General features: G+C 68.8%; 48 protein-coding genes and 2 pseudogenes. 13 read left to right on the top strand and 37 right to left on the bottom strand.

From position 1 onward, the window contains the following. The 4 genes and pseudogenes from PKA16_RS08470 to PKA16_RS08455 form a co-directional block, all read left to right on the top strand. A pseudogene (locus PKA16_RS08470) lies at nt 1-156 on the top strand (4-hydroxy-2-oxovalerate aldolase); the annotation flags it as partial. A gap of 22 nt (nt 157-178) precedes the next feature. Further along, the gene (gene dmpH, locus PKA16_RS08465) at nt 179-967 is read left to right on the top strand and encodes a 2-oxo-3-hexenedioate decarboxylase (RefSeq protein ID WP_324402264.1); all 789 of its coding nucleotides are present in this window, start codon (nt 179-181) and stop codon (nt 965-967) included. A gap of 60 nt (nt 968-1,027) precedes the next feature. After that, complete coding sequence (locus PKA16_RS08460; RefSeq protein WP_324402253.1) at nt 1,028-1,999, top strand: tripartite tricarboxylate transporter substrate binding protein; 972 nt, start codon at nt 1,028-1,030, stop codon at nt 1,997-1,999. 151 nt (nt 2,000-2,150) lie between these two features. Then, entirely contained in the window at nt 2,151-2,663 is a 513-nt protein-coding gene (locus PKA16_RS08455; protein WP_324402251.1) for a thermonuclease family protein, read from the top strand. A 71-nt stretch (nt 2,664-2,734) separates the two neighbouring features. On the opposite strand, the gene PKA16_RS08450 is transcribed toward PKA16_RS08455, so the two are convergent. Further along, complete coding sequence (locus PKA16_RS08450) at nt 2,735-3,586, bottom strand: phosphatase PAP2 family protein (protein ID WP_324402249.1); 852 nt, start codon at nt 3,584-3,586, stop codon at nt 2,735-2,737. A gap of 249 nt (nt 3,587-3,835) precedes the next feature. Here PKA16_RS08450 and clpB point away from each other — a divergent pair, with 249 nt between their 5' ends. Next, on the top strand, nt 3,836-6,439 hold the full coding sequence (gene clpB / locus PKA16_RS08445; RefSeq protein ID WP_324402247.1) for an ATP-dependent chaperone ClpB: 2,604 nt from the start codon (nt 3,836-3,838) through the stop codon (nt 6,437-6,439). A gap of 73 nt (nt 6,440-6,512) precedes the next feature. On the opposite strand, the gene PKA16_RS08440 is transcribed toward clpB, so the two are convergent. Both PKA16_RS08440 and PKA16_RS08435 read right to left on the bottom strand, forming a co-directional pair. Beyond that, complete coding sequence (locus tag PKA16_RS08440; protein WP_324402245.1) at nt 6,513-7,205, bottom strand: cytochrome b/b6 domain-containing protein; 693 nt, start codon at nt 7,203-7,205, stop codon at nt 6,513-6,515. 14 nt (nt 7,206-7,219) lie between these two features. Continuing rightward, nucleotides 7,220-8,959 (bottom strand): annotated as a pseudogene (locus PKA16_RS08435) (tetrathionate reductase family octaheme c-type cytochrome). A 687-nt stretch (nt 8,960-9,646) separates the two neighbouring features. Between PKA16_RS08435 and PKA16_RS08430 the strand changes: the two are divergent. Together PKA16_RS08430 and PKA16_RS08425 are read left to right on the top strand one after the other, a co-directional pair. Next, entirely contained in the window at nt 9,647-11,104 is a 1,458-nt protein-coding gene (locus tag PKA16_RS08430) for a coniferyl aldehyde dehydrogenase (protein WP_324402243.1), read from the top strand. Nucleotides 11,105-11,231: 127 nt separating this feature from the next. Then, complete coding sequence (locus PKA16_RS08425) at nt 11,232-12,476, top strand: MFS transporter (RefSeq protein WP_324402241.1); 1,245 nt, start codon at nt 11,232-11,234, stop codon at nt 12,474-12,476. 70 nt (nt 12,477-12,546) lie between these two features. Here PKA16_RS08425 and PKA16_RS08420 read toward each other — a convergent pair whose 3' ends face one another. Further along, on the bottom strand, nt 12,547-16,335 hold the full coding sequence (locus PKA16_RS08420; protein ID WP_324402239.1) for a hypothetical protein: 3,789 nt from the start codon (nt 16,333-16,335) through the stop codon (nt 12,547-12,549). A 787-nt stretch (nt 16,336-17,122) separates the two neighbouring features. Then, nucleotides 17,123-17,407: an SWIB/MDM2 domain-containing protein gene (locus PKA16_RS08415; RefSeq protein WP_324402238.1), complete on the bottom strand. Its 285-nt coding sequence runs from the start codon at nt 17,405-17,407 to the stop codon at nt 17,123-17,125. Nucleotides 17,408-17,626: 219 nt separating this feature from the next. On the opposite strand from PKA16_RS08415, the gene rraA reads away from it, so the two are divergent. Further along, the gene (rraA, locus tag PKA16_RS08410) at nt 17,627-18,127 is read left to right on the top strand and encodes a ribonuclease E activity regulator RraA (protein ID WP_324402236.1); all 501 of its coding nucleotides are present in this window, start codon (nt 17,627-17,629) and stop codon (nt 18,125-18,127) included. A gap of 110 nt (nt 18,128-18,237) precedes the next feature. Here the strand turns inward: rraA and PKA16_RS08405 are convergent, their stop codons facing one another. Continuing rightward, nucleotides 18,238-19,122, bottom strand: a complete 885-nt coding sequence (locus PKA16_RS08405) for a DMT family transporter (protein WP_324402262.1) — start codon at nt 19,120-19,122, stop codon at nt 18,238-18,240. Nucleotides 19,123-19,557: 435 nt separating this feature from the next. On the opposite strand from PKA16_RS08405, the gene aceA reads away from it, so the two are divergent. Further along, nucleotides 19,558-20,886, top strand: a complete 1,329-nt coding sequence (gene aceA, locus PKA16_RS08400; RefSeq protein WP_324402234.1) for an isocitrate lyase — start codon at nt 19,558-19,560, stop codon at nt 20,884-20,886. A gap of 164 nt (nt 20,887-21,050) precedes the next feature. Here the strand turns inward: aceA and PKA16_RS08395 are convergent, their stop codons facing one another. From PKA16_RS08395 to PKA16_RS08375, 5 genes are all read right to left on the bottom strand, one after another. Continuing rightward, on the bottom strand, nt 21,051-21,956 hold the full coding sequence (locus tag PKA16_RS08395; RefSeq protein WP_324402232.1) for an EamA family transporter: 906 nt from the start codon (nt 21,954-21,956) through the stop codon (nt 21,051-21,053). A 240-nt stretch (nt 21,957-22,196) separates the two neighbouring features. After that, the gene (kynA, locus tag PKA16_RS08390; RefSeq protein WP_324402230.1) at nt 22,197-23,042 is read right to left on the bottom strand and encodes a tryptophan 2,3-dioxygenase; all 846 of its coding nucleotides are present in this window, start codon (nt 23,040-23,042) and stop codon (nt 22,197-22,199) included. A 155-nt stretch (nt 23,043-23,197) separates the two neighbouring features. After that, nucleotides 23,198-23,848 (bottom strand): arylformamidase, encoded by a 651-nt coding sequence (kynB, locus tag PKA16_RS08385; protein ID WP_324402228.1) that lies wholly within the window; start codon nt 23,846-23,848, stop codon nt 23,198-23,200. A 29-nt stretch (nt 23,849-23,877) separates the two neighbouring features. Then, nucleotides 23,878-24,801 (bottom strand): ornithine carbamoyltransferase, encoded by a 924-nt coding sequence (argF, locus tag PKA16_RS08380; RefSeq protein ID WP_324402260.1) that lies wholly within the window; start codon nt 24,799-24,801, stop codon nt 23,878-23,880. A gap of 28 nt (nt 24,802-24,829) precedes the next feature. Beyond that, entirely contained in the window at nt 24,830-25,990 is a 1,161-nt protein-coding gene (locus PKA16_RS08375; RefSeq protein WP_324402258.1) for an aspartate aminotransferase family protein, read from the bottom strand. A gap of 439 nt (nt 25,991-26,429) precedes the next feature. Between PKA16_RS08375 and PKA16_RS08370 the strand changes: the two genes are divergently transcribed. After that, on the top strand, nt 26,430-26,759 hold the full coding sequence (locus PKA16_RS08370) for a DUF3579 domain-containing protein (protein ID WP_324402226.1): 330 nt from the start codon (nt 26,430-26,432) through the stop codon (nt 26,757-26,759). 75 nt (nt 26,760-26,834) lie between these two features. Here PKA16_RS08370 and PKA16_RS08365 read toward each other — a convergent pair whose 3' ends face one another. The 13 genes from PKA16_RS08365 to PKA16_RS08305 form a co-directional block, all read right to left on the bottom strand. Further along, entirely contained in the window at nt 26,835-27,245 is a 411-nt protein-coding gene (locus tag PKA16_RS08365; RefSeq protein WP_324402225.1) for a hypothetical protein, read from the bottom strand. A 228-nt stretch (nt 27,246-27,473) separates the two neighbouring features. Beyond that, the gene (locus PKA16_RS08360; protein WP_324402223.1) at nt 27,474-28,154 is read right to left on the bottom strand and encodes a Crp/Fnr family transcriptional regulator; all 681 of its coding nucleotides are present in this window, start codon (nt 28,152-28,154) and stop codon (nt 27,474-27,476) included. Next, nucleotides 28,154-28,828: a hypothetical protein gene (locus PKA16_RS08355; RefSeq protein WP_324402221.1), complete on the bottom strand. Its 675-nt coding sequence runs from the start codon at nt 28,826-28,828 to the stop codon at nt 28,154-28,156. Before PKA16_RS08355 ends, PKA16_RS08360 begins: the two co-directional genes overlap by 1 nt. Beyond that, on the bottom strand, nt 28,818-29,318 hold the full coding sequence (locus tag PKA16_RS08350; RefSeq protein WP_324402220.1) for a hypothetical protein: 501 nt from the start codon (nt 29,316-29,318) through the stop codon (nt 28,818-28,820). Before PKA16_RS08350 ends, PKA16_RS08355 begins: the two co-directional genes overlap by 11 nt. 223 nt (nt 29,319-29,541) lie before the next feature. Beyond that, nucleotides 29,542-30,288, bottom strand: coding sequence for a Crp/Fnr family transcriptional regulator (locus tag PKA16_RS08345; RefSeq protein WP_324402218.1), 747 nt, complete (start codon nt 30,286-30,288; stop codon nt 29,542-29,544). 31 nt (nt 30,289-30,319) lie between these two features. After that, nucleotides 30,320-32,290 (bottom strand): cation-translocating P-type ATPase, encoded by a 1,971-nt coding sequence (locus tag PKA16_RS08340; RefSeq protein ID WP_324402216.1) that lies wholly within the window; start codon nt 32,288-32,290, stop codon nt 30,320-30,322. A 69-nt stretch (nt 32,291-32,359) separates the two neighbouring features. After that, nucleotides 32,360-32,575, bottom strand: coding sequence for a heavy-metal-associated domain-containing protein (locus PKA16_RS08335; RefSeq protein WP_324402214.1), 216 nt, complete (start codon nt 32,573-32,575; stop codon nt 32,360-32,362). 141 nt (nt 32,576-32,716) lie between these two features. Further along, nucleotides 32,717-33,682 carry an FAD:protein FMN transferase gene (locus tag PKA16_RS08330; protein ID WP_324402212.1) on the bottom strand — a complete coding sequence of 322 codons (966 nt, stop codon included), beginning with the start codon at nt 33,680-33,682 and terminating at the stop codon, nt 32,717-32,719. A gap of 166 nt (nt 33,683-33,848) precedes the next feature. Beyond that, nucleotides 33,849-36,059 carry a PepSY domain-containing protein gene (locus PKA16_RS08325; protein WP_324402210.1) on the bottom strand — a complete coding sequence of 737 codons (2,211 nt, stop codon included), beginning with the start codon at nt 36,057-36,059 and terminating at the stop codon, nt 33,849-33,851. A 21-nt stretch (nt 36,060-36,080) separates the two neighbouring features. Next, a complete protein-coding gene (locus PKA16_RS08320) occupies nt 36,081-36,560 on the bottom strand; it encodes a DUF2271 domain-containing protein (protein ID WP_324402208.1) in 480 nt (159 codons plus the stop codon). A gap of 26 nt (nt 36,561-36,586) precedes the next feature. Next, complete coding sequence (locus PKA16_RS08315; RefSeq protein WP_324402206.1) at nt 36,587-37,012, bottom strand: PepSY domain-containing protein; 426 nt, start codon at nt 37,010-37,012, stop codon at nt 36,587-36,589. A 50-nt stretch (nt 37,013-37,062) separates the two neighbouring features. Beyond that, complete coding sequence (locus tag PKA16_RS08310; RefSeq protein ID WP_324402204.1) at nt 37,063-37,659, bottom strand: cytochrome b; 597 nt, start codon at nt 37,657-37,659, stop codon at nt 37,063-37,065. Nucleotides 37,660-37,684: 25 nt separating this feature from the next. Further along, complete coding sequence (locus PKA16_RS08305) at nt 37,685-38,008, bottom strand: PepSY domain-containing protein (RefSeq protein WP_324402202.1); 324 nt, start codon at nt 38,006-38,008, stop codon at nt 37,685-37,687. A gap of 133 nt (nt 38,009-38,141) precedes the next feature. On the opposite strand from PKA16_RS08305, the gene PKA16_RS08300 reads away from it, so the two are divergent. From PKA16_RS08300 to PKA16_RS08290, 3 genes are all read left to right on the top strand, one after another. After that, on the top strand, nt 38,142-38,474 hold the full coding sequence (locus PKA16_RS08300; RefSeq protein ID WP_324402200.1) for a PepSY domain-containing protein: 333 nt from the start codon (nt 38,142-38,144) through the stop codon (nt 38,472-38,474). Between the two features lie 322 nt (nt 38,475-38,796). Beyond that, on the top strand, nt 38,797-39,468 hold the full coding sequence (locus tag PKA16_RS08295) for a response regulator transcription factor (protein ID WP_324402198.1): 672 nt from the start codon (nt 38,797-38,799) through the stop codon (nt 39,466-39,468). After that, on the top strand, nt 39,465-40,826 hold the full coding sequence (locus tag PKA16_RS08290; RefSeq protein ID WP_324402196.1) for a sensor histidine kinase: 1,362 nt from the start codon (nt 39,465-39,467) through the stop codon (nt 40,824-40,826). The genes PKA16_RS08295 and PKA16_RS08290 overlap by 4 nt, the downstream gene beginning before the upstream one ends. Nucleotides 40,827-40,833: 7 nt before the next feature. On the opposite strand, the gene PKA16_RS08285 is transcribed toward PKA16_RS08290, so the two are convergent. The 13 genes from PKA16_RS08285 to PKA16_RS08225 all read right to left on the bottom strand — a co-directional run bounded on the left by PKA16_RS08285 (nt 40,834) and on the right by PKA16_RS08225 (nt 56,581). After that, entirely contained in the window at nt 40,834-43,287 is a 2,454-nt protein-coding gene (locus PKA16_RS08285) for a xylulose 5-phosphate 3-epimerase (RefSeq protein WP_324402194.1), read from the bottom strand. A gap of 9 nt (nt 43,288-43,296) precedes the next feature. Next, nucleotides 43,297-43,758 carry a cytochrome c gene (locus PKA16_RS08280; RefSeq protein WP_324402192.1) on the bottom strand — a complete coding sequence of 154 codons (462 nt, stop codon included), beginning with the start codon at nt 43,756-43,758 and terminating at the stop codon, nt 43,297-43,299. A gap of 37 nt (nt 43,759-43,795) precedes the next feature. Then, nucleotides 43,796-44,959, bottom strand: coding sequence for a lipid A deacylase LpxR family protein (locus PKA16_RS08275; RefSeq protein WP_324402191.1), 1,164 nt, complete (start codon nt 44,957-44,959; stop codon nt 43,796-43,798). Continuing rightward, nucleotides 44,956-45,819: a TIGR00730 family Rossman fold protein gene (locus PKA16_RS08270; protein WP_324402188.1), complete on the bottom strand. Its 864-nt coding sequence runs from the start codon at nt 45,817-45,819 to the stop codon at nt 44,956-44,958. The genes PKA16_RS08275 and PKA16_RS08270 overlap by 4 nt, the downstream gene beginning before the upstream one ends. Further along, nucleotides 45,816-47,228: an MBL fold metallo-hydrolase gene (locus PKA16_RS08265; protein WP_324402186.1), complete on the bottom strand. Its 1,413-nt coding sequence runs from the start codon at nt 47,226-47,228 to the stop codon at nt 45,816-45,818. Before PKA16_RS08265 ends, PKA16_RS08270 begins: the two co-directional genes overlap by 4 nt. A gap of 51 nt (nt 47,229-47,279) precedes the next feature. Then, nucleotides 47,280-48,884, bottom strand: a complete 1,605-nt coding sequence (locus tag PKA16_RS08260; RefSeq protein ID WP_324402184.1) for an efflux transporter outer membrane subunit — start codon at nt 48,882-48,884, stop codon at nt 47,280-47,282. Nucleotides 48,885-48,914: 30 nt separating this feature from the next. Then, a complete protein-coding gene (locus PKA16_RS08255; protein ID WP_324402183.1) occupies nt 48,915-50,279 on the bottom strand; it encodes a ferric reductase-like transmembrane domain-containing protein in 1,365 nt (454 codons plus the stop codon). Between the two features lie 43 nt (nt 50,280-50,322). After that, nucleotides 50,323-51,441, bottom strand: coding sequence for an ABC transporter permease (locus PKA16_RS08250; RefSeq protein WP_324402181.1), 1,119 nt, complete (start codon nt 51,439-51,441; stop codon nt 50,323-50,325). Between the two features lie 4 nt (nt 51,442-51,445). Further along, nucleotides 51,446-52,615, bottom strand: coding sequence for an ABC transporter permease (locus PKA16_RS08245; protein WP_324402179.1), 1,170 nt, complete (start codon nt 52,613-52,615; stop codon nt 51,446-51,448). Further along, entirely contained in the window at nt 52,612-54,387 is a 1,776-nt protein-coding gene (locus PKA16_RS08240) for an ATP-binding cassette domain-containing protein (RefSeq protein WP_324402177.1), read from the bottom strand. Before PKA16_RS08240 ends, PKA16_RS08245 begins: the two co-directional genes overlap by 4 nt. 1 nt (nt 54,388) lies before the next feature. Further along, on the bottom strand, nt 54,389-55,387 hold the full coding sequence (gene hlyD, locus PKA16_RS08235) for a secretion protein HlyD (RefSeq protein ID WP_324402176.1): 999 nt from the start codon (nt 55,385-55,387) through the stop codon (nt 54,389-54,391). Nucleotides 55,388-55,453: 66 nt separating this feature from the next. Continuing rightward, complete coding sequence (locus PKA16_RS08230; protein WP_324402256.1) at nt 55,454-55,873, bottom strand: hypothetical protein; 420 nt, start codon at nt 55,871-55,873, stop codon at nt 55,454-55,456. 99 nt (nt 55,874-55,972) lie between these two features. Beyond that, complete coding sequence (locus PKA16_RS08225) at nt 55,973-56,581, bottom strand: TetR/AcrR family transcriptional regulator (protein WP_324402174.1); 609 nt, start codon at nt 56,579-56,581, stop codon at nt 55,973-55,975. Nucleotides 56,582-56,763: the final 182 nt, after the last annotated feature.

The following is a 56,763-nucleotide window of genomic DNA, read 5'->3' as shown; positions in this document are numbered from 1 at the left end:
GCCAAGCGCGCCGAGAAGAAGTACGGCGTGCCGGCGCGCGAGATCCTGGTCGAGATGGGCCGCCGCGGCATGGTGGGTGGCCAGGAAGACATGATCGAGGACACCGCGCTGACACTATCAAAACAGAAGCTGGTGGCGCACGCTGCAAGCCACTGATCGGCTGGAAAGGTTCATGACCATGGCTCTCGACCCGAAGACGCTCGACCAGCTGGCCGAGCACCTGCACGCCTGCCAGCGCGAGGCGCGCGACACGTTGAAGATCACCGACGCGCACCCGGACATGAGCTGGGACGACGCCTATGCCATCCAGGACCGCATCCTGGCCGCCAAGCTGAAGGCCGGCGCGCGCGTGGCCGGCTACAAGGCGGGCCTGACCTCGCACGCCAAGATGCGCCAGATGGGCGTGACCGACCCGGTGTTCGGCTTCCTGGTCGATGAGTTCATCGTGCCCGAAGGCGGCGAAGTCAAGGTCAGCCAGCTGATCCACCCCAAGGTCGAGCCCGAGATCTGCTTCGTCACCCGCGCCGAGCTCAAGGGCCCGGGCTGCCACATCGGCGCCGTGCTGGCCGCCAGCGATGTGGTGCTGCCCGGCATCGAGGTCATCGACAGCCGCTACCGCGACTTCAAGTTCGACTTGAAGAGCGTGGTGGCCGACAACACCTCGGCCTCGCGTTTCGTCGTCGGCGGTCGCGCCGTGGACGCGCGCAGCGTCGACCTGCGCACCACCGGCATCGTGCTCGAAAAGAACGGCCAGGCCGTCGCCCTGGGCGCCGGCGCCGCCGTGCTGGGCCACCCGGCCGCCGCCGTGGCCATGCTGGTCAACCATCTGGGCCGGCGCGGCCAGAGCCTGCCGGCCGGCAGCCTGGTGCTGTCCGGCGGCATCACCGAGGCAGTGGCCGTGCAGGCCGGCGACAACGTGACGCTGCGCGTGCAGGGCATGGGCAGCGTGTCGGTGCGCTTCGTGTGACGCCATGAATCTCGGGCGTCGGCCATCCGGCGCCCACCTTTTCGCCCACCGGAGAACCTCATGAAACGACGCGATTTCATCGCGGCGGCGTCTGCTGCCGCGCTGTCGGCCAGCGCCTGGGCGCAGGACGCCTACCCCAGCCGCCCGGTCAGGCTGATCGTGCCCTTCCCGCCGGGCGGGCCGACCGACATCATGGGCCGCACCGCCGCCAAGGCCATGGGCGAGCGCCTGGGCCAGCAGTTCGTGGTCGAGAACAAGGCCGGTGCCGGCGGCAACATCGGCACCGATGCCGTGGCCAAGGCGGCGCCCGACGGCTACACCATCGGCCTGGCGGCGATCAGCAGCCTGGCGATCGCGCCGCACTTGTACGGCAAACTGCCGTTCAACGTCGGCAAGGATCTGGCGCCCATCGCGCTGGTGGGCACCACGCCCTGCGCCATCATGGCCAACCCGCAGGCCCCGTTCTCCGACCTGAAGGGCCTGATCGCCTACGCCAAGGCCAATCCGGGCAAGTTGAGCTACGCCACCTCCGGCATCGGCACCAGCAACCACCTGGCGACCGAGTTGCTGCAATCGGTGGCCGGCATCCAGCTGACGCACGTGCCCTACAAGGGTTCGAGCCAGATCGTGCCCGACCTGATCTCCGGCACGGTGCTGATGAGCATGGAGAGTTCACTGGCCACCACGCTGCAGCACGTGCGCGGCGGCAAGCTGCGGGCCATCGCGGTGACCTCGGCCAAGCGCTCCAGTGCGCTGCCGGATGTGCCGACGGTGGCCGAGTCGGGCTATCCGGGCTTCGAGGTGGAGACCTGGTTCGGCCTGGTGGCGCCGGCGGCCACGCCCGCCGCCGTCGTGGCCAGGCTGCGGGATGCCTGGGCCGAAGGCGCGAAAGGCGCCGACGCCCAGGCCGCCTTCGACAATATCTCGGCCAACCTGCGCGCCACCACGCCCGCCGAGTTCGGCGCCTTCATCCAGGCCGAGGACAAGCGCTGGGGCGAGCTGATCCGCAAGCTGGGCATCAAGGCCGACTGAGCCGCAAAGGGCGCAAGTCCGGCGTGCGCCGGGCAGCGGGGCCATCGCTCTGTCCGGTGAAAATCGCGCGATGCAAGGCAGGCGGGTAGTGCGACGGATCTGTCTCTGTGCAGCGGCCCTGGCGCTGTACGGCGGAAGCTGGCTTGGCTTGGTGCGGCCTGCGCAGGCCCAGCCGGTCGAACGCGTCGTTCAAGGACAGCCGTGGCTGGCGCGCGCGGGCTTCGTCGTTGACGGCGATTCGCTGTGGGTGCAGCCGGAGGGCGGCGGCAGGCGCGCTCGACTGCGGCTGCAGGGCATCGACGCGCCCGAGCGTTGTCAGCCGGGGGGAGCGCCGGCGCGCGCGGCCCTGCAGGCACTGGTGCAGGGCGAGCGGCTGCACGTGACGGTACATGCGCGGGACCGCTTCGGGCGCCGCCTGGCCAGCGTGCGGCGCCAGCGCGACGGCCTGGACGTGGCGGCGGGCATGGTGGCCCAGGGTTGGGCCTGGAGCGACCGCCAGGGCTGGCGCCGCGGCCGCTACTGGCGCGAGGAGGCGCAGGCCCGCGCGGCCCGGCGCGGCGTGTTCGCCACCGCCGATGCCGAATCGCCGGCGGAGTTCCGGCGCCGCCACGGGCCGTGCGGCACCGCGCGGTCTGGGGCCGCATTGACACCGAAACAACTATAAAAACGATAGCTGTTCGCGCATATCCGACAGGCGGTGCGGCCCTGATGGATGCCCGGCAACGACGACCGGCGTCAAGGCGCGAGCTGCAAGGACGAGCGCAGCGTCTGGGTCTCTGACGTGCAGTCCGCGGCCGGCGGCACCTGGCCGGCGGCGCGTGCCCGCACCACTTCCTTCCTCGCGGCCGCCAACTGGGCCTGGAAAATCTCATTGACCCGCAGTCGCGCCACGGTGGCGGCGCCAATCACGCGGCCGGCCTCGATGTCGCTCTTCCAGTGCACGCCACAGATACCGCGGCTCTGGCCAAAGGCGCGTCCGCGCAGCAGCAGGGCGTCGGCGCGCTCCGGCGCCAGCTCGGTCAGCACCAGGGCCCAGGCCCAGCCGAGCGCGGCATGGCCGGATGGGTAGCTGCCGTCCTTGCTCAGGGCCGCCTCCTCGGCGGGGGTGCAGGTGGGGGCGCTGAATGCCACGAACGGGCGCGTGCGCTTGTACTGGTCCTTGGCCTTGTAGGTGGCCAGACCAGCGTCGGTCAGCGTGCGCCGCAGCAGCATGTTCAGGTGGGGCGTGGTCTGTTCGGAAACCGTGACACCCAGGGCACAGGCAAAGGCGCCGGCCGTCTGCGGGAACTTCAGGTTGGCATCGCGTGTGGCCAGCGCGCCTCTCGGTCCCTTCTGCATGGCCGTCAGTTGCCGGAATGCGTCGGCATCGTCGGCATGGGCCGGCGTGCCTTCGGCGGGCGGAGGTGGCAGCAGTGCCAGGCTGTCGGGCAGCTCCTCGCGGCCGAGGTAACCCTTGAGGTAGCCCGCCCCGGGGCGCAGTTCGCCCACCTCGGCGGGGGAAACCGGCGCGTGCGGCGTACTGGTGCACGCGCCGAGCAATGTGATCGCGGTCAGAGCCGCTGCGGCGGAACGGATGGCAGGGTGCATGGGTGTCTCCTGTGATGGTGCTGGCGGGTTCGGCCGCTGCGGCCTGCTGGCAGTGTAGCGGCGTGCCATTTACCGGCCGAGCATCCTTCGGACACTATCAAATGAATAGCTTCTGCCGCAATACTGGTGTGCGATAGACGATTTTTTTATTGTGTATCGTGCGATCATTGAAGAGAATCGACACGGTCGGCGCAGGCGCCTTGAATCTCGGACAGTCCGCCCCATTTGATGGGCAATTCGGAGGTTTTCATGCGCCTAGACAAACTCACCACCAAGTTCCAGGAGGCCCTCGCCGACGCCCAGTCGCTGGCGCTGGGCCATGACCACGCCTACATCCAGCCCGAGCACCTGCTGGCGGCCATGCTGCTGCAGGAAGACGGCCCGCGCTCGCTGCTGGCGCGCGCCGGCGTCAACGTGGCGGCGCTGGCCCAGGCGGCGGACGCCGCCGTCAAGCGCCTGCCCCAGGTGCAAGGCCAGGAGCAGGTGCAGCCCGGCCCCGACCTGATGAAGCTGCTGCAGGCCACCGAGAAGGAGGGCATCAAGCGGGGCGATCAGTTCATCTCCAGCGAGATGTTCCTGCTGGCGCTGGCCGACGCCAAGGGCGAGGCCGCCCGCATCGCCAAGGAAGCCGGTCTGGCGCGCAAGGCGCTGGAGGCCGCCATCGACGCCGTGCGCGGCGGCCAACCCATGGACAGCGCCGAGGGCGAGGGCCAGCGCGAGGCGCTGAAGAAATACACGCTCGATTTGACCGAGCGCGCGCGCCAGGGCAAGCTTGACCCAGTCATCGGCCGCGACGACGAGATCCGCCGCACCATCCAGGTGCTGCAGCGGCGCAGCAAGAACAACCCGGTGCTGATCGGCGAGCCGGGCGTGGGCAAGACCGCCATCGTCGAGGGGCTGGCCCAGCGCATCACCGCCGGCGAGGTGCCCGACACGCTCAAGGGCAAGCAGGTGCTGGTGCTCGACATGGCCGGCCTGCTGGCCGGTGCCAAGTACCGCGGCGAGTTCGAGGAGCGGCTGAAGGCCGTGCTCAAGGAAGTGGCGCGCGAGGAAGGCCGCATCATCCTGTTCATCGACGAGCTGCACACCATGGTCGGCGCCGGCAAGGCCGAGGGCGCGATCGACGCCGGCAACATGCTCAAGCCCGCGCTGGCGCGCGGCGAGCTGCACTGCGTCGGCGCGACCACGCTGGATGAATACCGCAAGTACATCGAGAAGGACGCGGCGCTGGAGCGGCGCTTCCAGAAGGTGCTGGTGGGCGAGCCCAGCGTGGAAGACACCATCGCCATCCTGCGCGGCCTGCAGGAGCGCTACGAGGCGCACCACGGCGTCGACATCACCGACCCGGCCATCGTGGCCGCGGCGGAACTGAGCCACCGCTACATCACCGACCGCTTTCTGCCCGACAAGGCGATCGACCTGATCGACGAGGCCGCGGCCAAGATCAAGATCGAGATCGACTCCAAGCCCGAGGTCATGGACAAGCTCGATCGCCGCATGATCCAGCTCAAGATCGAGCGCGAGGCGGTGAAGAAGGAGAAGGACGAGGCCTCGCAGAAGCACCTGGTGCAGATCGAGGAAGAGCTCGCCAGGCTGGAGAAGGAATACGCCGACCTGGAGGAAATCTGGAAGTCGGAGAAGGCCAGCGTCCAGGGCACCGAGCAGGCGCGCAAGGAGATCGAGCAGGTCCGCTTCCAGATCCAGGAAGCCACGCGCAAGGGCGACTTCAACCGCGTCGCCGAGCTGCAGTACGGCCGCCTGCCCGAGCTGGAAAAGCAGCTCAGGCAGGCGCAGGCCAGCGAGGAGAGCGCCGATGCCGCCGCCAAGGCGCACAAGCTGCTGCGCACCCAGGTCGGCGCCGAGGAGATCGCCGAGGTGGTCTCGCGTGCCACCGGCATCCCCGTCAGCAAGATGATGGAAGGCGAGCGCGACAAGCTGCTCAAGATGGAGGACGCGCTGCACGAGCGCGTGGTGGGCCAGGACGAGGCCATCTCGGCCGTGGCCAACGCCATCCGGCGCTCGCGCTCGGGCCTGTCGGACCCGAACCGGCCGCTCGGCTCCTTCCTGTTCCTCGGCCCCACGGGCGTCGGCAAGACCGAGCTCACCAAGGCGCTGGCGGGCTTCCTGTTCGACAGCGACGAGCACATGGTGCGCATCGACATGAGCGAGTTCATGGAGAAGCACAGCGTCGCGCGCCTGATTGGCGCGCCGCCGGGCTACATCGGCTACGACGAGGGCGGCTACCTCACCGAGGCGGTGCGGCGCAAGCCCTACAGCGTGGTGCTGTTCGACGAGATCGAGAAGGCGCACCCGGACGTGTTCAACGTGCTGCTGCAGGTGCTGGACGACGGCCGCCTGACCGACGGCCAGGGCCGCACGGTGGACTTCAAGAACACCGTGCTGATCATGACCAGCAACATCGGCAGCCCCATGATCCAGAGCATGGCGGGCCAGCCGTACGAGGAGGTCAAGGACGCGGTGTTCGGCGAGCTGAAGAACCACTTCCGGCCCGAGTTCCTGAACCGCATTGACGAGATCGTCGTCTTCCACGGCCTGGATGCCGCGCAGATCGGCGCCATCGCGAAGATCCAGCTCAAGGTGCTGGCCGAGCGGCTGGCGCGCATGGACCTGGGGCTGAAGGTGTCCGACCAGGCGCTGGACGAGCTGGCCAAGGTCGGCTTCGATCCGGTGTTCGGCGCGCGGCCGCTCAAGCGCGCGATCCAGCAGCGCATCGAGAACCCGCTGGCCAAGCTGATCCTGGAGGGCAAGTTCCCGCCCAAGACGCAGATCGAGGTGCGCGTCGATCCGATCAAGGCGCCAGGCCAGTTCGAGTTCGGCGCGCACGCGGCCTGAGCCTGGGCCGGCGTTGCACTGGCCGCGCAGGAACTGGCGGCTGGCTGACGGTTCCTGCGCGGCCGCTCGCGCGTCAGTGCTGTGGGGGCGCAGCCAGCTCTTCGTCCATGTCGGCTTGCGGCTCGTGCAACTCTTCCCAGCCGGTGATCATGGACTTGATGTGCGCCAGCGGCGTATGGCCGGTGGTGGTCAGGTAGACGTGCACGATCACGAACACCAGCATCATGAAGGCGGCCGCGGTGTGCGCCCAGGCCACCCAGTCGAGCCGCAACAGCGACTCCAGGCCCAGGGACGGCCAGTAGGCGCGGAATAGGTACACAAGGCCGGTGATCCAGATCGCCGGCAGCACCAGGGTGAGCAGGGCGAGGTAGGTCAGGCGCTGCAGCGGGTTGTGCTTCTTCTGCACCGTCTTGCGGTAGGGGTGCGGTTCGCCGCGGAAGATGCCCCAGGCGTAGAAGCGCGCCACGGCGACGATGTTGGCGAGGGTGGGCGTGTACTGGCGCCACTCGCCGGTGGTGAACTGCCAGAACGCCGTGAAGACCCACAGCAGCATCAGCGTCCAGGCCGCCAGCGTGTGTAGCTGGACGGCGCGCTCGAAGCCGAGCAGGTGGTAGCTGCCGTGTACCTCGAATCCGGTGGCCAGCATGGAGATCACCAGCGCGGCCTGGGACCAGTGCCAGAAGCGCTCATAGCGCTTGTAAAGGTAGATGCGCTGGGGGCCGTCGCGCTGCTTTGCGCATGCGCCGCGGCGACGGGGTTCGGGCATGGCGGTCTCCTTGTTCATCGCTTGCGAACCAGGATCCGGATGCCGGCATGCACCAGCACGCCGGCGGCGCTCAGCAGCACCGCCAGCCAGCCGATGCGGTCGATCCAGGGCTGGCGATCGTGGCCCGGCAGGTACAGGCCCGGCACGCCCTTGAGGCGGCTGGTCGCGCCGTAGCACTGGATGCAGGAGACGGCCTGCTCCCGAGGCGCCACCATGTGCGTGATGGGCCACAGCATCTCGCTGCGCACGAAGCCGTGTTCGCCGCTGTAGGGCACGCCCGTGGCCTCGGCGCCGGCCTTCTTCAGCGCCTTGTCCCAGTCGAAGCTGTCCCACAGGGCGGTGTCCAGATCACCGCCGGTGACATGCGGCACCAGCAGGGTGCGGCCCTGCACGTCGTAGGGCTGCTTGCCCTGGAAGCGCTTGACCGGCCAGATGCGCGCCGCCGGATCGTTGGGCATGCCCAGGAACTGGTTGATGTGCACGATCTGATCCGGGTCGATGCGGTCCTGCTGGGTGGTGTAGCGCACGCGGCCATCGAACTACAGGTACTCGGGCTCGACGTTCTCACCCAGGGTGAAGCGGCCCTTGCGTCCGTCGTAGACCACGTGGCCCTGCGCGTCCTTCTCGATCACCGGCTGGCCCGGGCCGTTGTTGCGGCCGGCCTCTGACCAGTCCCAGGCCATCTTCGTGGGCACACCGCCGCGCGCGTAGCTCGGGATGTGGCAGGTCTGGCAGGCCAGCTTCTGCGTATGCTGGTTCAGCCGCTGCACGGTCAGCAGGCTTTCGTGGTGCGGCTTGTCGCCGTGGCAACTCTGGCAGGTCGCCGGGTTGCGTCCCTGCCGGCCGCTGCCGCGCAGCAGCGGCCCGTGCGGATCGGCGGCGGTCATCGAGATGCGGCTGCCGGCCAGTTGGTGGGCGTCCGACTGGTGACACGTGGCGCAGGCGAAGCCGGCGCCACCGCTGGCCCGGCTGGCCATGTGGACGTCGAGCGCGCGGTCGGCACGGTTGAGCGAGGAGTCCAGGTCGCCGTGCTTGACGCCGTCGCCGCCGCCGCCGTAATAGCGGCAGGCGCCACACGACTGGGTCGAGGTGCGGCCCACGCGCTGGGCCACCCAGGCCAGCTCCACGGGGCCCACCTTGGCGTCGGTGCCGGCGCTGCGCGCCACGGCTTCGGTCAGCACCTCGCCGCCCATGCCCGGCTCCTTGCGGTAGCCGCCGGTCTGGTGGCAGACCAGGCAGTCGACCTTGGACTGCAGGCTGAAGTCAAAGCTCTGGTCCTTCCAGCCGTAGCCAATGTGGCACGACTGGCAAAACGCCTCGTTGCTGCGGTCGCCGATGCAGAAGGCGTTGACCATGGTCTTCTTGCCCAGCCGCTGATTCGTGTCCGGGTTGGTGTAGTCCCAGGTCCAGTGGCGCGTCTGCATGACCTGCTGCGCGGCTTGGGTGTGGCAACTCAGGCAGGCCTTGGTGACTTCCTCACCGCTCGCGAACGGCCCTTGCAACCGCTTGAAGCGGCTGTGGTCGGCGGTGCTGCTGGTGCCGTTCCTGGCGGCCGCGGAGCCGACCGGTCGCCAGTCGCCCGCCGAGGGGTTGGCTGACGCAGCGGCGCCGGTCCGTGGCGTCTGCTCGCCGGAGCCCTGCGCCAGGCCGGAGCATGCGCTGACCAGCAGTACCGCGGCCAGAATGGCTCGCAGGGCGGCTGCCGCGAACCGGGAGCACGAATTCCAAGCCTGTCCGCCGTGGAGTGTCTGCATCATGGGCAACGACCACCCGTCATGACAGGGCGCCCCACCCGGAGCGGCCGTGTGGGTGCACGGGCACGGCCTGCATCGCGGTCGCCGCAGGCCGAGTTCAAGTCGGAGCCCAGTATAGAAACGGTTTCCCAGTCTGCATGATGATGCATGTCAATCATTGATGACTGAGATGAAACACCCACTATGTCGCTGCGCTCCATCCCCCTGCAAGGGGGACGCACCCGGTGTCCAGGGAGACCCCGGCCACGGGTGCCCCCGCCTGGCCTGTTCCGCGGCCTTTGGAGCCGTGGCGTTTCATGCGACGTGGGTGGCGCGCAGCGCAATGGATGACTGAAGTGAAGCGCCCTCCATGTCGCTTCGCTCCTCGCCCCAAGGGGGATGCGCGCGATGGCCAGCGATTCCTCGGTCCCGGGGCGTCCGAATCCGGCCTGCTCCGGGCCACCCGAGCTGCGCCGTTGCATGCGTCGCGGCTGGCGCACGGCGCCCTGGACAGCTGACATGGCATGAAGGCAGCAATAGCCCGGCTCTCTGGCCGTCTGGGCCCGGCGCGCGGTGAGTCGTCGTCGGTATCGATGGCCTCTGCGGCTGCACGGCGATGGCGGGGCGAGAATGACGGGTGCATCTGGCGGGCGATCTGGTCGCGCGATTGGGTGTAGGGTGGTGAGCAATGCAATTAGGAGCCAGGCCATGAACCGTCCTGTCGAACTGCCGCTCGCGGTGACCGCGATCACCGCGCTGAACGACCTGTTCCATCGCCAGCATCAGCTGTCGCGCCAGGCGCCTGACGTGCCGCTGGCCGAGCGGCGCGAGCGCCTGCAGCGCCTGGCGCGGCTCTGGCGCGAGCACGAAGCGGCGCTGGCGGACGTCGTGCAGCAGGATTTCGGCATTCGCGGCGAGCGGCTCACGCGCGTGGCCGATGGTTTCATGATCGACGGCCTGCTGGCCGACCTGCGCCGCAATCTCGCGCGCTGGAGCCGGCCGCGGCGCGTGCGCACGCCGCTCTACCTGCAGCCTGGGCGTGCCCACGTGCAGCGCCAGCCGCTGGGCGTGGTCGGCATCGTCGGGCCCTGGAACTACCCGCTGCAGCTGACCCTCGGGCCGACCGCCGCCGCGCTCGCAGCCGGCAACCGGGTGCTGCTGAAGCCCAGCGAGTTCACGCCGCGCACCTCGGCGCTGCTGGCCGAGCTGGTGGCGCGCCATTTCGCACCGGAGGAGCTGGCGGTGGTGCAGGGCGGGGTGGAGCTGGCGGTGGCGTTTTCCGAGCTGCCGTTCGACCACCTGTTCTTCACCGGCTCGACCGCCGTGGGGCGCCAGGTGGCCGAGGCGGCGGCGCGCAACCTGACGCCGGTGACGCTGGAGCTGGGCGGCAAGTCGCCGTGCATCGTCGATGCCTCCTGCACCGACCTGGACGACGCGGCGCTGAAGATCGCCGTGGGCAAGCTGCTCAACGCCGGCCAGACCTGCATCGCGCCCGACTACCTGCTGCTGCCGCGCGGGCGCGAGTCGATGTTCGCCGATGCCTACCAGCGTGCGGTCACCCGGCTCTATCCCGAGATCGTCGGCAATCCGGACTACGCCGCCATCGTCAATGCGCGCCAGCATGCGCGCCTGCTCGGGCTGCTGGAGGAGGCGCGGCAGCTGGGCGCACGCATCGACGACGTGGGTCCACCAGCGCTGGGCGAACCTGCGTCGGAACCCGAGCAGCGCCAGATGCGCCCGCTGCTGGTGTTCGACCTGCCGCCGCAGGCCGGGCTGCTGCAGCATGAGATCTTCGGCCCGATCCTGCCGGTGCGGTCCTACGACCGGCTGGACGAGGTCATCGCCTACATCAACGCGCGCTCGCGGCCGCTGTCGCTCTACTGGTTCGGCACCGACCGCAGCGCCCGCGATCGCATGCTGCGCGAGACCGTGAGCGGCGGCGTCACCGTGAACGACACCCTGATGCATATCGCCCACGACGGCTTGCCGTTTGGCGGCATCGGCGAAAGCGGGCAGGGCGCCTATCACGGTGAGACCGGCTTCGTGCGTTTCTCGCACGAGAAGGCGGTGTTCGTGCAGTCGCGCTGGAGCGGCGGCAAGCTGCTCTACCCACCCTATGGCGCGCGCTTCGACCGCATGATGGCGCTGATCCGGCGCCTGATGTAGGGCCGTGTTTCGGGCTGCCAGCCGCCGACTGTCCGACACGCCGCACCCGGCGCGGTGGCCCTGACCCTGGCGCGGCAGCGCTCGGCGTCTGCCGCTACCATGGATGCCGGCGCGCAGCCGGTCGTCGATGAATTCCACCGCATCCACCCTCGCTTCTCCAGCCGCGCCGGACGTCGCGGCGCGCGGCTCGCTGCACGACGATGCCTGGACCATCACCCTGGTCGGGATCGCGCACGGCAGTTCGCACTTCTCGCACCTGCTGTTGCCTGCGCTGTTCCCGGTGTTCGTGCGGGAGTTCGGGCTCAGCTTCACCGAGCTCGGGCTGCTCAGCCTGGTGTTCTTTGCCATTTCCGGCACCGGCCAGGCGCTGTCGGGCTTCCTGGTCGACCGGGTGGGCGCGCGGCCCATCCTGTATGGCTCGTTTGCCTGTTTCATCGGGGCGAGCCTGGTCGGCTTCCTGGCCCAGGGCTACTGGAGCCTGATGGGGCTGGCGGTGCTGGCCGGGATCGGCAACGCGCCGTTCCATCCGGTCGATTTCAGCATCCTGAACCAGCGGGTCGCGCCGCACCGGCTGGGCTATGCCTACAGCGCGCACGGGCTGTCGGGCAACCTCGGCTGGGCGCTGGCGCCGGTGTTCCTGATGGGCTTCACGACCTGGTCGAGCTGGCGTGCCGGCTACCTCGCGTCGGCTTTGCTCTTTACCGCCATCCTGGTGCTGCTGGTGCTCAAGCGCCGCTACCTGCACACGCGGGTGGTGGCGGCCACGCCGGCCGCGGGCGGGGGCAACCTGGGCTTCCTGCGGCTGGCGGTGGTGTGGTGGTGCTTTGCCTTCTTCCTGCTCTCCACCATGACGCTGGCGGTGGTGCAGAACTTCAGCGTCTCCATCATGCAGGCGATGCACGGCGTGAGCTTCGAGTCGGCCACCACCATGCTCACGGCCTACATGATCTGTGGCGCCGTCGGCATCCTGATCGGCGGCCTGGTGGCCGCCCGGGTGCCCCTGCAAAGCGATCGCGTGGTGGCCTGGAGCATGGGCGCCGGCGCCGTGCTGATGGCGCTGGCCGGCACCGGCTGGCTGGGCGGCCTGGGTTCCATGTCGGTGCTGGCGGCGACCGGCTTTGCTGTCGGCATCGGCGGGCCGAGCCGCGACCTGATGATCAAGAAGGCCACGCCCCGGGGCGCCACCGGGCGCGTCTACGGCACGGTGTATTCGGGGCTCGACCTGGGGCAGGCGATCGCGCCGATCGTGTACGGTGTGTTCATGGACCGCGGCTGGTACGCCACCACGCTGATCGCGGGCGCCGTGCTGCTGCTGGCCTCGGTGTGGGCGGCGCTCGGCGTCGGGCGGCGCACCGAACAGGCCGTCGCGTAGGGGCCACGCCTCTCAATGGGGGCCGCACCGACCGTCGACCGGTATCACGCACGCCGAACATCCCTTAGGGTCATCGCAGCCAGCGCCTGGCAATGAATGCCGCTGCAAAGGACAGCAGCAAGAAGTTCACCACGAGCGCGATCGCAACCAGGAGCGATGGCGCCAGTCCGATGTCGATATGTCGCGTACCGATTGCGGTACGCGTTGCTTGTCGCTCGGCGGGTACCCAATCGGAATTTCCGAATGCGCCGACCAGCGGAATGGCGTAGTGCAGGCTGAGCGCCATCGCGTCACCGATGTCATAACCCGAGGGCGCGCCGGCAGCAGCCAGTTGTGCTGCCGTGATTTCGACGGACGGCGCAGCACTGCCGTCGATCGCCTCCCGGTACACCGCACACTTTGCCGGGGATGCGCTTGCGTTATTGCGCGCGCTGCCGCCGCTCAGGATGGCGCTGGATGTCGCGGACTCCAGCGTCGCCCGACACTGGACACCCAATTGCAGTAACCCATCGTTAGATATCTTAACGTTTTCGGGTTGTTGCAGGATGGCGAACACCGCGAACGACAGCACCAGCCAAAGCGCGATCGCCGGCATGACGCGCGTGCCATAGCCATACAGCCTACCCGATAGATATTTGGCGATGGTCCGGGGAATGCCGCTCACTTGCTCATGGTCTCTCATGGTGCAATAGATGCGATCAGCATCCTGGGCTTGGGCCTGGTTGCGCAGGGCAGACTCGACGCTGATCCATACCGCGCGATCCATGGGTCGCATGTTTTTCAGGATCCTGATGCTGCTTGCGACGGTATCGGCATCCACGCCCGAATCGTCACCGGGGCCTCGATCCGGACCCAACTCCCAGTTGGCCACATTCACGCCCTTGAGATTGAGTTGCGGAATCGGCTGTGCAATGGACAGCTTGCCAAATCGGCCACCCTCCAGAGTCACCGGCACTGGCGGCGCCTGGTTCGGGGTGCTGTGTGGTCCAGGCGTCATGCACAAGGAATCGGCTCCGGGCAAGCTCAATTCGGTGGCACTGGCGCCGGCCAGTTCGATGCCGCCTTCGATGCACGCCGTGCAGCCGATGCCGGCGCGGAGTTCCAGTTTCCCGCCAACCTGCAGGCCTCGGCCCATGAATCGTCCGTCGCCAGCACGGCGTGCATGCAGCCTCATCCCCGACAGCAGCGCGTCACCATTGACCCGCGCGTTGTCGAGGTCGATGATCGTGCACTCGAGCGCAAGCGTGCACTGGCCCGGGTTTTCTTCGGTTCGCGGGCGATTCCGGGATTCAAGGAACTCCTGACCACGCAACCAGGAGCCGCGGGCGAAGAGATCGGTACCAATGCGGGCGTCGTTCAGCCGAACCGCTCCTCCAACCTTCAGATTGGTCAGGTCGAGGCTGCCAGCAATGACGACGCACCGCATCTCGATGTCGCCACGAACGAACACCGAGCAGGTCCGCGCTGAAACGTCACGTCGCCACCGAATGACATCGAAATGGGCCTCAGCGGCGCGCGCGTCAGCCTGGGCGGACGTGAAGTCGTGGCCACGTCCCCAGCAAAAGCGGATGTCCCCCTGCAATTCGACATGCTCGACGAGCACACCTCCGACCGGTTTCCCTGCATCGCCAATTCGAGCACCGGTCAGAACAATCGCCTGCAGGCTGGTCACCCCGATAAGCTCGATGCCTCCTGCTTCGGCGTCAAACCAGTCGAGCTGCGCCTCCTTGCCGCGAGCCAGCGCTGCCGGATGAATCGACAGGCGCAGACGTCCGAGCGAGCCGGTGCGCATCTCGAGGGTGCGACCAATGCTGGCGCCGTCGAAATCCGCATCTCCGCGAATCCGGGCGCCGGACAGGATGACCGACCCGCCGACCATGGTCCGATAGGCGGACAGAATAGGCGGACTTGCGAACAGGCAACCGCCGATCTCGGCGTTGATCAACTCCAGGTTACCTTTAATGATTCGTGCGCCGGCGATTCGGAGTTCCTGCGCGCGTGTGCCGCGCAATTGCACGTCCCACTGGACGATCGCCCGCATCTGCGGATTGCCGATTGCGTTGGGGTGATTGGGGGGGCAAAAGGTGTCGAGGCTGAACAGACTCTCCAAGTGTGCCCAGGACACGTCGATAGCCAGGCACGCCACGCCGCGCATATCCACTCGCGACGCTTTCAGGGCGGTGAGATCCACCTGTCCTTCGATCCTCGTGCGTGATACACGCGAAGCCATCGCCTCATAGGCAACGTGCGGCGAGAGGTCGATGCCAGCCTTCACCCTGGCGTCGCGTAGTGTGAGGCCGTTCACTTCCCGGTCGAACCTGCGCTCCTGATGCATGCCGCACAGCGCAAGCCTGCCACGGATGTCGACGTTCGCAGCCGCGAGTTCACCAAGAACCGATATCTGCTGGGCTTCCAGGCTGCCGGTGAGGCGCAGGCCATCCAGGCTCACCGCTGGCGGCAAAGGGTGGATATCGTCCGTTGCGCCCAGCACCGAGGTGCCGCGCAGCACGAGGTCACCATCGATCACGCAGTTGCGTGCCTCGAGCGAGCGCGCGATGAGGCAGCGTTCGAATACGACGCTCGCGTCACGCCGGCATTCGTCGAGCACGACGCGCCCCATGAACTCGACGTCGCGCATTCGCAGCGGTCCCCGCGTTTTCAATGCCTGCAGGTTCACGTCACCGGAAACTCGCAGGTTCTCGATCCACGAAGCCGGTGACAGGCTCCCGTTTGATTCCACGTGGTTCAGCCGCTTGAGAAACTCGGCCGGGGTGACCTGGGCACGTGGCTTGAGCAGCAGCAGCAGGCGCCTCTCGGGGTCCACCTGATACTGGAGCAACGCTGGATCCGCCTGGCACCGCAGGACGTCTTCGACCATGCGCACCTCGGTGATGCCGTCCTTGCAGGAAACGTTGAATTGCGTGTCATAGATCGCGCTTTCGTAGAGCACCGTGGCCTCGAATGGCAGCACGGTGCCATCGGGCGATGGTGCACCGATCTTGATCGGACCGATGGTTGGGTCGGGGTCTGGTGGTGGGCTGGTGTCGGGTGCGCCGCCATCCGTTGGCGTGGCGGGAGTCCCGGTGCTTCGGTTGCCAGGCTCTGGTGCCCCACCGGCATCTGCCGCCTCGATCCAGGCCAGGTCGGTATCGTCGGTGCTCGATGCGCTTTCCGGGATGAAGGGCCAACGAGGCCGACGCCTAACTTCCGCACCACCATCCAGATACTCGCGCGTTGCCTCCTCGAAGGGAAGAAGGGCGGTGGTCTGTCGCTGGACCCCACTTGGGTTGGCCAGCGTGCCCCCGGTCAGCAACAAGAACGGTTCGCGTGAATTGGTGCCACCACTGATGAACGAGACGAAGAACTGGAGATACTCGAGTGCAAGTTCCGTATCGACCCGCCCGTAGGGCGCGAGTTGCATTTCAAACTGCTTGTTCAACTGGTGGATGGTGCCGCTGGTCCAGTCGAGCCGCACAGCCGACGCGTGGTCGCCGGTGCGGGCGTCGCTCTGCGACCGTCGGTGGGGTGGAAGCGCTGCATCGACCTCCGTGGATGCTGTGTTGGATTTGTTGGTCGCATGTAACACGACGAAGGCCCGCGCCGATTCGTAGCGGGCGCCGAAACCAGCCGCCGTGCACGAGATGTCGAGCTCATACAACCAGTCATCCGGATAGAAGCGCAACTTGCGTGTGCGGATCGCCTGCACAGGTAATCCCCGGTGGTTGCTGCCTCGGGTATCTGGCTCGGCCAGCGCGAACGTGGCGCACTCATGTTTGGGCAGGGCTTGCTTCAGCGTCTCGAGCGCGTAGCTCCGTTCATTGGCGTCAACGACAATCCAATCATCCAGTTCCCAGAACATCGCAGGTCCCTCCACGAGGATCGTGTCCCATCGCGTGGTGTAAGTCCCCAGCCCGGATTGGCTTGAGACACACGCGTTGCTCAGCGCTGCACGGCCGGCAGGCGAGCAGCTGCAGTATTGCAAAGCTGCTGCAGGGTTTCAACTCTCGGAAATTGCAGGTGGATGCCTCCGCCAGTGCTACCGTCGGCGTGCCGGGGCAAGCGTGAACGCTGCGGCTCCAGGGTTACCTGCGTAGCCTTGGACCTCGAGGCGGTAGCCGTGGTATGGCGGGCGCAGCATGCTGGAGGCGCATCGGGGCATGAACATCAGCGAGGCGGAATTCGTTGCTGCACTCGGTGACATCCTGGCGGCGCTGCGCGTGCGGCGTCGACGCGTCGGCGCAGAATGACGTGCCCGCGATCGCCTGGTCGCCCAAGAGCGAAATCACGAAATCATCCTGGGAGTGGCAGTTGGACGTGCCGATCGGCGTGCCGGGCAACAGTGAGCGTCGCCGCGGGCTCGTGCCCGCAAGAAGGAGCAACGCCGGAGGCGCGGCGAGCGCGGCACTAGCGGGCGCGTAGCGTGCTCACCGAACAAGTGAAGGCCACCGGAGCCGCGAGATCCCGCAAGGATGCAGCGCGCCCGAGGATGACAGGCGGTCAACTGCCGTTTCCAGGATCATCCATCTGTAGGGACTGGCGGGGCCGGGCAGGCGCCGCCTGCCCGGTGGCGCGGGTCCGCGGCGCGCCAGCGCAGGGCGCAAAAAAAGCCGGCTCGTCGAGCCGGCTTCGAGTCGGGCGGGCAGCGCTCAGGACAGGTGCGCGCTGATCAGCTTGGTCATCTCGAACATCGTCACCTGCGGCTTCTGGAAGATTTCCTTCAGCTTGGCGTCGGCGTTGATGTTGCGCTTGTTGGCGCTGTCCTGCAGCTTGTGCTTCTTGATGTATTCCCACACCTTCTTGGTCACTTCGGTGCGCGGCATCGGCGTGGCGCCGATCACGGCCGCGAGCTGCGGGCTCGGGGTCATCGGCTTCATGAAGGCCGGGTTGGCCGCGCGCTTCTTGGCGGCAGGGGCTTTTTTCGCAGTTGCCATGGTTTCCTCTGGTTCGAGCAATCGGATAGGTTGCCAGCACGGCACGCCGTGTCTGCCTGGTTGCATGCGATGCTACTGGAGCACACCCGGGTTTCCAAGGGAAATGCTGCTGCAAACCGGGATGTTGTTGCTTTTTTGGCCCGGCGCGTAGGCAAATCGTTATTCTCGGCGGTCCCGGCCCCAGTGGCCGCCCTGCCAGAACGATTCCGGAGCCTGCTCATGACCCTGCCTGCCTTTGCCACCTGCGACCTGTGCGATGCCCACGAGGGCGACACCTCCGGCGCCTTCCGCGTGCTGCCGCCGGCGTGGCGCGAGTTCGGGTCTGGGCAGCCCTTTGCCGGCCCCGTGCACAGCGTGCGTGCGCCGGAGGACAACTCGCGCGTGCGCGAGGCGGTGCACAGCCCGGGCCAGGGCCGCGTGCTGGTGATCGACGGTGGCGCCTCGCTGCGCCGCGCGCTGGTGGGTGGCAACCTGGCGGTCACGGCGGCGAACAACGGCTGGGCCGGCATCGTGGTCAACGGTTGCGTGCGCGACGCCCGCGAACTGCGCGAGGCGGGCATCCCGATCCGCGCGCTCGCGCTGGTGCCGTTGCGCACCGAAAAGCGCGGCGAGGGCCAGGCCGGCGTGCCGGTGCAGATCCAGGGTGTGTGGGTGCGCCCGGGCGACTGGTTGTATGCCGACGAGGACGGCATGGTGGTGGCCGATCGCGCGCTGCATTGACGTCCCGGGTTGGGGCTGGTCGGGCAGACATCCAATATTGACGCGAAGCGAAGTCATCGGCCATTTGTCATGCCGGAGCCGGTGCGGCCCGAGCGGCTGCTGCGCTCACCCTACCGCCGTGACGCACCCCCCATGCGCAGCGCCGCGCGCGACGGCACGGTGGCCAGCAGCACGCCCGCCAGCGCCAGCGCGAACGCCAGCAACTGCAGGCCGCCCAAGTGTTCGCCCAATGCCAGCACGCCGACCAGGGCGGCGCTGATGGGCAGCAGCACGGTGAACACGCCAGCCTGGGCGGCAGGCACGCTGCGCAGGCCGGTCATCCACAGCCACACGGTCCACATGCTCGCGGCCAGGCTGTAGAACAGCAGCAGCAGCCAGGCGCTGCCGGGCACGCCGCGGAAATCGAAGTCCCAGGCCAGCCAGAGCCCGAACGGCGTCGTGAGTGCAAAGCCCCAGAGGTTGATGATCGCCGTGATGCGTCGCGGGCCGAGCGTACCCGTGAGCTTCTTGCCGATCACGGCGTAGCTCGCCTCGCACAACACGGCGCCGATCAGCAGCAGGTTGCCGAGCCAGGCCAGCGACGTCGCTTCGCCTGCGCTGGCCCAGGCGCCGCGCGCCAGTGCCAGCAGGCCGATGCCAAGCACCGCACAGGCCACGCCCGCCCAGACCCTGGGTGCGACCCGCTCGCGCAGGAACAGCCAGGAAAGCACCGCCACCGCAGCCGGGATCGCTGCCATGATGACGCCGGCCGACACGGCGGTGGTCAGCTTCACGCCGGTGATCATGCACAGGGTGAACAGGAAGTTGCCGAGGAACGACTCGAGGAACAGCAGGCGTCGGGTCTGTCGGCTGAGCGGCGGCTCGTCCGCCGGCCTCCTGAGCCAGTGCAGCATCGCAGCGCCGCCGATGCCGAAGCGCAGCCAGGCCAGCAGCAGCACCGGGAACACCAGGGCCAGCGGCTTGGACAGCGCCACGTAGCTGCCGACCAGGCTCATGGAGAGGGCCAGGCAGCCGTAGGCGAGCGGGGAGGGGCGGAGCGGGGCGATGGTCACGGGCGGGCGCCGATGCGGTGGCGGCAATATAGGGCAAGGCGAGGTGGCCGCACACGTGCGGCGCTCGACTCGGGCCGCGAACCCAGGCGCGCAGCGCCGGCTGGACGCCCGTTTCGACATCGCCGCGTGGGAGAATGGATATGCTGCACCGCACCAAAATTTCTCGATACGGAAAATGAATTCCCACATCGAGGAACGTGTCTCATAAGTAATTGATTTATATACAAATAAATTTTGTCTTCTATAAGACACAAGATTGATCTTCAGTCTTATAGAAGAGTTATGATCCGGGTCAGCGTCATGGGCTTCATGTCGCGCCCGGCGAGCCCGCCGGCGGTCGCCCCGCATCCTGTTTCAACTTCACCTTTGGAGCTTTTCATGCCGAACACCAACCAACAACTCAGCCGCGAGCAGCAGATCGCCGCCCTCGAGAAGGACTGGGCCAGCAACCCGCGCTGGAAGGGCATCAAGCGCGGCTACAGCGCCGCCGACGTCGTGCGTTTGCGCGGCAGCCTGCCGATCGAGCACACGCTGGCGCGCCGCGGTGCCGAGAGGCTGTGGGACCTGGTGGGCGGCGAGGCCAAGAAGGGCTACGTCAACGCCTTCGGCGCCATCACCGCCGGCCAGGCGATGCAGCAGGCCAAGGCTGGCCTGGAGGCGGTCTACCTGTCGGGCTGGCAGGTGGCGGCCGACGGCAACACCAGCGAGACCATGTATCCCGACCAGTCGCTCTACGCCTACGACTCGGTGCCGACCATGGTGCGTCGCATCAACAACACGTTCCGCCGTGCCGACGAGATCCAGTGGAGCCGCGGCACGGGCCCTGGCGACAAGGACTTCATCGATTACTTCCTGCCGATCGTGGCCGACGCCGAGGCGGGCTTCGGTGGCGTGCTCAATGCCTTCGAGCTGATGAAGAACATGATCGCCGCCGGTGCCTCGGGCGTGCACTTCGAAGACCAGCTGGCCGCCGTCAAGAAGTGCGGCCACATGGGTGGCAAGGTGCTGGTGCCGACGCAGGAGGCGGTGGAGAAGCTGATCGCTGCCCGCTTTGCCGCCGACGTGATGGGCGTGCCCACCATCATCCTGGCGCGCACCGACGCCGAGGCCGCCAACCTGATCACGAGCGACCACGACGCGAACGACAAGCGCTTCCTGACCGGTGAGCGCACGCAGGAGGGCTTCTACCGCGTCAGGAACGGCCTGGAGCAGGCCATCAGCCGCGGTGCCGCCTACGCGCCCTATGCCGACCTGGTGTGGTGCGAGACCGGTACGCCCGACCTGGGCTTTGCGCGCGAGTTCGCCCAGGGCGTGCACGCCGTCTGCCCCGGCAAGCCGCTGGCCTACAACTGCTCGCCCTCGTTCAACTGGAAGAAGAACCTGGACGACGCGACCATTGCGAAGTTCCAGGACGAGCTGTCGGCACTGGGCTACAAGTTCCAGTTCATCACGCTGGCCGGCATCCACATCAACTGGTACCGCACCTTCGAATTCGCCCACGCCTACGCGCGCGGCGAGGGCATGAAGCACTATGTCAACATGGTGCAGGAGCCGGAATTCAAGGCGCGCGAGGAAGGCTATACCTTCGTGTCGCACCAGCAGGAAGTGGGCGCGGGCTACTTCGACGAGGTGACGACCGTGATCCAGGGCGGCAGCTCCTCGGTCAAGGCCCTGACCGGCTCGACCGAAGAAGCGCAGTTCCACTGATCCCGCAGGCGGCGGGCGCTGCCCGCCGATCCGCGGCATGGATCCAAGCCACGGCAGCCGCCGTGGCTTTTTTTGGCCCGGCAGGGCGCACGCGCCCGGAGAGAAATGACGGATGACCGATGACCGCGCTGCGCTTCGCGGGCAGGGCGGTCATGCGCCATCCGTCATTCCGGCCGCGGCGCCGCGGCGGGCGCCGCGCGCGCCGGCCACAGCACCGAGGCAATCGCCACGCACATCAGGCCCATGGCGCTCCAGTCCTGCCAGTGCAGCGCCTCGCCCAGCCACAGCGCGCCGGTGAACACGCCGACCACCGGGATCATCATCACGCTCAGCGTCGAGGCCAGCGGTGGCAGGTTGCGCGCCAGTGAAAACCATGCGGCCTGCGCCAGGCTCAGCACCAGCAGCGCATTGAAGGCGGTGGCCCAGACGGCTCCGCTGCTGGGAACGCGCCATTGGTCATGCTCCAGCCACAGGCCCAGGACGCTCAGCACCACGGCCGCCTCGGCCATCATCCAGAAGGCCAGCGTCAGCGTCGCCAGCGGCAGCGCGCTGCGGCGCAGCATCTGGGTGCCCTGCGCCCAGCAGGCGGCGGCCAGCAGCATCAACGCCACGCCCAGCGGACGCCCGCCCATCGACGCCAGTTCGTTCCACAGCAGCAACAGCACGCCCAGGGCGGCCGCCGCCACGCCGGCCCAGCCGCGCGCCGCCAGCCGGTCGCGGTAGAGCGCCGCGCCCAGCAGCGCCGAGAAGATCGGCATGGTGTAGCCGAGGATGGCCGCGCGGCCGCTCGAGAGCAGCGGCATGGCCACGATCATCGGTGCGTTCCACAACACCAGGTTGAACAGGCCCAGCCACAGCACGCGCGGCCAGTGGACGCGCGCAACCGCCAGCGGCAGATGCCTGGCGCGCAGCGCCAGCCACAGCACCGGCAGCGCCAGCCACATCGAGATGGCGCGAAAGCCGAGCGGAGGAAAGCCCTGCACGCCAACCTTGAGCACCGGCCAGTTGAGGCCCCAGACCAGGGTGACGAAGACCAGCGCGGCGAGCTGGCGGCGGGTCAGTGCGGGCATGGGGGATGATTGTGCCGAGCGCCGTGCCGCGGTGTCGACGCCAGGTCATTCATTCCTGAATTGATAGCTGCAGGCGTTTGATGGATGAGCTTCAAAGCAGGACGGTATTTGAAATTATCCATTCTGCACGGCCATTCTCGGCAGCAGCAGCGTGCGATTGAAACCGGATACAGAGGACGCAAAAGAGACCATCAGGATTTTCTGCGTCCGGCGGTTGGATGTTGGTGCCACCGGCAGGATTCACAAGTCGGTGCGCAGCCGCCACAGCTCGGGGAACAGCACCACGTCGAGCATCTTGCGCAGGTAGCCGACGCCGCTGGTGCCGCCGGTGCCGCGCTTGAAGCCGATGATGCGCTCCACCGTGGTCACGTGCTTGAAGCGCCACACCCGGAAGGCGTCTTCCAGGTCGGTCAGCTTCTCGCCCAGTTGATAGAGATCCCAGTATTGCTCGGGCGCGCGGTAGACAGTGAGCCAGGCGGCCTCGACGGCGTCACTGGCTTGGTACGGCTGCGTCCAGTCGCGCTCCAGGTGGCCGGCCGGAATGGACAGTCCGCGGCGTGCCATCAGGCGCAGCGCCTCGTCGTAGAGCGAAGGTGCCTCGTAGTAGGACTGCACCAGCGCCAGGCGCTCGGGCTTGTGCGCGTGCACCTTCAGCATGGCGGCGTTCTTGTTGCCCAGGGCAAATTCGATGCAGCGGTACTGATAGCTCTGGAAGCCGCTGGACGGTCCCAGGTAGGGGCGGATCGCGGTGTACTCGGGCGGCGTCATGGTGGCCAGCACGTCCCAGGCGTTGACGAGTTGTTCGAAGATGCGGCTCGCGCGCGCCAGCTTCTTGAATGCCGGCGGCAGGCGGTCGGCGCGGATGTCCTGCAGCGCCGCGCCAATCTCGGTCAGCATCAGCTTCATCCACAGCTCGCTGGTCTGGTGCTGGATGATGAACAGCATCTCGTCGTGCGCGGGCGACAGCGGGTGCTGCGCCGACAGGATCTGGTCGATGTGCAGGTAGTCGCCATAGCTCATGCTGTGCGCGTAGTCGAGCTGGGCGTGTTCCTGCTGCACGATGGATTCGGGGCTGGGGGTGGTCATGGTTGGGCTCCTTGGCGGGTTGGTTCAGAACATCCATGCGCAGAGGACGCAGAGGTTTCGCAGAGGACGCAGAGAATTCACAAAAACGGGACTTGAATTTTTGTGTTCTTCGCGCTTTTTCGCGTCCTTCGCGTCCGGTATTTGAAAGCGTGTGTTCAAGGATCCCGGCCGAGGCTGCGCAGCACGGCGCGCACGGGCGAGGCGTCGGCGGCGGTGAGCTTGAGCGGCAGGGCGATCAGCTCATAGTCGCCTTCGGGCACGGCATCCAGCACCAGGTTTTCCAGCACGCGCAGATTGCGCTGGCGGATCACCTGATGGCTGGGCAGCGCCTTGCTGTCGGCCGGGTCGATGCTGGCGCTGTCGATGCCGACCAGCAGCACGCCGGCGTCGGCCAGGCGTTCGATGGTTTCGGGGGCGAAGGCGGTCAGGGCCGGGTCCCAGCGGTCGACTGGCGCCTGGGTGCAGGTGCGCACCAGCACGCGCGGCGGCGGGTCGTCCAGCGCGTGCGCCAGGTGCTCCCAGCGGATGAGCGGGCGCACGCCGATGGCGTGGATCACGCGGCACGGACCGATGAAGGGTGCGAGGTCGAGCACGCCGATCGCTGCGCCCGTCGGGTCGTAGTGCAGTGGCGCGTCGGCGTGCGCGCCGACGTGCGGCGAGAGCGTGATGGCGCTGACGTTGACCGGGCAGCCCGGGCCGATCTGCGCCGACCATTGCTGCCGGTAGGGCGTGTCGCCCGGGAACACCGGCGCGCCGGCCTGCACCGGCGGCGAGATGTCCCAGAGGGTGAGGGCAGGCGTTGTCATGCCGGACCCGCCGCCATGGCCCCGCGCCGTCAGCCCGCCTGGCGCCCGAGCAGCAGGTACTCGAGCAGCGCCTTCTGCACGTGCATCCGATTCTCGGCCTCGTCCCAGACCACGGACTGCGGACCGTCGATGACGCCCGCCGTCACCTCTTCGCCGCGGTGTGCCGGCAGGCAGTGCATGAACAGCGCCTGCGGCTGGGCGACCGCCATCATCGCGTCGTCCACGCACCAGTCGGCGAAGGCCTGGCGGCGCGCCTCGTTCTCGGCCTCGTAACCCATGCTGGTCCAGACGTCGGTGGTCACCAGGTCGGCGCCGCGGCAGGCCTGCAGCGGGTCGTCGAAGACGCGGTAGCAACCGGCGCGCGGCGTGCGGCTGCCGAAGGCGAGCTGTTCGTCGACCTCGTAGCCGCTCGGCGTGCTGACGTGCACGGTGAAGCCCAGCAGGTCGGCAGCCTGCAGCCAGGTGTTGGCCATGTTGTTGCCGTCGCCAACCCAGGCCACGGTCTTGCCGGCGATCGGGCCGCGGTGCTCGATGAAGGTGAAGATGTCGGCCAGGATCTGGCAGGGGTGGTATTCGTTGGTCAGGCCGTTGATCACGGGCACGCGCGAGAACTCGGCAAAGCGCTCGATGCGCGCCTGCTCGAAGGTACGGATCATGACGATGTCGGTCATGCGGCTGATCACGCGCGCCGTGTCCTCGATCGGCTCGCTGCGCCCGAGCTGGCTTCCCTGGGCGGTCAGGTGCACGACGCTGCCGCCGAGCTGGTACATGCCGGCCTCGAAGCTGACGCGCGTGCGCGTGCTGGCCTTCTCGAAGATCATCGCCAGCGTGCGGTCGTTCAGGGTGTGGTGCTTCTCGTAGGCCTTGAACTTGCGCTTGATCAGCGCGGCCCGGTCGATCAGGTAGGTGTATTCACCGGCCGAGAGATCGGTGAACTGCAGGTAGTGCTTGATGGGTGGCGTGGTCATCGCGGCAGGCCCCTCATTCCTGCAGGAAGGCTTCGATCAGCGGCACCAGGATGGCGACCATCTCGTCGGCTTCGGCGCGCGTCAGGATCAGTGGCGGCACCAGGCGGATCACCGAATCGGCGGTAACGCTGATCAGGAGGCCCGCATGCAGCGCGCGCTCGGCCAGCACGCCGCAGGGCCTGGCCAGCTCGATGCCCAGCATCAGGCCCTGGCCGCGCACCTCCTTCACGCCCGGGTTGCCGGCCAGTGCCTGCTCGAAGGCCGCCTTCAGGTGGGCGCCGACCTCGGCAGCGTTCTGCAGCAGGCCTTCCTCCTCCATGATGCGCAGCGTCTCGACGCCGGCGCGCATGGCGAGCGGATTGCCGCCGAAGGTGGTGCCGTGGTTGCCCGGGCCGAAGATGTGCGCCGCCTTGGGGCCGGCGACCACGGCGCCAATCGGCACGCCCGACGCGAGGCCCTTGGCCAGCGGCATCACGTCCGGCCTGATGCCTGCCCACTGGTGGGCAAACCACTTGCCGGTGCGGCCCATGCCGCACTGCACTTCATCGATCATCATCAGCCAGTCGCGCTGGTCGCAGAGCTGGCGCACCTGGCGCAGGTACTCGGCGCGCATGGCGTTGACGCCGCCTTCGCCCTGGATGGTCTCGAAGAACACCGCCACCACGTTGGGGTTGCCTTCGGTGGCGCGCTTGAGCGCCTCGATGTCGTTCAGCGGCACGCGGATGAATCCTTCCACCAGCGGGCCGAAGCCGGCCTGCACCTTGGGGTTGCCGGTGGCGCTGAGCGTGGCGATGCTGCGGCCGTGGAAGGCCTTCTCGTAGACCACGATCTCGGGCCGCTCGATGCCCTTGTCGTGGCCGAACTTGCGGGCCAGCTTGAGTGCGGCCTCGTTGGCTTCCAGCCCGGTGCAGCAGAAGAACACGTTGCTCAGGCCGGATAGCTCGACCAGCCGCGCCGCCAGCTTCTCGGCATTCGGCGTGTAGTAGTAGTTGCTGCAGTGGATCAGCTTGGCGACCTGGTCCTGCAGCGCCGGCACCAGCTTGGGGTGGGCGTGGCCCAGCGTGTTGACGGCGATGCCGCCCAGGCCGTCGAGGTAGCTCTTGCCGTCCACGTCCCACAGTCGGCAGCCCTTGCCGTACGCCATTGCCGCCGGCAGGCGGTGGTAGGTATGCATCAGGTGCGGCTGATCCAGGTCGGGGCTGACGGTCACGGTGCGGACTCCTCGGGGCGATGCCATGCCAAAAAGAAGCGGGCCAACGCGGCCCGTTGAAGCCGCATTTTAGGGGCGCAGGCGCCGCGGTGCCGGAGCGCTCCGGCGCGGCCTGGCCAACGCCAGGCCGATCGCCCGGGGCAACGCTGAATGAGTCTCCGTGATGACGCGCGTCCTGGGTGGGGACGACACGCGAGACGCGGGGCACGGCTATGGCTGGGGCGCGCGAGCGTTCGCAACGAGGCAGACTGCCCCGGGCGGCGATGCGCGACGCGCGAGGGACTTGTCAGGGTTGCCCTAGAATCGGGCGCGCTGCCAGCCGTCACGAGCGGGCTTGACGCGGCATTCTTGCCATTGGGCTGTCCCGGGGCAGAAAGCGGCCTCCTGTGGGGGGCGCAGATCGATGGCAACCACTCCTTCCAGCGACGAAATCTTCATCCTCGGCCTGACCCGGGATGGACGGCGCTTCCGGCCGAGCGACTGGGCCGAGCGGCTGGCCGGAGTGATGGCGCAGTTCCGCCCCGGCGGCGCCGCGGCGCGGCACGGCCCCCTGACCTACTCGCCCTGGTGCATTCCCACCGTGATCGATGGCGTCAAGTGCGTGGTCGTCAGCCGGGCCCTGCGCGAGCACGAGCCGATGGCCTGGGACTTCGTCAACAACTTCGCCCGCGACAACGCGTTGCAGACGGTCGAGGCCTGCCTGTTGCGCGACGAGCCGCACGAGGCGAGCTGAGGTTTACCGGGGTCGGCGTCCCGGATCGCGAGCGAGCCGCCGCCTCGGCGTCATGACGCCGGGCGGCATGGCGTATCAGACCGCGGAGGGCGTGCCGGCTACCCAGCGCAGTCCCTTGCCCAGACTCAGGTAGTAGTCGCCCCGCGGGCTGAGGACCACGGCGTGTGACGCCGCAGGGTCGGTGAAGTAGCGCCAGCCTTGGGGCGAGGGCGTGCCGGCGACCCAGCGCAGCCCCTTGCCGCGGTTGAGGTAGTAGTCGCCCTCAGGGCTGATCACCACGGCGCGGCGCGCCTGCGGGTCGGTAAAGTAGCGCCAGCCATGGGCGCGCGTGCCTTCCGCAGCGTTGTTGGCGACGACCTGCATGCCGTGGTCGTAACCGGTGGCACGCGCGTCAGGCGCCTGGTGGTGGCGGTCGGCGGCCAGGAGCGAGGTGCTGGCGGTGCCGACCAGGATGGCGATCGTGGCGATCAATGCGGTCGATTTCATGGTGCTCTCCTTGGCGTGGCTCCCAGTCGATGTTGACTGTGGGGCCAGTGTGCGCGGGGGGCCATGAATCGGTGCTGAACAGCGTGTTTAGGTCGGGTTCATCCTGCCGGTCCGGAACCCGGACTCGCGCCCTGATCGGCTTGGTGCGCGACCGCGAGCCGCGGCCTGGCCGCCTGCACCAGCCTCGGTCTGGCTGGGTGACGCGCGGCGCCGTAGGTCCCATCGAATTCACCTGGCGCCGCGTCGCAGTCGGTCCATGTCGGGCACGATGATGCGGCGGCCCTGGACTTCAAGCAGGCCGGCGGCGGCCAGGTCGCGCAGGATGCGCGAGAAGTGCTCGGGCGTCACGTTGAGTTGCGAGGCGATCTGGCTTTTCGTGGTCGGCAAGGTCCAGGAGAGGCTTCGCGCGCCCTGTGCTTGGCGCGTCAGGTAGGCGGCGAAACGCGCGCTGCCGTTGCTGAGGGCCTGTTGGTCGAGTTCACTCACGAGCGACTGCACGCGTCGGCTCAGGCCGGCGATCATCTGCCGCGCGAATTTCGGATTCCGGTCCAATTCGGCAACCACGGCGTGCGCTGGCACCATCAGCACCAGGGCGTCACACGCCGCCTGTGCGCGCACCAGCGTCGGCCGCTCGAGAAACAGCACCGGCTCGCCAAAGCTCTCTCCGGCGTGTGCCAGCCCGGTCAGGCGGCTGCCGCGCACCGGCGTGGTCGAGATCAGCTTGATGTCGCCATACACCACCAGATAGATGCCGCGCGCGGGCTCCCCCTGGTCGAACAGTACTTCGCCCGCCTTGGGTCGCAGGGTGAGGGTCGCGCCTGCCAGCTGTTCGAGGGCTGCAGGCGACAGGCTGCTGAACAGCGGCATCTGGGCCAGCAGTGTGGCGGTCGGGACGGCGCGTCGATTCATCACCCGCCATTGAACACGGCGAACAGCGCAGAGTCGCCCGCATGGTCGAGCAACATGTCGCGCACCCACTGCTGCCAGGACTGCGCGAAGTCCGCGCGCGTCGTCGCGCCGGCGCCCGGCGCGAGCGCGGCGTGCAACTGCTCGGTCAGCCCCGGTGGTTGAGGCACAGCCTGGGGCTGGTGCGCGAGCGTCACCGCCGTGTCAGTGTCCAGCCGCGCATAGCGAATTTCCCCTGGCATGGGAATACCGAAACGCAGCAGATCCCGGCGCTCATAGCGGCCTGCCAGCCCCTTGAAGCCGCTGGCGGCCGCGGCGCCCGTGACCAGGCCCGCGATGCTGGCGATGACGCCGGCCACGCCTGCGTTGGCAGCCTGCCGCAACTCGACCCGCACGTTGCCGCGTTCAGGCAGACCGTCCGGGTACAGATGTGCCAGTGTCCTGCCGGTCATGAGCCAGGCGCTGGCCACCGTGGGGCAGGAGTGCCCCACCAGCTTGACGGCATCCAGGTAATGGTATTCGATCCGGCCACCCTCGGTCGCGCCGAGCAGGGCAGCTAGGGGATCGGCCATCAGGATCGGCGCCACCGCATCATAGAAGCCGGGCGTGTGCATCCCCGTGGCCCCGTACCGCGGCAGGGTGAAGTTCACGCCGGCCGCGCGCAGTTCAGTGGCCATCGGCGAGGGGTTTGAAGCCGGCGTCATCGAAGTGGCTGCCGTACTGGTTCACTGCACGCGCCACCTTCGTCAATCCGAGTGCCGGACGCAGTTGGGCGTCCTTGCCGGCCATGGCGTCGGCGCCCTGGCTGATGTCGGCGATAACCAGGTGCAGCATGGCGTCGGCCTCGGGTTCGAGCTTGCAGTTGGCGACGATGCCACCCACCTCGCTCTCGATCCGGGCCGCGAGTTGCTGGTAGCGCGCCGCGTCCAGGTTGCCGGCGTGGGCCGCGGCCAGCTCGGGCGCCACCAGGTCACGGATGTTCTTCATGCCGGCGCGCAGCGGCGCGTCGGTCGGCCACTTGCGGCCGTCGTTGAGGCTGAGCACGTGCGGGGCGGCACTGTCGTGGTCGTGTGCCGACGCCTGCGCCAGGGCGGTTCCGCCGGACGCTGTCGCGAGCGCGGCGACTGCCAGCGCGGGGATCAGGAAGTTGCGAATCGATGTCTTCATGAGGGACTCTCCAGTGAAACGACGGGCGCAGCTCGCCCGTCTGCGCTTTCTGACGCGGGGCCCAGGGCGGGGTTCAATCGACTTCTGGCGGACTTCGGAAATGTCAAGAAAATGACGGGGTGCGCGCGTTGGCAGCCTGCCGGCGCATCCGGTCGCGACCGGCTGCCAGCGATGCGGCCGTGGCCTGGCACTGGCGGTCACGGTTCAGCGCGACCGCCAGATCTCAGGCCTGGATGGCGCGCAGGGCCTGCGCGTCCAGGATGCGGACCCATTGGCGTCCGGTGTCGACCACGCCTTCGCGCTTCAGGTCTGCCATGACACGGCTGACGGTTTCGGGCGTGGCGCCGACCATGGCCGCGAGGTCCTGGCGGGACAGCGGCGCGCGGATCAGGATGCCCGGTTCGCTGGCATCGCCCAGGCGCTCGGCCAGCTTGAGCAAGGCCGTGGCAACGCGGGTGCGCACGTCCGAGGTGCTGATCTGGCGGATGGACTCGCGCGCGTCATCCAGGCTGCGTGCGACGCTGGCGAGCACGGCCAGGGTCACCTGCGGGTGCTGCTCCAGCAACTGCTGGAAGTCGGCGCCGGAAATGGCCAGCACGCAGGAGTCGGTCTGTGCCATGGCGGTTTCCGGGTAGTGCCGGGTCCCCAGCGGCGCCAGGCCGCCAAACAGCGCGCCCTGCGGCAGCAGGTCCAGCAGCACGTCATCGCCCGCTGCGCTGTGGCGCAACAGCTTGACCTTGCCGTGGGCGACGAAGAACAGGCGCTCGGCGTTGCTGCCCTCGTGGCAGATGATCGATTCGGCCGGGTAATGGAGCTCGCGGAAGCGTCGGTTCACCTGCTCCAGATCCTCGGCCGAAAGCCCGCTGAAATAGCGGGCCTGGCTCAGGATGTGGTGACGCAACTGCGGCGAGCAGTGCTCCGGCGTCACCGGGTCCGTGGTGGGCGGCGGAGTGCGGGGTGCCGCGTTCATGGTGCGTCTCCTGGCTTGATCGGGCTGGGCATCAGGAGCGCGATGCAGCCATTGCGGCGTATGCCTTGGCGCGCGGGGCCTTGCTGCCCCGGCGCGGCCGCATCAGGCGCATGCCGTTGAGGATCACCAGCAGCACCGAGGCCTGGTGGATGAACATGCCGCCGGCCATGTGCACCTCGCCCGCAAAGACACCCGCCAGCAGCCCGGCCACCGTGAGCAGCGCAATGCCGGTATTCTGGCGGATGTTGCGTACCGTGGCGCGGGCCAGCGTGATGGCGCGCGCCACGCGCTCCAGGTCATCGGTCATGAGCGCGATGTCGGCGGTGTCGATGGCCACGTCGGTGCCGGCCGCGCCCATGGCCACCCCCACGTCGGCGGTGGCCAGCGCCGGCGCATCGTTGATGCCGTCGCCGACCATCGCTGTGACGCCGGCTTCGGCGCGCAGGCGCTCGATCGCCTCGAGCTTGTGCTCCGGCAGCAGCCCAGCCTGCACTTCGGTGATCCCCAGGTCGCGCGCCACGCGCTCGGCGCTGGCCTGGTGGTCGCCAGTCAGCATGACGATGCGGCGCGCGCCGCCATCGCGCAGCTGCTGCAAGGCCGCGGCGGCCTCGGGGCGAACCTGGTCGGCAAAGCCAAGCAGGCCGAAGACCGTGCCGTCGACGCTGATCGCGGCCAGCGTCTCGCCGCGCTGGCGGATGTCGTCGGCCGCGGCCTGCGCCTCGGCCGGCCAGTCGGCCACGCGCTGGCGCAGCCAGTCCGGGCTGCCGATCTCGATGCGCCGGCCCTGCCAGCCGGCGCCGATGCCGCCGCCGGCAAAGGTCTCGAAATCGTCGGCGGCAGCAACTGGCTCGTCACCCTTGACTTCGCGCAGGATGGCGCGTGCCAGCGGGTGCTCGGAGCCGCCCTCGGCCACCGCCGCCCAGCGCAGCAGTTGCTGCTTGCGGTCGTCCTGACGGGCGCCGGGCATGGGCTGCAGCGCCGTGAGCGGCACGATCGAGGTCACGGCCGGCCGGCCGACGGTCAGCGTGCCGGTCTTGTCAAAGGCCACGGCACGGATGCGCGCGGCGGTCTCCAGGTACTCTCCGCCCTTGATCAGGATGCCCTGGCGCGCCGCCTGGCCGATGCCGGCGATCACCGAGATCGGCGTCGAGATCACCAGTGCCCCCGGGCAGGCCACGACCAGCAGCGTCAGCGCCAGCTCGATGTTGCGCGTCAGCGCGTAGGTGAGGATGGTCAGCACGATGATCGCCGGCGTGTACCACTGGGCAAAGCGCTCGATGAAGCGCTGGATCGGCGCCTTGGCCTCCTGCGCCTGCTCGACGCGCTGGATGATGTGCGCCAGCGTGGTGTCGGCGCCCACGCCCTCGGCGCGGATTTCCAGATAGCCGTCGTGGCTGACGGTGCCGGCAAACACCGGACTGCCCTCGGACTTGTCCTCGGGCATGGATTCGCCGGTGATGGCGGCCTGGTTGACTGCGGCGCGGCCGCTCAGCACCGTGCCGTCGACGCCGATGCGGCCACCGGGGCGCACGATCACGGTGTCGCCGGCAAGCACCTCGTGCGGCGCCAGCACCAGCTCGACGCCGGCCCGGCGCACCGTCACTTCAGTGGGTGCCAGGTCGATCAGGTCCTTGAGCGCGCCGCGTGTGCGGGCGATGGTGCGCGCCTCCAGATAGCCGCCCAGCAGGAACAGGAAGGTCACGGCGGCGGCTTCCCAGTATTCGCCGATCGCAATCGCGCCCACGGCGGCAATCGTCACCAGCAACTCGATGCTGGCACTGCGTGCGCGCAGGCTATGGAATGCCCGCAAGGCGATGTCGGAACCGGCGACCAGCGCCGCCAGGATCCAGGAAGCGGCGGCCAGGGGCTGCGGGCCGCCCAGGAAGGAAACCAGCACGCCGGCCAGCCCCAGCACGCCGCTGACCAGCGTCAGCAGCCCGCGGCGCTGCGCCGGTGCATGGCGCAGCCGCTGCAGGCGGGAAAAGAGATTGTTGGAAGTCATGGGTCGATCCTCGGTCGTCGGCTGCAGGCCGCCGGGCGCAAAGCCGCGCCCGGCACTCGTCGGGGCGGCTCAGAAGGCGCTGATGCGCGTGCCGTAGCCGACGTTGCGCACTGCTTCCTGCAGGCGCTCGGCGTTGACTTGCGTGGTGTCGTGCTCGACGTCGATCCGGCCGGAATTGAAATGCACCTTGGCCTCAATCACGCCCGGCAGGGCCTTCAGCGCCTTCTCGATCTTCCCGATGCAGGACGGGCAGCTCAGTTCATCGCTGCGCAGGATGGTTTTCATGGTGTGACTCCTTGGTCTGGTTGATGGGTCGGATTCAACTTTAGGAAACGGGCGCGTTCGCGTGAATGACCTGGCGCAGTTAAGGTCAGGCGTGGCGCGGATCCCACGCGTCTTGCCGATGCCGCGGCCAGGGCAGCCTGCTCAGGCGCGGCTGCCGTCGGTCCGGTCGGTGGAAAACCGACCCAATCCCAGCTCCACGATGCGATCGTCGCGGCGCAGCAGCCAGAGCGCTTCCAGGCCGAGCCGCCGGGCCAGCGTCAGGCCTTCGCCGGGGCCAGCGACCAACAGAGCCGTCGCCCAGGCGTCGGCGTCCATCGCCTCGCGCGCCAGCACGGTGACCGAGGCCACGCCGTTGTTCAGCGGCGCGGCGCGGCGCGGGTCCATGGTGTGGGCCAGGCGTTCCGCGCCGACCTGCCAGAAGCGGCGGTAGTCGCCCGAGGTGGCGACGGCCAGGTCCTGCAGCTCGAGCACGCCGAGGGCGGTCCGGCGGCCGGGTTCGGGGCTTTCCAGCGCCACGGGCCAGGGCTGGCCGTCGGCTTGGGCGCCGAGGGCGCGCAGTTCGCCATCGAGTGCGACCAGGGCGTGCTGGACACCGTGAGCTTGCAGCACGGCGGCCATGCGGTCGACGGCATAGCCCTTGGCGATGCCGCACAGGTCCACCTGCAGCGCGGCGTGCTTGCGCACGCGGCCGGTCGTGAGGTCGAGCTCCAATTGCGTGTGCCTTGGCGCCGGACTGTCGCCGCGCGCGACCCGGATCGCCGCCGGATCGGGTTGGTCGCGCGCCGCGCCAAAGCCCCAGGCATCGACCAGCGCGCCCACCGTGGGGTCGAAGGTGCCGGCGCTCAGGCGCGCGACGCCGAGGGCACGCGTCAGCACCGTGAAGATTTCCGGTGGCAGGTCGACCCAGGTGTCAACCGGCGCCCGGTTCAGCCGCAGCAGGTCGCTGCCCGGCTTCCACGGCGACATCTGCTCGTCGACCTGCCGCACCGCGGCGGCGAGCGCACGCTGCAGCACGCCGCAGTCCGTGGCGAGGCGGCCGTCCAGCGTCACCGACCAGCGTGTGCCCATGGTCGGCCCATGCAGGGTCTGGCGGGTTGCAGATTCCATCACTTCAGCTCTCCATGACGCGTGGCATCGCCCATGTCTCCTGGTCCTCCTGAAGATCGAATGGCCGCGGCTCCAGACCTGCCTGCGCAGGTCTCTGGGTGGGCCGAAGAGCCGCCGCCTCTGGCGGCGAGCACGTGGAGCGTAGCGGCATGGGGGATGTTCCGTCTCAGAACACGTCTTCGGCGTAGCGCCCCCTGGCCTTGAGTTGCGCCACGCTCAGGCGCAGCGCCGACAGGATGTGGTCCAGGGTGTCGGCCACGCCGCGCGCCATCGGGCGGCTGCCGCACACGCGCACGAGGGCGCCCTGGGCGACGAGCTGGCGCACGCGCTCGGCGTCGCGCCGCAGGGCGTCCTGGACATAGCCCCCGCCATCCGGCACGCGCGAAAATGCGGTCTGCACGCTGGCCACGCGGCCCTCGCCCCGCCAACGCTCGATGTCCGGCTTGAAGTAGTAGTCCCGCGCCGGATCGCGCGCGCCGAACCACAGGTGCATCGGCACGCGCCGTTCGTTGCGGCGAATGAAGCCTGCCAGCGGCGCGACGCCGGTGCCGGCACCGATCAGCAGCACCGGCCGGCGCCCGGCCGGCAGGGCAAATCCCGGGTTGGGGCGGATGAAGGCGGGAACACGGTCGCCCGGCTGCAGGCCCATGAGCCAGGTCGAGCACAGGCCGCCGGGCAGGTGGCGCACGCAGATCTCGACGAAGCCGTCGGCGCTGCCCGAGGCCAGCGAGTAATAGCGCGGCACGGGCGAGCCGGGCGGTACGATGGCGATCAGGTCGCCGGCGTCGAAGCGCGCCAGGCCGCGTCCGCGCAGGCGTTCCCAGAAGCTCTGCGCCGGCCAGCTGAAGCGCAGGATGGCGGCCGGCTGGCCTTCGCGTCCGGCATAGTCCTGACGCGACACCAGCCGCAGTTCGGTGGTCGCGGGCAGGCGCGGGCGGTAGTCCAGCGTCAGGGGTTCGCCCAGGGCCGCTGCCAGGGCCTCGCCCCAGAGCGCGAACTGCTGCGCCGACTGCTGGTGGATGCGCTCCAGCGGCAGCAGCGCCGGCCAGCCGCGCTCGCGCAACAGGGTGTCGACCTGCTCCGCGTAGGCGCAATAGGCCGGGAACTGGCGGTCGCCAAAGCCGAGCACGGTCACCGGGATATCGCGCGCCGGCAGCGCCGCGATGCGCGCCAGCGCCCCGCTGGCGTGCGCCGGTGCCTGGCCCTCGCCATAGGTGGCGGCCAGCACGAACATCTGGCGCGCCGCCGGGCCGAGCCCGAAGCGCTCCAGTGGCGCGCTGTGCACGCGGTGACCAGCGCGCACCAGGGCATCGTGCAGCGCCTCGGCAAAGCCCCAGGTGCTGCCGCTCTCGCTGGCGACAAAGATCAGCATGTCGGCCTGCGCCAACGGGCTGTTCTGCGTGATGCGGGGCCGATCCTGCCGCGAGCGCCACCAGATCAGCAGGCCGGAGACCCAGAACAGCGGGATGCTGGCACCGGTCAGCCCCAGCAGCACGGCCCAGCTCCACCAGGCGCCTTCGCCGGCGTGCAGCAGCAGGGCCCAGTCATAGAGGCGCTGCGCCGTGCTGGCAGGCTGGGTTGCGAGCACCTCGCCGGAGCTGCGATCGAGCCAGGTTTCGCCGTCTCGCGTGGTCAGCTTCCACGCATCTTCGGGATCGGCGGCATCCGGGAAGTTCAGCGCGCGCAGGTCCTTGAGCCGGACCTGCTGCAACAGCGCGATCCGTGCCCCCGCGATGTCAGGCTGGCCGTTGGCGACAGATGCCACCTCCGGCTCCGGCTCGGCGTCGAGCGCGACGAGGCCGAGCGTGGTGGCACTCATGTAGAGCGCGGTGACCGAGCTCAGCAGCAGCACCGCGAGCACGATGCGACCGGCGACCACGTGCACGCGCTGCGCCAGCGAGCCACGCACGCGGCCGGCCACGTGGCGCCAGCCGCCCATGCGGCGCAGCAGCAGCATCAGGCCGGAAATGCTCAGCAGCAGCATGGCCAGCGCCGTGGCGGCGGCGCCCCAGCGTCCGCCATCGCCGAGCAGCAGCGTGCGGTGCAGGTTCTTGACCCAGCGTGGCAGCACCGACGGCTGGTAAGGCCCGAGGATGGCGCCGTCCTCCGGGTCCACGCGCACGGCGCGGGCCTGGTCGTTGTCGAAGGAATAGACCACGACCACGCCAGAGGGCAGATGACGCAACTCCTCGATGCCTGGGATGCTGCGTTCCACCCGCTGCACCAGCGTGGCCACCGGCAGCTCCCGCGATCCGTCGGGCGCCTGCCAGGCCTGCTGTACCGGGTCCAGGGCCAGCAGGGCGCCGGTCAGGCCGAGCACGAGCGCGAGCATGCCCAGCACCAGACCCAGCCAGCGGTGGAGTGCCTTCCAGACCATTCTTCTTCTCCTTGCCTTGGCTTATGGCAACTGATAGGTGAGGGCCTGGATGTATTGCTTGCCCGCCTGCGGCTTGCCGGCGCCCGCACTGGTGAGCGGCACGCGGATTTCGGACGGGCTGTCTCGCATGTCCTCCACCGCGGCGTCGACGCGGATCTCGTAGCCGGCGTCGATCAGCGCGTCGGCCAGGTCGGCGCTGACGGTGAGCGTGCGGCCGGCGCCGACGCTGGCACCGGTCACGCCGGCCAGGCGCTTGGCGTCGCCGGCGGACAGGCGATTCCAGTCGGCCAGGTGCTTGTAGTACTTGGCCTTGCCGCCGGCCACCCACAGGGTGCCGGCGTAGGCACCCTTGGCGTCGGTCAGGTAGACGGCGAGATAGGCGCCGTCACCGCCGTAGTTCTTGAGCTGGGTGGTGATGCTGACCGGGCGGCTTTGAGCGAGCGCCGGCAAGGCCAGTGCACAGGCCGCCATGAGCGCGGTCAGGGTGGGCTTCTTGTTCATGGTGATGCTCCTTTGAAAGGTGGGTTTCATTCGATCTGGCCGCGTGGTGCGGTGCCTGGGGTGAACAGGGGGCTGGCGGCGGGCGTGGCTGGCGCGAGGCCGTCGCGGCTTTCGCCGGGATCGCGCGTGCGTTCGCGCTCACGCTTGCGGTCGGCCCGCTGGTCCTTGCGGTCGCGTTGCTTGAGCTTGACCACCTCAAGCGTTTCCGGATCGATCTTGGCCTTGAAACCGCGGCCTTCGGCGTCTGTGCCACGGATCTCGTAGCAGCCGTCGTCGATCTTCAGGCGCTGGACTTCCCAGCCCTTCTGTGCCGCCATCTGGCGCACCGCTTCGCGCGATTGCCAGCGCGACACCGGCGCGTCGCAGTCGTCGCCGGCCTGCGCCGGCACGGTGGCAAGCACGGCCGTGAGCGCGAGCAGGCCGCTGCCGAGGATCTGGTGTCGGTGTTTCATGGAAATCTCCTCTTCATCGGTGATCGGGGCTGGGGGTTGGCCTGCCGGACTCACGCCGGGGTCCTGGGCAGCGAGCGCTGTGTCGTGGCGTGCGTGGCCCTGGGGGCGCGCGGCAGCATGTGCCGCAGCGTGTTGTCGCGCAGGATGTAGTGATGCCAGAGCGCGGCGGCGGCGTGCGCGCCGATCAGGAAGTAACCCGCGGTGCCGATCAGCTCGTGGATCTGCTCCAGGGTGCGCGCCAGGGACCTGTCGGGCGCCATCAACGCGGGCAATTCCAGGCCGAAGAATGGCACCGGCTTGCCCTTGGCACTGAGGACGACCCAACCCAGCAGCGGCATGCCGACCAGGAAGGCGTACAGGGCCATGTGCATGGCCTTGGCCGCCCATGCCTGCCAGGCTGGAGGGGGAGGCTGGATGGCGGGTGCAGGATAGACCGCGCGCAGCGCGAGACGCACGAAGACGATGGCAAACACGACCAAGCCCAGCATCTCGTGCCAGACCTTGGTCAATTCGCGTGCCTCGCTGCCTTTCGGGAAGGCGCCGTGCAGCTCGATCAGCGCATAGACCGCGACCAGCAGCAGCACGGTCAGCCAGTGCGCACCGATCGACAGGGGGTGAAAGCGTTCGCGGGCGAGAGCGGTGGTCATGGTCGGCTCCTGCTTCAGATGGTCCTTACTTGCCCGTGCGCGTGTGCTCCACCTCGCCGGTGCGGCCGTTCACATGGAGTTTCACGCGCTCACCCTGGGCGGAGAGGGCCTTGACCTCGTAGCGGCCGTCGTCCCACTCGATCTCGCGGATCTCGCGGTACCCGGCTGCTTCGATGCGGTCGTAGATGTCGCGAATCGTCAACTGGGCGCCAGCCGGCGCCATGGCTGCGGGCTGGGTTGCCGCGGGGGCGGGGGTGGTGGTCTGCGCCTGCGCGAGGCCGAGGCCGACCGCGCTGGCGGCGGCGAGGGCGATCAGGGCGCGACGGCTGGTGGACTTGAGAGCTTGCATGATGGAGACTCCTGTTGCTTGCTTGCACCGGCACCGTACCGGGCATGGAAGTCATTCTTGAGGAGCCGCCCTGAACCGATGCTGAAGGGCCCGTTCATCGGCGGTTCATCCGCGCCCTGCTATAAATTCCGACATGACTGCACCCGCCATTCGCCACCTGCGCCACCTGGCCCTGCTGGGCCTGCTGGCAGGCGCGCTCGCCGTGGGCGCGCCGCTGCAGGCCGAGCCGAGCGACCACGACCTGGCGCGCCAGGCGCTGGAGCAGGGCCAGGTGCTGCCGCTGCGCACCGTGCTCGACAAGGTCGAGCGCGACTATCAGGGCCAGGTGCTGAAGATCGAGTTCGAGCACGAGGACGGCCGCTTCATCTACGAGATCCGCCTGCTGCAGCACGATGGCCACCTGGCCAAGCTCGAGGTCGATGCCACCAGCGGCGAAGTGCTGAAAGTCAAACGCAAGAGGCGCTGAATCTAAACTCGGCGGCTGACCGCTTGCGTCCGCCGCGAAGCGTGCATACACATGGGAACTGACCAATACGATCGCGCTCACCTGTCGGGTCCGCGCGCTGTCCATGCGCCAGCGCCGCTTTCACCGCGCCGTGCTGCGTTGCTCCTCGTTGCGCACCCCCGGATCCGGCCTCGTCTTCCGCGCAGGGCGCGGGCCGGCCAGAGGCCCAATCCGTTCATGCTGCCCCAAGGCGCGCAGGCGCCTCTGGGGCCGCAGCGCCCACCCTGGCCAGGCACGCCGACGGCGGCACGGGCGGGCTCGTCCAACTCCCGGATCTAGGCTCATGCGCATCCTGGTGGTGGAGGACGAGCCGACGCTGAGCGCCCAGCTCGTGCAGGCGATCACGGACGCCGGCCACACGGTGGAGGCGGCGCGCGACGGCAGCGAGGCGCACTACCTGGGCGACGTCGAGGAGTTCGATGCTGTCGTGCTGGACCTCGGCCTGCCGGTGCTCGACGGCCTGACGGTCCTGCGCCGCTGGCGCGCCGCCGGCCGCAACATGCCGGTCCTGATCCTGACGGCGCGCAGCGCCTGGCAGGAAAAGGTGGCCGGCATCGACGCTGGCGCCGACGACTACCTGGCCAAGCCCTTCCACATGGAGGAACTGCTGGCGCGCCTGCGCGCGCTGCTGCGGCGCGGCGGCGAGCATGCCAGCGCCGAATGGCAGTGCGGGCCGATCACGCTCGACACGCGCCAGGCGCGCGTGCTGGTCGACGGCCAGCCGCTGGTCCTGACCAGCCACGAATTCAAGCTGCTGGCCCTGCTGATGCAGCGCAAGGGCCAGGTGCTGTCGCGCACCGAACTGTCCGAGCACCTCTATGCCTACGACAGCGACCGCGACTCCAACACCATCGAGGTCTTCGTCGGCCGCCTGCGCAAGAAGCTGCCGCCCGGCAGCATCGAGACCGTGCGCGGCCTGGGCTACCGGCTGGTGGATCCCGCCGCCGACTCATGAAAGGAGGTTCGCTGCGGCTGCGCCTGCTGGCCGGGACGCTGGCCTGGGTCGTGGTCGCGATTGCGCTGGCCGCCTGGGGCCTGCGCAGCCTGTTCCAGGAGCACATCACGCAGCAGTTGCAGGCCCAGCTCGTCATGCAGCTCGACCACCTGAGCGCCGCCGTCGACTGGGAGCCGGGTGGCAAGGTGAGCGTCGGGCCGATGGCTGCCGACGCGCGCCTGGACCAGCCGCTGTCCGGCCTCTACTGGCAGGTCGACGAACTGGGTGCGGCAGCGCGCGCCGGCGTGGCGCGCTCGCGCTCGCTCTGGGACCAGGTGCTGCAGCTGCCGCCGGCATCCGCCGGCTACCCGGCGCAAGGCTATCGGGTGCTGCGGCTGCACGACGCCCAGGGTCACGCCTTGCTGGCCGTGGCGCGCGTGGTCGAGCTGCCCGAGGACGAGGCGCCGTCGCTGCGTCTGGTGGTGGCGGCCGATACCGCGCTGGTGGCCGAGCCGATCCAGCGCTTCACGCGCCTCTTGCTGATGGCCCTGGGCCTGCTCGCGGCCGGCCTGGCGCTGGCGGTGGTGCTGCAGCTGCAGCTGGCGCTGCGCCCGCTGGCGCTGCTGCGCCGCCGCCTGGCCGCGGTGCGCGGCGGAAAGGCGACCCGGCTCGAGGGGAACTTTCCGCAGGAGCTGCAGCCCCTCGTCGGCGAGTTCAACCACGTGCTGGCGGAAAATGCTGCCATGGTCGAGCAGGCGCGCGCCCAGGCCGGCAACCTGGCGCACGCGGTGCACACGCCGCTCACGGTGCTGGCCAACGCCGCGGCACAGGAGCAGGGTGCCCTGGCCCAGCTGGTGCGCGAACAGGTCGACAGCGCGCGTCGCCAGGTCGACTATCACCTCGCGCGCGCGCGGGCCGCTGCCGCCGTGCGCGCCACGGGCCTGGCCACGCCGGTGCTGGCACCGCTGCAGGCCCTGCTGCGCACCATGGCGCGCCTGCACGCGGCGCGCGCGCTGGCCTTCGAGCTGGCACCGGACGCTGCCGACGCGGCTTTCCGCGGCGAGGAGCAGGACCTGTACGAGCTGCTGGGCAACCTGATCGACAACGCCGGCAAGTGGGCGCGTGCGCGCGTCCGGGTCGACGTGCGGCGCGACGGCGACCGGCTGTGCTTCACCGTGGACGACGACGGACCTGGCATCGCGCCAGCCGAGCGCGAGCGCATGTTCGAGCGCGGCGTGCAGCTCGATGAGCGCCGCCCCGGCTCGGGCCTGGGCCTGGATATCGTGCGCACCCTGGCCGAGACTTATGGTGGCAGCATCGAGGCGCTGGAGTCGCCACTCGGCGGCCTGCGCATGCGGCTGTGCCTGCCGGCGGCCTGATGTGCCATCACATCGGAGCGCCGTGGGGCAGGCGCATCGCCGCAGCGTTGGCGTTGGCAGGCTCCCGCCTGGACGTTGGGCGTGAAAATTTGTTCGGGCGCAGACAAGCCGGGTCGCCGATTCCATCAATCGCATCACGCTCGGCTCGGCCAAGCAGCGCGTTGCGCTCCCAGCCGGCGGCGCTGGTCGCCGCGTCGACCAGGTGGGCCCAGGTGCAGCGATTCGCAAACAGCATGCCGGGCACGTCCAGGGTGCCCCCGCGGTTGATGTAGCCCAGCGCACGGGTCCGCGCCCGGCCGCCGTCGATCCGCCGCAGCAGCCCGAGCATTGCTTCGGGGCGCGTGTGTGTGATGATCACGCGGGGCATGTCCGGCGGGCACAGTGATTGTGTGAACGATTCGCTGGCCGTGAACGTCGCTTCCAACTCGTCGCGTGGCAGGCGCAATCGTGCTGGCTCGAGTAACACGGTCACGCACGCGCGCTGGCCGCGTTGTGCCAGGTGTTGCTGCGCCTTGATCGCCTCTTCAAGCTGATAGGCTCCGATTGCCACGAACTGAACTTCCGCGTCGCTCGGGGAGCCGATCAAGTGGACCGCGCCATCGTGCATCAGGCGCTCAGCGGTCGCGGCATCGAGTCGATGGGTGGTTTCGCGCTTGGAGACGATTAGGCACGCGATCTGCCCGCGTCCGGAATAGACTTCCCGCAGGGCGGCTATGGCCGTGTTGCCATCAACTGGGAACAACACTCGAGCTGTGTCTGACATCTCGCCCAGCAGCGCCTCGCCGATCGTGGGGTCTTGGTGCGACTGCTCATTCTTCGCGTTCTCCCAGGTGTGTGAAGTGACTACGAGTGGGACCGACAACCAGCCAGCGGGTCGACCAGCCTGGCGCTGGCGACGTGCGAAATTGATCTCCTGGCGAATCAGGCCGAGCATCTTGACCGCAAATGCTTCATAGCTAACGATCAGATTCAGGCCACCCTTGTTGGCCAGCGCCGCAGCCGCTACGGCCTCTTCGTTCAGCGCAGTGATCACGCTGCCAAGCCGATCTTCCGGCACACCTGCTTCGGGTTGATTGACGCGGTGCTTAAGCAGCCGCAGCGTGGTGCCCATCTTGTTGCTGGCCAGCTCGTCCGGGTTGCCGACCCGCGGACGCAAGCCCGGGTTCGCCTCGACAAAGCGTGCGAACCAGACGTCCAGTGCTTCCATCGCGCTGCCTGCGGTACCGGGCAGCGCGGGGATTGCTGGCGGCAACACCGGCGCAGCGGGCCAGCGGTGCGCCATCGGATGAGCGCTCTCCAACGGGCGATGCTGGATGGTGTGGTTCGAAAGGGCGGCCAGCGCCTCGTCCAGTTCGTGCGCGGGTACAAACAACCCATGCGCGCTGTGATTGAAGAGGGCGCGCATCCCGGCATCGTGGCGTGGGTTCGTTTCGAGGGAGAGATTGTGGGCAGCGTTGGTACCTGCTCCGTAGAAGCCATATCCTTTCTCGGTTTGCGCGATCACGTAGGGTAGAGGCGCCGGGTAGTGACGCTCCGGCGTGCCAACGAAGTTCTGCAACCCCTGTTCGGCCTCGATGATGGCCCAGGCGATGGCCGCCGGATCGCGGCCATCGACGGTACAAGGCGTGAATCCGTTGTGGCGTAAGTCTTCCTCAAGCCACCGTGCGCCACCCTGTTGGGCGATCTGGGTGCGCTGTTCGATTCGGCGGCCGTTGTGGATCATGACCGGTACCGCGAGACCGCAATCCTCGGCTCGCCACCAGCGCGGCGCCCAGTCTGACCCGCGCTGCTCTTCGAATGCACCATCGCTGAGAAACGCCACCAGCGACTCGCCGGGCAAGGGCATGTGCACGTACTGGAGTTCGGCGAATCCGAGATAACCGCCTTCGGAGACGGCGCCCGCCGTGTTCGGCCCGGCGTGACTGCCCACGGGAACTGCCGCTTGGCCAAGCGCGTCGATCGCATACGAATAGAAATCGCGGCACAGGCGCGATAGCCCGGCCTCGCTGCGATCGTAGCGGCCCTTCTGGGTCGGCGAGACATCGCCGGTCAGGGCATTGACGGCTTCAATGGCGGCCACGCAATGGCCCTGGCCCATGATCCAGCCGCGCGTGGTGCCCGTGAGCGCATTTGCTAGTAAATAGCCAACGAAGGCGGGCACCATGTTGAGAGCACCCCCCGTGTGTCCTTCGGGCACCGCCTTGAAGTCCTCGGCCGCCAGCGGCGCCCCAGACAGGTCGAAGCGGCGTGCGTAACTCATGTGCGCTACGACGTTCATCGCGACGCAGCTCAGGCGGTCCGCCGCGGCCAGCAGCCCGTAGGCCTCGCAGGCATCGTCGAAGCGGCCGTTGGCGACGAGGCGTTGGATGAGCGCGTCCACCCGGTGCACCGTCGCGAGCGTGTGCACGATGGGTCCGCGGCCAATGAGCCAGCGCTGGCGATTGGGGGCAGAAATGATCATGGTCCGAAATCACCGTTGCTCATAAAAATGCTGGATGAACGAACCGCGGAATTCCTGGTGGCAAGCCAGGCAGCTTTGCTGGGTCTTCGCAAAGGCAGCGATCACGCCCGGGCCATCGGCGCGCCCAGCGGCTTCGCCGAGTGCCGTGGCCGCCTGCTCGACCTCGCCGTCCAGGCTGCGGAATTTGCCGGCATCGCTGCCGAGCCAGCCCAGGATGCGCAGCTTCTCCCGCGCCGGCGGTTGTTCGTGCCGGGCGATGCGCGGCGCCAGGTCGGCCACGACGGCCCAGTCTTCCTTGGAGATGGCGCCCGTGACAGCCTGCATGTCGCGTCCGAGCTGCTGCATCACGCCGCGCAGCGCCATCGGCTGCTCCGGCTCGGCGGCCCGCGCCGGTGCCGGATGTCCCGCGCTCATCCAGATGGCGGGCAGGGCGAGGGCGAATGTCGAAAGGAAGCGGGTCGTGCGGTTCATGTCTGCTCCGAGGGTGTTGCGCCAACACGGCGCGGTTTCAGAATTCCATGCTGAGTGCGATCGAGCCAAAGGCGTGACGGCCACGCTGCTGGTCGAATTCGCGCGTGCGCCAGACGCGCATCAGCGCCAGTCGCACGCCGTGTCCGCGCATCAACCACTGGGCGCTGACGCCGAGGGCGGCCTGTGCCACCCAGGGGCGGCGGTCGACGCGGTGGCTGGTGCGCCACAGGTTGCCGTCGAGCGAAAAATCCCAGGCGGCGGCCTTGGCTTCGAGGTTCAGGAAGGCGTGCACGCCGGGCCTGGGGGCGGTCGAGGCCTGCGGGCGCGTGCTGCGCAGGGCGGCGGCGGCCGAGGGCGGCCGGTTCTCGGCGCCGGGGCGGATCGGATAGCTGCCGAAGTCGTTCGGCAGGTTCCAGCCGGCGCGCACCTCGACTGCGGCGCTGGCAGCGGTTTCGATGTTCCCCAGGCGCAGCGCGTAGGCAGCGATGGCGTCGCTGCCCCAGCCGGACTGGATGGCGCCTTCGGCATGCGGCTTGAACTTGCGTTCGAGTGCAAACTGGAACGCCGGTTCGTTGCGCAGCTGGTGGCTCCAGCCGCGGAAGCGGTCGATGCCGCGCAGGTCGTGGATCAGGTTCTGCGACTGGCGCGCCAGCGAACCGGGCCCGATCACGCCCAGGGTCAGTTCGCGCGTGTCCAGAATCTCGAAGCGAGTGGCCGGTGCGTGTACGCGTCGGTTCCAGGCCAGGCCCAGGTAGAGCAGGCCGGCATAGGGTCGGTCGTCCGCGATCAGGTCGGAGCGGGTCTCGTCTTCGGGCGTGTACATGGATTGCCCGATGCGCATGACGACGTTCTGGGTCACGGATGAGGCGGCGGGTCCGGCCCAGAAGCCCGGATTCGCCCAGGCCAGGAAACGCGTGTAGAGCCCGAGCGGCGGCGGCAGGCATTCGGGTCGCAAGCGGTCTTCGATGTCGTGCGAGACTAGGGCCAGGGCCACGCCGTTGCTGTAGTTCCGGTCGGTGCCGGCAAACAGGTCGTTTTCCAGGCGCAGCGTGCCCCCGCGCCAGCGCAGCGATTGCTCCGGGGCACAGCCGGCAGTGATCGTTTGCGCTTGCACCGGCATGGCGGTGGCTGCTAGGCCGACCAGGAGGGCAATGACGGCGCCGCGCAGGGCGCGTCGCGCGAGGTCGCGGCGGCACCTCATGGCGCATCCGGCATGCGATCGGCGTGGAAGCGCTCGAGCACCTCGATGATCTCCTCGGCCGTGTCGACGCGGTCGAACAGGTCGAAGTCCGTCGGGCTGATGTAGCCCTCCTCCAGCAGGTGATCGAAATCGACCGCCCGGCGCCAGAATGAACGGCCGACCAGCACCACCGGGATCGGCGCCATCTTGCCGGTCTGGATCAGCGTCAGCACCTCGAACAATTCGTCCAGCGTGCCGTAGCCGCCGGGAAATGCCACCAGGCCGCGCGCATGCATCAGGAAGTGCATCTTGCGCACGGCGAAGTAGTGGAAGCGGAAGGTCAGTTCCGGGCTGACGTAGGGGTTGGGCTGCTGCTCGTGCGGCAGGGTGATGTTGAGCCCGACCGAGCGCGCTCCGGCCTCGAACGCGCCGCGGTTGGCGGCTTCCATGATGCCCGGCCCGCCGCCCGTGACGACCACGAAATCACGGCGCCCGCGCTGCTGGAAGCGCTCGGAGATGCGTTGTGCGAAGCGCCGTGCCTCTTCGTAGTGCCCGGCCTGACGCAGGCGCTGGCGTGCCTGCGCCAGTTCCAGCCGCAATTCGGGCGCGTCGGCGCCGGGATCGGCCTGACGCTGCTCCACCTGCATCAGCCGTGCCGAAGCGGCCTCGGTGTCGCTGATGCGGGCGCTGCCGAAGACCACCACGGTCGAATGCACGCCGTGCTCGCGCAGGATACGCTCGGGCTTGAGCAGTTCGAGCTGCAAGCGCACGGGGCGCAGCTCGTCCTGCGCCAGCAGCTCCGTGTCCTCGCTGGCCAGGCGGTAGCTGGGCGACTCGCGGATGGCGCGCTGGCGCGCGACCAGTTCGGGCGGCAGGCTCATTTCGGGGTTGCCAGGAACTCGGGCCAGCACGCGGACTCTCCGCGCTCCGGCACGCTGACATGCCAGCCAAGTTTTTCATGCAAGGTGTCGGCCAGCGTGGTGGCGGCGGCGGGCTCGCCATGCACCACGAAGGTGCGCGCGGGCGGCTGGCGAAAGGCACCAGCCCAGTCCAGCAGGGCCTTCTGGTCGGCGTGTGCCGACAGGCCTTCGACGGTCCGGATTTCAGCGCGCACCGGGATGTCCTCGCCGAAAAGGCGGACCTGCGTGGCACCGTCCACCAGGCGCCGACCCAGCGTGCCCTGGGCCTGGAAGCCGGGGAGCAGGACGCAGCACTCGGGGCGCGGCAGGTTGCGGCGCAGGTGGTGGCGGATGCGGCCCGCCTCGCACATGCCGCTGGCGGAGATGATGATGGCGCCCGAGCGAATCTGGTTCAGGGCCTTCGATTCCTCGGCACTCGCGGTGAAATGCAGGAACGGCAGGTTTCCGCCGCGCGCGTGCCAGCCGGCCAGGCTGCGCGCCTGTTCGTCGAACAGTTCCAGGTGCTGGCGCGTGATGCGCGTGGCTTCGGTGGCCATGGGCGAGTCGACGAACACCATGGGATGATGCAGCCGACCTTCGCGGGCCAGGCGATGCAGCAGGTAGATGATCTGCTGGGTGCGGCCCACGGCAAACGCCGGCATGATGACGTTGCCCCCGCGCTGGTGCAGCGTGCGCTCGACGAGGGCGATCATTTCGTCCTCGGTGGCGGTCGGGTCGGGGTGGTGGCGGTTGCCGTAGGTCGACTCCAGCACCAGCACATCGGCCTCGTCGATCGGCGTCGGGTCGCGCAGGATGGGGCGGCCGGGCTGGCCGAGATCGCCGCTGAACACCAGCTTGGTGGCGTGGCCGTATTCCGTGATCCAGACCTCGACGATCGCCGAGCCCAGGATGTGGCCGGCGTCACGCAAGCGGCAACGCACGCCGACGCGGGGCGCGAACTCGCGGTCGTAGTCCACGCTTCGAACCTGCCGCAGGCACATTTGCGCATCGTGCAGGGTGTAGAGCGGGGCCAGGGGGGGAGCGCCCCGTGCGCGCCGGGCATCGCGCCGCGCATCGCTCTCCTGGATGTGGGCGCTGTCGGGCAGCATCACGCCGAGCAGGTCGGCCGTTGCCGTCGTGGCATAGATCGGTCCGCGAAAGCCGGCGCGGGTGAGCTTGGGCAACAGGCCGCTGTGGTCGATGTGGGCATGGGTGAGGAGTACGAAGTCGATCGTTGCGGGGTCGAAATCGAAGGGCTCGTGGTTGCGTGCGGATGCCTCGCGCCCGCCCTGCACCATGCCGCAGTCGACCAGGAAGCGCGCGCCGGTGGCTTCGATCAGGAAGCAGGAGCCGGTGACCTCGCGCGCAGCGCCGAAAAAGCTCAGTTTCATGTTCTGCCTACTCCGAGAGGTCTGAGGGTTGGCAAGAGGGGGCGCGCGGCTTCATGGCGTGGCCGCGCCCGCGGGTTGGGGCTGGGCCACCGCCAGCTTGGCGCTGGCGCGCTGAAGATCCGCGCGCGCCACCGAATCGAACGGGGCGGCCGGCTGGGGCGGGGGATTGCCCGTTGTCGTCCGCGCCACCGGCGGCGCCTCCCAGCCGCCGCCAAGCGCCTTGTACACGGCCACCAGTTGCACGCTGGCTGCCGTGTGGCTGCGCACGATGGACGTGGTGCTCTCGTGCAGGAGGCGTTCGGTCGCCAGCAGTTCGACGCGCGTGATGTCGCCGGCCGCGTAGCGCGCCTGGGCGTGCTGGAAGCTGCGGCGATTGGCATCCAGCGCGCCCCAGTTGCGCGCCAGGGTATCGAGTTGCGCCTGGTAGTCGGTCAACGCGCGCTCGGCGTCGCCCAGCGCCATCAGCACCGCCTGCTCGTAGGCGAGCGCGGCCTGCTGCTGCTGCGCTTCGCGCGCCCGGATTTCGGCACGCACGCGGCCGCCATCGAAGACGCGCCAGGAGATCAGCGGCAGAATTGAAAAGCGCGTGCTGGAAGAACTGAACCAGTCACCACTGCTGAGCGCCTGGAAGCCGCCGCCCAGGCCGATCGAGAGCTTGGGGAACAGCTCGGCCGTGGCGACGCCGATGTCGGCCGTGCTGGCCGCCAGCTTGCGTTCGGCCGCCAGCACGTCGGGCCGGCGCCGCAAGATGTCGGCACGCTCGCCCACGGGCAGCGAACGCAGCGTCAGCGGCGCCGGCACGGTGTCCAGCAGCGCCAGCTCCTGCTCCGGCGGCGCGCCCAGCAGCACGCCCAGTCCGAGCACGGCGCCGCGCTGGCGCGCCTCGATCTCGGGCAGGGCGGCATTGGCCTGGGCCCACTGGCCGTAGGCGGCATCGACGTCGGCGACCGAAGCGTCGCCCGCTGCGTGGCGGCGGCGCACCAGCTCCAGCGTCTGCTGCAGGGTCGCGAGGCGATCCTGCTGCGTCAGCAGCTCGTGACCCGCGCCGACCGCGGTCAGCCAGGTGCGCGCCACTTCGGCGGCGACGCGCATGCGCACGCCCTGCGCCTCGGACTCGGTCATCGCCAGCTTGGCATCGGCGCTCTCCAGGGCGCGCCGCTGGCCGCCGAACAGATCGATCTCCCAGGCGGCGTCGAACCCGGCGTCGTAGATGGTCTGGGCGGCTTCCAGCCCCGGCATGGTGTCCACCGGCAGGGGGCCGTTCCTGCTCTGCTGGCGCCGGTTCACGCTGGCACCGACGCTGGCGCTCGGCTGGGCGGCGCCGGCGACGCGGTCGCGCAGGGCGCGCGCCTCGTCGATGCGCGCCGCGGCCTGGCGCAGGTCGAGGTTCTGCGCCAGCGCGGTTTCGACCAGGCGCTGCAGCACCGGATCGCCGAGGCTGGCCCACCAGCGTGCGAGTTCGGCGGGTTCGGCGCCGGGCAGGACCGACTGGCTCCAGCGGCCCTGGCTTGCCGGCAGTTGCGGTGCCTGGTAGTTCGGTCCTACGGTGGTGCACGCGGTGAGCAGGGCGGCAGCGAGCAGCACGGCCAGCGGGCGCAGCCGCGCCGCGGTCGGGGCGGACGCTGGAGCGCTTGCGGGGGCAGGGCGGGGTGGCATGACGGGACTCCTTCAGGATCACAGGCGCGTTCAGCGCATCTGGAACAACTCATGGTGAAAGCGCTGCTGCACGGGAAAGCCGTGCGCGGCAAAATCGCGGCGCAGGGCGTCGGCAAAGCCGACCGGACCGCAAAACCAGATGCTGGCCTCGCGCCACTCGGGCACTTCGTCGCGGATGCGCTGGCCGGTGAGCCGGCCGTGCTGGGCGTCGATGAAGACATGCAGGCGCACCTTGGCGGCGCGCGCATCGGTTGCCAGGCGCGCCAGGGCTTCGCGGTCGACGTCGGCGGTGCTGTGAAACAGGTCGATGTGCTGGCCGCGTGGCCAGCTCGGGTGCCCGCCCTCGGCTTGCAGCCGCATGAACTCGAGGCGGCTGATGAAGGGCGTGATGCCGATGCCGGCGCCGATCCAGATCTGGCGCATGCTGCCGTCGTCGAAGGTGAAACAGCCGTAAGGGCCCTCCACTTTCAGCGCCTGGCCGACCCGCAGTCGCTCGCGCAGGCGGCGCGTGTGGTCACCCAGGCCCTTGATGATGGCGGTGAGCTGCGGACGCTCGGGGTTCCACGCCGAGGCGATGGTGTAGGGGTGTGCGCCTTCGCCCGCATCCGACGTGGCAAAGGCGAACTGGCCCGGTTTGTGGCCTGGCCAGCCGGGCACGTCGGCCGTGATTTCCAGGGCATCGACGCCCGGGTAGTAGTTGAGCGCGGCGATGCGCGCCGGCACCGTCTGCTGCGCGCCGACGCGGCCCAGCAGCACCACGATGGCGGCTGCCGTGCCGCCGGCAAGCAGGGCCGCCGTCAGCCAGCCGATGGGCGCACTCCAGTAGGCAAACTCCAGCAGCACCACGCTGTGAAACACCAGCACCAGGTAGGCGACGGCCAGCAGGCGATGGCTCTTGTAGAACCAGTGGTAGGGAAAGTAGCGGATCAGCGCCAGCGCGATCAGGGTGACCGTGGCGTAGAACGCCCATTCGCCGGTCGATTCCGCCAGCCCGCGCTGGCTGCGCAGCCAGGCTTCGAACACGTTGTCGATCGCGCCTTGCCCGCCCCTGCCGCCGCGCGTCGGGCGCTCGAGCAGGCCCCAGCCGACGGCCCATTTCGGCGCCTTGACCCACAGCCAGTGCACGATGGAGAAAATCAGCGCAATGATGCCCAGCCACTTGTGCAGGCGATACATCTTGTCCAGCCCGCCCAGCCAGCGCTCGGGCCAGCGCGGGCGCAACGCCAGCAGCATCGCCAGGCTCATGGCTCCCATGGCGAGCAGGCCGGTGAGCTGGCGCATGTGGCGGCGCCATTCGAACACCGTCGCCGCCTGATAGAACTGCGGCTCGGCCGCGACCCACAACAGGGTCAGGACGATCAGGCTGGCCCAGAAGGCGCGTTGAATGTTCAGCATGAGGGCTCCGGCGAGGGTTGATTTCCGCAGGGTCCATGGCGCGTCATTGCAGGCGCCCTCGAACGAAGAAGGTGGCCAGCGTCAGCGTGGCCAGCGCGATCGCGGCGAGCGGCCACAGGCTGGCGACGATGTCGTGCGCCGGCATGGCCTTCAGGAAGCTGCCCTCGACGATGACCAGGAAGTGGGTGAGCGGAATGGCCTGGGCCAGCCATTGCAGCACCAGCGGCATGTTTTCCACCGGGGTGGCGAAGCCCGACATGAGCACGGCCGGCACCCCGATGGCGAAGGCGCCCAGGATCGCCTGCTGCTGCGTCATGCTGACGGCCGAGATCATCAGGCCGATGCCCACCACCGAGAGGATGAACAGCACCAGGCTGGCCAGCAGCAGGGCGAACGATCCGGTGAAGGGGATGCGGAACAGAAAGATGCCGGCGCCGACCATGAACAGGCCGAGCATGGTGCCGATGGCCAGCGCGGGCAGCGACTTGGAGACGATGATCTCGGGCGTCGAGGTGGGCGAGACCAGCAGCTGGTCGAAGGTGCCGAGTTCGCGTTCGCGCGCGATCGACAGCGAGGTGATGAGCAGCGCGCTGAACAGGGCCAGGATCCCGGTCAGGCCCGGCACGATGAACCAGCGGTAGGTGAGGTTGGGATTGAACCAGTGCCGCACGACCACGGGCGTCGGAGCCTGGGCGTCCGGCACCACCTCGGCGCCGACGTCGGCGGCGATGGTGGACAGGTAGGCCACCGTGATCTGGCCCGAGTTGCTGCGCCGGCCGTCGACCAGCACCTGGGTACGGCCGCTCTCGCCGGCAGCGATGGTGCGCGAGAAGTCGACGGGAATCGCCAGCGCCGCGATCACTTCGCCGCGGTCGATCATGTCGTGCATCTGGCGCGGGCTGTCGACGTGGCGCAGCCGGGTGATGAAGCGCGCGCTGTCCAGGCGCTGCACCAGTTCCTGCGACCAGCGGCCGGCGTCCTGGTTGTAGACCGCGATGTCGACGTTGCGCACCTCGAGCGTCGCGGCAAAGGCGAACACCAGCAGTTGCAGGATGGGTGGCACGAACACCACCATGCGGCTGCGCGGATCGCGCAGCACGCTCAGCACCTCCTTGATGAACTGGGCGCGCAGGCGGATGAAGCTGAAGGCGGAGCCGAACATGGGGCTATTCCAGGTTCTTGCGCGTGGCGCGCTTGGCGATCAGGAAGAAGACGGCGCCGATCGCCGCCATCGCCGCCAGGTTGGGCAGGAACACTGCCCAGATGTCGCCGGCCAGGAACACGGTCTTGAGCGAATCCACGAAGTAGCGTGCCGGAACCACTCGGGTGACGACGCGGATCGGCGCCGGCATGGCGTCGATCTCGTAGAGGAAGCCCGACAGCATGAAGGCCGGCAGGAAGCCGGTGAACAGGGCGATCTGCGCCGCCAGGAACTGGTTGCGCGCGAGCGAGGAGATCAGCAGGCCCTGGCCCAGCGCCGGCACCATGAACACCGCCGACAGCAGCAGCAGGGCCGCGAGCGAACCGCGCAGCGGCACGCCGAACACGAACACCGCCAGCGCCGCGGCGCCCAGCGTGGACAGCATGCCGAGCACGAAGTAGGGCAGCAGCTTGCCGATCAGGATCTCGGCCACCGAGGCCGGGGTGGACAGCACGGCCTCCATGGTGCCGCGCTCCCATTCGCGCGCCACCACCAGCGCGGTCAGCATGGTGCCGATGATGGTCATGACGATGGCAATGGCGCCGGGAATCAGGGCGCGCCGGCTTTCCAGCTCGGGGTTGAACCAGTAGCGCGGCTCGAGCATGACGGACTGGGGCGGCGCGCCCACCTCGAGTCCGGCGCGCCAGGTCTGCACCACGCCGCGGGCGTAGTTCTCGACGTAGTTGGCGGTGTTGGGGTAGGAGCCGTCGGTGACGATCTGCACCAGTGGCTCTGCTCCGCGTTGGGCCAGGCGCTGCTCGAAATCCTGCGGAATGACGACGTAGCCGCGCAGCGCACCGGAGACGAGCTGGTCTGCCACCTCGCGCCGGTCGTGGGCGAATTGCGTCTTCAAGAAGCGGGTGCCCGAGAAGGCAGCGGCCAGCGACTGCGCCGATGCACCGGGCGACTCCAGCACGACGCCGACGCGGACCTCCTTGGCATCCAGCGACACCGCATAGGCGAACAGCAGCAGCAACACCACCGGCAGCACGAACGCGATCAGCAGCGTCGAGGGGTCGCGCAGCGCCTGGTAGCTTTCCTTGGTCACCAGGGCGATCAAGCGCCGTAGATCAAAATGGCGCAAGTCGGTCTGCAGGGAGCCACTTCCGTCTTTGTGCATTGTGGCGCCGTTCATGTGGCGGCCTCCAGCTCGCGGTCTGACGACTCCACCAGGTGAATGAAGGCGTCCTCCATCGTCGGGTCGGGTCGTTCGGGGCTGACCGCCGAACGTTTGAGCGCGTCGGGCGTATCCAGCGCGATCAGTTGCGCACGCGAGAGCATGGCCACGCGGTCGCAGTATTCGGCCTCGTCCATGAAGTGGGTGGTGACCATGATGGTCACGCCCTTGCGCGCCAGGCCGTTGATGTGGGTCCAGAACTCCCGCCGCGTGATCGGGTCGACGCCGGACGTGGGCTCGTCCAGGAACAGCACCGGCGGCCGGTGCATCAGCGCGCAGGCCAGCGCCAGGCGCTGCTTGTGCCCGAGCGGCAGCGAATCCGGCGTGGCCGACAGCCAGCCGCCCAGGTCGAAGGTCTCGATCATTTCGGCAATGCGCTGGCGCCGCGTGGCGGCGTCGAGCTGGTAGACGCCGGCCGAGAATTCCAGGTTTTGCTGCACCGACAAGAGGCCGTAGAGCGAGAACTTCTGCGCCATGTAGCCGAGCCGGCTCTTGGCGGCCCCGGTGGCACGGCGCAGGTCGTGCCCGACCACCTGCGCTTCGCCCGCGGTCGGCTTGAGCAGGCCGCACAGCATCTTGAACGTCGTCGACTTGCCGGCGCCGTTGGGGCCGAGCAGGCCGAAGATCTCGCCCTTGTGCACCTCGAAGCTCACGTTGTCGGTGGCGGTGAAGTCGCCGAAGCGCTTGGTCAGGTTGCGGCACGAGACCGCGATGTCCGAACCCAGCTCGACCGGCGGCAGGCGCTCGGCGAGCTGCGAGGTGCCGCCCGGGCCGCCGCCCAGCAGGTCGATGAAGGCGTCCTCGAAGCGCGCCGGCACCTGGGCCAGTTCAACCCCTGCGGTGTCGGCGAGCGCCTGGATCGGCGCGCGTTCGGCGCTTTCGCGCAGCACCAGGCGCACGCCCGCGCCCTGGATCACGCCATCGCTCACGCTCGGCAGGTCGAGCGCCTCGGTCAGCAGGGCGCGGCGGCGCGCGCCCACGTTCTCCAGCCGAAAGCTGCGACCCTTAAGCTGCCCCGTGAGCCGCTCCGGCGGGCCGTCGAACAGCAACCGACCCTCGTTGAGCAGCAGCACGCTTTCGCAGCGTTCGGCCTCGTCCAGGTAGGCGGTGGACCAGACCACGGCCATGCCCTCGTCGGTCAGCGCCTGCACCATGCGCCACAGATCCTGGCGGCTCACCGGATCGACGCCAACGCCCGGTTCGTCCAGCAGCAGCACGCGCGGCCGGGCCATGAGGGCGCAGGCCAGTCCCAGCTTCTGCTTCATGCCGCCGGACAGCTTGCCCGCCAGCCGCGTGGTGAACGGGGCCAGGCGCGTGAAATCCAGCAGCTCGGCGAACAGCTCGGCGTTGCGTCGCGCATCGAGTCCGCGCAGTTGCGCATACAGGCGCATGTTCTCCAGCACCGACAGGTCTTCGTAGAGCCCGAAGCGCTGCGGCATGTAGCCGCTGGCGACATGGATGGCGTCGTTGTCGCGCACCACGTCGTACCCGGCCAGGGTGACGCGGCCGGCATCGGGCGTCAGCAGGCCCGTGAGCACGCGCATCAGCGTCGTCTTGCCGGCACCGTCCGGGCCGACCAGGCCCGTCAGGCGACCGTAGCGGATGTTCGCGCTCAAGGCTCGCAGCGCGTGGACGCTGCCGAAGCGCTTGTCGAGCCGGTCGATCTCGACCGCGATCGAGGCGTCGGCCGCGGCCGGCGCCGTGGCGAGCTGTTTGGCAACGGCCGGCATGTCAGGAGCCCCGGGGCGCCGTGGTGGCAGCGCCCTGGTCGTCGACGACGATGGTCACCGGCATGCCCTGGCGCAGGCCGGCATCCGCATCTTCAATGACGATGCGCAGCCGATACACCAGATCCGTGCGCAGGTCGGTGGTCTCGACCGTCTTGGGCGTGAATTCGGCGCGCGGCGAGATGAAGCCGACCTGGCCCTGGTAGACCTTGCCGGACGAGTCGGTGTGTACGCGCACCCGGGTGCCGGGCGCGATGCGGCCGAGCTGGGGTTCGCCCACGTAGGCGCGCACGTAGACCGGCTTGTCCAGGCTCAGGTTGTAGACCGTGCTCTGGCTCGCCACCATGCTGCCGGGCTCGCGCACGCGCGAAATCACGGTGCCGTCGCTGGGCGCCAGCAGTTCGGTGTCGGCCAGGGCCGTCGCGGCCTGGTCGCGCGCGGCCTCGGCTGCCGCCAGGCGCGCCTCGCCGGCGGCGATGTCCTCGCGCCGGTAGCCTTCCAGCGCCTGTGACAGCGCCGCCTGGCGTGCCTTCACGCCGGCGGCGGCCTGCTCGTGCGCGGCCCGGGCGGCGTCGACCAGGCGCTGGCTGCTGGCGCCCGATTCGAGCAGCTCGCTCTGGCGTCGGAAGTTGCGCTCGGCGTCGCGCGCTGCGGCCTGGGCCTGGCGCAGGGCCTCGCGCGCCTGGGCCACTTCCTGCGGACGCAGGCCGCGGCGCAGCTTGTCCAGGTCGGCCTGGGCCACGCGCACCGAGGCTTCGGCCGCCGCCAGGGCCTCCTGGAAAGGCTGCGGGTCGAGCAGGGCCAGGCGGGTGCCGGCGGCCACTGCGTCGCCTTCGTCCGCGGCCATCTGCAGCACGCGGCCCGGTTGCCGGAAGGCCAGCTGCACCTCCCGGATGTCGACGTTGCCGTAGAGCCGCAACGACTGTTCGGGCTCCTGGCCGCGCATCAGCCAGAACGCCAGTGCACCGCCGAGAGCGAGCATGGCGACGGCGATTGCAAGCAAGCGGGTTTTCCTGGCGGGGGGATTTGGAGTGGTCATGGGTGAGGTTCGGCTGGATGGAAAGAATGTTCAGTGTCCGGGTTCGGGCTGCGCGTCCGTCGCTGATCGGCGCCAGGCCAGCGCCGCCAGGCCCGCCCACACCAGGGTGCGCAGCGTCATCGCGACCAGGGTTCGTTGCTCCCACGCGCCACCGCTGGCCACGTGCACGCCGAAAGCCAGGAACACGAGCGCGGTGGCCGCCGCGATGGCAATCGCCAGCCAGACGGCCCAGCGCCTGCGCAGCCACAAGCCGACGCCCGCGATGACGTAGGCGAACCCGGCCAGGAAGTTGAACCAGAGCACGAAAGGCACGTAGTGGCCGGCGGCCTGGCGCGCTGGGCCATCGACAAACAGGACGGAGCCACCCTCGCGCAGCGTGAGCAGGCCGAATCCGATGGCGAACAGGGAAATCAGCGCGTCCCCGATGTTGCGGTGCGCACGAGGGGTCATCTTCACGGCCTTTGCCTGATCGGCGTTCTGGGGGGGTTCCGGGTCTTCGCTGGTTCGCCGTCCCGGCCGCCACTGCGTGACGGTCGGGTGGAGGCGGCTTCACCGGACCCGCCTGATGCCATGGCAATAGACCTCGAACACGCCCGGCGCGGCGCGCCGGATCTGCCCGACCTTGCCGGCGATCAGCGACTGCATCACGAGGCCCTGGATCATTCCGATGAACAGCACGGCGGCGTCGTCGACGTCGAGATCCGGGTCCAGTTCGCCGGCGGCCTTGCCGTCTTCCAGCAGGCGGCGCAGGCGGCCGCCGTATTGCTCGATCAGAGTTTGCGCCATGGTCTTTGCCAGCGTCTTGCCGGAGCGCTGCAGCTCGCCAAACAGCATGCGCGGCACGCCCGGGTGCTTGGCGACGAAGTCGATGTGCGCCAGGAACATGGCCTCCAGCGCTGCCAGCGGCGAGCCCGCGCCCTGGGCCGCCTTGTCGACACGGGTCATCAGGCGCTCGCTGACCCAGGACATGGCTGCTTCCAGGATCGTGTCCTTGGTCGGGAAATGGCGGAACAGGGCGCCCTGCGTCAGGCCCATGCGGTGGGCAATCGCCGTGGTCGTGATTTCCGCGGGGTTCTGCTCTGCTGCGAGCTCGATCACCGCTTCGACGGTCGCTGCGCGACGTTCGTCAGCGGGCAGGTGCTGAGGCCGTTGAACCATTGATTCTTGCTCCGGAAGTAAGTAACCTATTACTATCATATCATGCGCGGAGACGCTTCCGCAAGTGGGGTTTTCAAAGACGACCCGACCGCCTTGATCGGCGCCGGTCGCCGGCGCTCGTTGTGAAATGAAACACCCCCTATGTCGCTGAGCTCCACGTGCTCGCCGCCAGAGGCGGCGGC

This window comes from Ottowia sp., assembly GCF_035325765.1.
Classification (GTDB): Bacteria; Pseudomonadota; Gammaproteobacteria; order Burkholderiales; family Burkholderiaceae_C; genus Ottowia.
This window is presented reverse-complemented; position numbering and strand designations above follow the sequence as displayed.

Excerpts from the sequence above, each read along its gene's own strand:
- PKA16_RS08370 (WP_324402226.1), top strand. The coding sequence starts at position 26,430 with ATGGCAACCACTCCTTCCAGCGACGAAATCTTCATCCTCGGCCTGACC.
- PKA16_RS08265 (WP_324402186.1), bottom strand. The coding sequence starts at position 47,228 with ATGAAACTGAGCTTTTTCGGCGCTGCGCGCGAGGTCACCGGCTCCTGC.
- kynA (WP_324402230.1), bottom strand. The coding sequence starts at position 23,042 with ATGACCACCCCCAGCCCCGAATCCATCGTGCAGCAGGAACACGCCCAG.
- PKA16_RS08240 (WP_324402177.1), bottom strand. The coding sequence starts at position 54,387 with ATGCCGGCCGTTGCCAAACAGCTCGCCACGGCGCCGGCCGCGGCCGAC.
- PKA16_RS08270 (WP_324402188.1), bottom strand. The coding sequence starts at position 45,819 with ATGAGCCTGCCGCCCGAACTGGTCGCGCGCCAGCGCGCCATCCGCGAG.
- PKA16_RS08420 (WP_324402239.1), bottom strand. The coding sequence starts at position 16,335 with ATGTTCTGGGAACTGGATGATTGGATTGTCGTTGACGCCAATGAACGG.
- kynB (WP_324402228.1), bottom strand. The coding sequence starts at position 23,848 with ATGACAACGCCTGCCCTCACCCTCTGGGACATCTCGCCGCCGGTGCAG.
- PKA16_RS08295 (WP_324402198.1), top strand. The coding sequence starts at position 38,797 with ATGCGCATCCTGGTGGTGGAGGACGAGCCGACGCTGAGCGCCCAGCTC.
- PKA16_RS08345 (WP_324402218.1), bottom strand. The coding sequence starts at position 30,288 with ATGAACGCGGCACCCCGCACTCCGCCGCCCACCACGGACCCGGTGACG.
- PKA16_RS08340 (WP_324402216.1), bottom strand. The coding sequence starts at position 32,290 with ATGACTTCCAACAATCTCTTTTCCCGCCTGCAGCGGCTGCGCCATGCA.
- PKA16_RS08335 (WP_324402214.1), bottom strand. The coding sequence starts at position 32,575 with ATGAAAACCATCCTGCGCAGCGATGAACTGAGCTGCCCGTCCTGCATC.
- PKA16_RS08245 (WP_324402179.1), bottom strand. The coding sequence starts at position 52,615 with ATGAACGGCGCCACAATGCACAAAGACGGAAGTGGCTCCCTGCAGACC.
- PKA16_RS08255 (WP_324402183.1), bottom strand. The coding sequence starts at position 50,279 with ATGCTGAACATTCAACGCGCCTTCTGGGCCAGCCTGATCGTCCTGACC.
- aceA (WP_324402234.1), top strand. The coding sequence starts at position 19,558 with ATGCCGAACACCAACCAACAACTCAGCCGCGAGCAGCAGATCGCCGCC.
- PKA16_RS08360 (WP_324402223.1), bottom strand. The coding sequence starts at position 28,154 with ATGAATCGACGCGCCGTCCCGACCGCCACACTGCTGGCCCAGATGCCG.
- PKA16_RS08375 (WP_324402258.1), bottom strand. The coding sequence starts at position 25,990 with ATGCATACCTACCACCGCCTGCCGGCGGCAATGGCGTACGGCAAGGGC.
- PKA16_RS08425 (WP_324402241.1), top strand. The coding sequence starts at position 11,232 with ATGAATTCCACCGCATCCACCCTCGCTTCTCCAGCCGCGCCGGACGTC.
- PKA16_RS08415 (WP_324402238.1), bottom strand. The coding sequence starts at position 17,407 with ATGGCAACTGCGAAAAAAGCCCCTGCCGCCAAGAAGCGCGCGGCCAAC.
- PKA16_RS08260 (WP_324402184.1), bottom strand. The coding sequence starts at position 48,884 with ATGCCACCCCGCCCTGCCCCCGCAAGCGCTCCAGCGTCCGCCCCGACC.
- PKA16_RS08405 (WP_324402262.1), bottom strand. The coding sequence starts at position 19,122 with ATGAGCCTGGTCGGCAGCTACGTGGCGCTGTCCAAGCCGCTGGCCCTG.
- PKA16_RS08460 (WP_324402253.1), top strand. The coding sequence starts at position 1,028 with ATGAAACGACGCGATTTCATCGCGGCGGCGTCTGCTGCCGCGCTGTCG.
- PKA16_RS08450 (WP_324402249.1), bottom strand. The coding sequence starts at position 3,586 with ATGCACCCTGCCATCCGTTCCGCCGCAGCGGCTCTGACCGCGATCACA.
- PKA16_RS08395 (WP_324402232.1), bottom strand. The coding sequence starts at position 21,956 with ATGCCCGCACTGACCCGCCGCCAGCTCGCCGCGCTGGTCTTCGTCACC.
- PKA16_RS08440 (WP_324402245.1), bottom strand. The coding sequence starts at position 7,205 with ATGCCCGAACCCCGTCGCCGCGGCGCATGCGCAAAGCAGCGCGACGGC.
- PKA16_RS08290 (WP_324402196.1), top strand. The coding sequence starts at position 39,465 with ATGAAAGGAGGTTCGCTGCGGCTGCGCCTGCTGGCCGGGACGCTGGCC.
- PKA16_RS08325 (WP_324402210.1), bottom strand. The coding sequence starts at position 36,059 with ATGGTCTGGAAGGCACTCCACCGCTGGCTGGGTCTGGTGCTGGGCATG.
- PKA16_RS08275 (WP_324402191.1), bottom strand. The coding sequence starts at position 44,959 with ATGAGGTGCCGCCGCGACCTCGCGCGACGCGCCCTGCGCGGCGCCGTC.
- PKA16_RS08285 (WP_324402194.1), bottom strand. The coding sequence starts at position 43,287 with ATGATCATTTCTGCCCCCAATCGCCAGCGCTGGCTCATTGGCCGCGGA.
- PKA16_RS08225 (WP_324402174.1), bottom strand. The coding sequence starts at position 56,581 with ATGGTTCAACGGCCTCAGCACCTGCCCGCTGACGAACGTCGCGCAGCG.
- PKA16_RS08430 (WP_324402243.1), top strand. The coding sequence starts at position 9,647 with ATGAACCGTCCTGTCGAACTGCCGCTCGCGGTGACCGCGATCACCGCG.
- PKA16_RS08315 (WP_324402206.1), bottom strand. The coding sequence starts at position 37,012 with ATGAAACACCGACACCAGATCCTCGGCAGCGGCCTGCTCGCGCTCACG.
- PKA16_RS08330 (WP_324402212.1), bottom strand. The coding sequence starts at position 33,682 with ATGGAATCTGCAACCCGCCAGACCCTGCATGGGCCGACCATGGGCACA.
- PKA16_RS08280 (WP_324402192.1), bottom strand. The coding sequence starts at position 43,758 with ATGAACCGCACGACCCGCTTCCTTTCGACATTCGCCCTCGCCCTGCCC.
- clpB (WP_324402247.1), top strand. The coding sequence starts at position 3,836 with ATGCGCCTAGACAAACTCACCACCAAGTTCCAGGAGGCCCTCGCCGAC.
- rraA (WP_324402236.1), top strand. The coding sequence starts at position 17,627 with ATGACCCTGCCTGCCTTTGCCACCTGCGACCTGTGCGATGCCCACGAG.
- PKA16_RS08300 (WP_324402200.1), top strand. The coding sequence starts at position 38,142 with ATGACTGCACCCGCCATTCGCCACCTGCGCCACCTGGCCCTGCTGGGC.
- PKA16_RS08305 (WP_324402202.1), bottom strand. The coding sequence starts at position 38,008 with ATGCAAGCTCTCAAGTCCACCAGCCGTCGCGCCCTGATCGCCCTCGCC.
- PKA16_RS08350 (WP_324402220.1), bottom strand. The coding sequence starts at position 29,318 with ATGAAGACATCGATTCGCAACTTCCTGATCCCCGCGCTGGCAGTCGCC.
- PKA16_RS08365 (WP_324402225.1), bottom strand. The coding sequence starts at position 27,245 with ATGAAATCGACCGCATTGATCGCCACGATCGCCATCCTGGTCGGCACC.
- PKA16_RS08230 (WP_324402256.1), bottom strand. The coding sequence starts at position 55,873 with ATGACCCCTCGTGCGCACCGCAACATCGGGGACGCGCTGATTTCCCTG.
- PKA16_RS08250 (WP_324402181.1), bottom strand. The coding sequence starts at position 51,441 with ATGTTCGGCTCCGCCTTCAGCTTCATCCGCCTGCGCGCCCAGTTCATC.
- PKA16_RS08320 (WP_324402208.1), bottom strand. The coding sequence starts at position 36,560 with ATGAACAAGAAGCCCACCCTGACCGCGCTCATGGCGGCCTGTGCACTG.
- dmpH (WP_324402264.1), top strand. The coding sequence starts at position 179 with ATGGCTCTCGACCCGAAGACGCTCGACCAGCTGGCCGAGCACCTGCAC.
- PKA16_RS08310 (WP_324402204.1), bottom strand. The coding sequence starts at position 37,659 with ATGACCACCGCTCTCGCCCGCGAACGCTTTCACCCCCTGTCGATCGGT.
- PKA16_RS08355 (WP_324402221.1), bottom strand. The coding sequence starts at position 28,828 with ATGGCCACTGAACTGCGCGCGGCCGGCGTGAACTTCACCCTGCCGCGG.